Origin of the sequence: Rahnella sp. AN3-3W3 (assembly GCF_003263545.1) — a bacterium.
Lineage (GTDB): Bacteria > Pseudomonadota > Gammaproteobacteria > Enterobacterales > Enterobacteriaceae > Rahnella > Rahnella variigena.
This window is the reverse complement of record NZ_JYDG01000095.1, coordinates 1-56,194: the sequence shown is the minus strand read 5'-3', so window position 1 is coordinate 56,194 and position 56,194 is coordinate 1. Positions and strand designations below refer to the sequence as shown.

Below are 56,194 nucleotides of genomic sequence, written 5' to 3'. Positions count from 1 at the left end.
TCCCAGCCTCCCCCTTCGCACGGGGGAGGAGCTTTGAACCCATTCTTCTCCCTCCCCTTCGCAGGGACCAAAACCACCCTTGAGATTTAAGAGGTATTTATGTCTGATTCCGGTCTGCTCATTCGCGTCTGCGGCAAAGTCCAGGGCGTCGGTTTCCGGCCTTTTGTCTGGCAACTGGCCGATCGTCTGCAGCTTTGCGGCGAAGTGTGCAATGACAGCGCCGGTGTCGAAATCAGGCTGCTTGCACCGGTTAACATCGAAACCTTTATCGGACAGTTACAACGCGACTGCCCGCCGCTGGCACGTATCGACAGCATCAGTTTCGACCCTTTTGAATGGCAAACACCGCCGAAAGATTTCACCATCACGCCAAGTCGCCAGAGCCAGATGGACACACAGGTGGCGCCCGATGCGGCGACCTGCCCGGAATGCCTGAAAGACATCACGCGCGCGGGCGATCGTCGTTTCGGCTATGCCTTTACCAACTGCACCCATTGCGGTCCGCGATTTACGCTGATCCGCGCGATGCCCTACGATCGTCCTTCCACCAGCATGGCGCAGTTCGCACTGTGTCCGGCTTGCCAGCAGGAATATGACAATCCTGCCGACCGGCGTTTTCACGCTCAGCCGGTGGCCTGTCCGCACTGCGGCCCGCAGGTGAGCGCCACATTTCAGGATGGAAAAATACAGGCGCTGGATCAGGCCGCGCTGGCACACGCCGTTACCGCATTACGGGCGGGAAACATTGTCGCCATCAAAGGGCTGGGCGGCTTTCATCTGGCCTGCGATGCCACGCAGCAGGACGCGGTGATGCGGCTGCGTGAGCGGAAACACCGGCCGTCAAAACCGCTGGCAGTGATGCTGCCGGATGTCAGCTGGCTGGCGCGATGCAGCGACGACAGTCCACAGTTTGCGCTGCGTGAACTGCTTGAATCCCCCGCAGCACCGGTTGTGCTGGCGACGAAAAGCGCGATGTCACCGCTGTGTGCTGCCATTGCGCCGGAGCTTAATGAAGTCGGCCTGATGTTGCCGTTTACGCCATTACATCATTTGCTGATGCAGGAATATCAGACACCGCTGGTGATGACCTCCGGTAATGCCGCCGGATGCGCTCCGGCGCTGACAAATTCTGAAGCACTTGAACAACTGAAAGGTATTGCCGATCTGTGGTTGCTGCATAACCGCGATATCGTTCAGCGGGCCGATGATTCGCTGGTGCGGCTGACGGCGCAGGGAACGGAGGTGTTGCGTCGTGCGCGCGGTTACGTGCCAGATGCGCTGCCGTTGCCGCCGGGTTTTGGTCTGCAGCCACCGCTGCTCGCACTGGGAGGCGATCTGAAAAATACGTTTTGTCTGGTGCGTGGTCATCAGGCCATTCTCAGCGCGCATTTGGGCTCGCTGACGCACAGTGATATCGCGGAGCAACAGCAGCAGGCGATTGCACATTTTCAGCAACTTTATGACTGCACCCCGGTGGCTGTCGCCCGCGATGCGCATCCGGGTTATGTCAGTCACCAGCAGGCTGAGCGCCACGCAGTGCGGACAGTCGATGTCTTTCATCATCACGCGCATATCGCCGCCTGTCTGGCGGAACATCACTGGCCGCTGGATGGCACAAAGGTGATTGGTCTGGCGCTGGACGGCCTCGGTTATGGCGAAAAAAACAGTCTGCGGGGCGGCGAATGTTTGCTGGCCGGTTATCTGCATTGCGAACATTTGGGCGGATTGCCTGCCGTCGCCCTGCCCGGCGGCGACCTTGCCGCACGTGAGCCGTGGCGTAATTTACTGGCGCACTTGCAGGCGTTCGTGCCGGACTGGCAGACGCGTCCGCAAGCGCAATCACTGCTTTCACAACCGTGGCAGCCGCTGTCAAAAGCCATTGCTGCCGGGATCAATTCTCCGCTGGCGTCTTCCTGCGGACGTTTATTTGATGCCGTCGCCACCGCGCTGGGCTGTGCGCCGCCCAAGCTGAGCTGGGAAGGTGAAGCCGCCAGCCGGCTGGAAGCACTGGCGCATCAGGCATACGGCATTTCACACCCCGTCACAATGCCGCTGCGGCATACCGAAAACGGCACGTTGCTGGATCTGGCGACGTTCTGGCACCAATGGCTGGACTGGCAGGCATCGCCCGCCGCACGGGCCTTTGCTTTTCATGACGCACTCGCCCAGGGCTTCGCCGCCCTCGCCCGTTATCACGCGGTCAGAACCGGCATTCGCACCGTCGCTACCGGCGGCGGCGTGCTGCATAACCGTTTATTGCGCCAGCTTTTACATCGCTACTTAGCGCCCCTGAATGTGCTGATGCCACAAAACATTCCCGCCGGTGATGGCGGTCTGGCGCTGGGCCAGGCCCTCATTGCCTGTGCCCGTCTGCAACATACTTCTGCTCAGATTTCTTCTGGTTTTAAAAATAAGGATCTCCATGATTAACCGTCAATTTTTCTCTTCGAACCGTCGCGCTTTCTGGCTGCTGGCCGGACTGGTGGCCGTGAATTTACTCGCCTGGGGATGGGCACTGGCGGTGTTTCGTCACAACGCGGCGCTGATCGCCGCGTCATTACTGGCTTACAGCTACGGACTGCGTCACGCGGTCGATGCCGATCATATTGCGGCTATCGATAACGTGACCCGCAAGCTGATGCAACAGGGGCAGCGGCCGGTCGCCGTCGGGGCATTTTTCTCCCTTGGACATTCCAGCATTGTGGTACTGGCCTGCGTGGCGATTGCCGCCACCTCGCTGGTCTTCGGCAATAAAATCGGCTGGCTGCATGATTACGGCAGCACTATCGGTACGCTGGTTTCGGCGCTGTTTTTACTGCTGATGGCGCTGCTGAATGCGTTGATCCTGCGGGACGTTTACCGTCGTTTTCAGAAAGTGAAACAGGGAAAAAGCTTTACCGCCAAAGAAGAACTGCACGCGGTACAAGGCGGTGTGATGAGCCGGATCTTCAGCTTCGCCTTTAATCTGGTGAATAAAAGCTGGCAGATGTATCTGGTGGGATTTTTGTTCGGGCTGGGTTTTGATACCGCGACTGAAATCGGCCTGCTGGGTATTTCTGCCGCAGGTGCGTCTTCGGGCATGTCGGTGTGGAGCATTCTGGTGTTTCCGGCACTGTTTGCCAGCGGCATGGCGCTGGTCGATTCACTGGACAATTTTGTGATGGTCGGTGCCTACGGCTGGGCGTTTGATAAACCGGTACGCAAGCTCTATTACAACATGACCATCACCGCCACCAGCGTGGTGATCGCCCTGTTTATCGGCGGACTGGAAGCACTCGGACTGCTGGCCGACAAATTCGATTTACACGGCGGATTATGGACCATTGTAGAACGCCTTAATGACAATATGGGCAGCGTCGGATACGCCGCCGTGGCGATTTTCCTGGTGTTCTGGGGCATCTCTGCGCTCAATTACCGCCGTAAAGGCTACGACAATCTGGCAGTGTGATCGTCTTTAAAATCAGGCGTCGTTCGGCAAGGTGATCTGTTTTTCCAGACGCAGCGATCCGCCGTCCGTCACCGTGATCATAATTTGGGTTTTACTGCCAGGCTGAACGGAGAAACGCATACGGCCCAGCGGTTGTGGCTGGTTAGCGGTCAGATTGACATTGCTGCTCTGGCGGCTGGTGCTGCTGCCGGACACGCCTTCCTGTGAAACGGAAACCGCCACCTGACAGGCGCAGGCTTTAGTGAGATTGACCATCGGGGTAATGACATAGGTCTGCGCGTCGTTGTGGGTGTCGAACCACAGCTGGTTGGACATCACGGCGGCAATCAGGAGCAAATGCATGGCGTTTATCCTCAGAGTTCATTCGAAAAAAAACAGGGCTAGTGCCCTGTTTTGCTGTGATCCTCCCCTTCGCAGGGGTGGAAGCGTTATCAGTTTTGTGACGCATACGCCAGGTTAGCTGTACCGACCTGAGTAATGCTGGTCAGAGAGCCATTGGCGCTTTGTGACGCCTGAGCGTAGTTGCCTGAACCATTCTGGGAGACAAGCACTTTACTGCCGTTTGCGCTCTGCGCCACGTTGGCACCGTTGTAATCACCCTTTTGCACTACGCTGATCAGGCTGCCATCACCGGTCTGATTGGTGCTGGAGCTGTTTCTGTAGCCATCCTGATTAACCGCTGTCAGCGATTTTTGAGCGCCAGTCTGCGTGGCATTCGCCAGGTTTGAGGTACCCTGTTGGTAAATCTGAATTTCAGAATTCCACTGAGTCGCAGTGAATGTCGGCACTGTGGATGGAGGGGTTGACGGATTACCGCCACCACCGCCGCCATGATTTGAACCGGTTGCAAACGCGCTGCCACTGACGACTAAAGCGGAGACTGCCACAATTTTCCAAAGTTTCATGATGCTACCCCATTGGTTTAATATCGGATGTCATGTTTTACCCTTCATATTTCGAGTTGCAGATGCGTTGGCTGCGCTCGCTCACCCCCGTCGCTTAGTTATCTAAGCTCCCGGTGATTCCCGACCTTGCCGCCTTCCTGCACCTCAAACTATTTTGGGTATGATTTTGTATTAATGCTGTGTCACTCTAATCGCCATTCCTGACGAGTTTTGTACGACACCGCTGCTCTGGTTCGTACCATTCTGGCGAATTTCCGTCACACTCCGGCCTTTTTGCAGAATGTAAGCCGTATTGCCAAAATTCTGTTGCGTAATGGATGCATCCCCGCCGGCGCTTTGCGAAATATAAGCAAAGTTATCGCTGCCGCTTTGGGATATATCGGCGTTATTTCCATTACCTCGCTGATTTACCACCGCAGTATTTTCTGACCCTGACTGACGGATGACGCTGGAATTGCCGTACCCCGCCTGATTATTTGCAGCCAGATTACTATTACCGTTCTGGTAAATCGTTGATGAATTCCCCGATGAATTCCTCGCGCCAGCGAAGACTTGTTCCGGACTATCACTACTCATTTCCGAATAAGCCATATCAAACTGCTGAGCGTGAACGACCCAGGAGAATGAAAGTAACGCCAGGGTCAGTAAAGTCTTTTTCATTTCGTCACCTGTATATCTCCGGCGACTGTGTATTAGCTCACCGGGTTATTGCTGTTGACGAATTGATTATGATGTTTGTCGGAAATAAGAAACTCACCCGCACGTCGTATTTTAATTTTTAACTTCATTAAAAAGTATGAGATGTCACTTCTCATGCGGATTGACCAGAATGTTTCAGTAATACGTCAGTGACGCTAATCGACCCCATGGCATTAATCCTAAAGTGCCAGGAAACTCCGGCGCAAATAATCACACAAATGCAACTATTCCTAATCCCCTTGCGGTTTAAAAATGGCCTTAAAAGAGATCGCCGCCACATTTCCACCCCTTATCATTCCGGCTTTTACGGTATTTAGGGTGCCCGCCGGGTGCTTTACGCAGGCATATTCAGGTCTTAAAACGGCCTAACCTAAGTGAAATCGATTATACAGTAAGCAGTTATTTGAGTTATTAAAGAGGAATCATGCACCAGATTGCTGTATCCCGTGGATTATTCAGACCGGCATTTATTTAAATGTGCTGTCATAACAAGGCCAAACGTTAAGATAATGTAAATCCATTACTTAAGGTTTATTTAACATGCACGGCTCATGCAAATGGCAATACATTAAGAAAATTTTATACATTTTACGTTACATTTTGAAACATAAATAAGCCTTGCGTAAGGTCATCCAAAAGCTAAATTGAGTCTGTACCGCACATAGAGCGACTTAAAATATTGTGCGCCTCACGCTGCGTTTATTTGCTACTTTCAGATATGCACAGCAAATATAAAGCTATAGATTTAGCACATAATATCTCAGTCTATTACCGGTCTGTTTATACAAAGACGCGGCAGGCTGTGGCTATAAAAATCAGGGCAGGGTTTCATTATGAGTAATGAAGCAGCAATCAATAATAATATTCTTTTATTAGTGACTAAACCATCATTACAAGCCAGTGCTTTACTGCAGCAATTAAAACAGCAACTTTGTGTCAATACCCGGTTACACAGCATTCATAAAACACTTGAGGATCAGTATCTTCATCAGACGCTTATTCTTTTCGACATGATGGAAGCTGACCGGCGGATTATTGAGGTCTGGCAATCCGCCATTAACCGTTATCACGAGAGTGTGAAGTTATTATTATTAAATACGCCCGATAATTATCATTTTCGGGAAATAGAAACCTGGCCGCGAATAAGCGCTGTTTTTTATCTTTCTACTGACGAAGAACATCTGGTGGAGGGGATCCGCAGCGTGATCCGCGGAGAATGCTACTTCTCTCAGGGTTTCGCCAGCTATCTGATCAATCAGTCCGGTGCCTTCCGGCACATGCATTCAGAAGATACCGGCCTGACTCATCGCGAAAAAGAGATCCTCAATAAGTTACGCGTGGGTGCGTCCAACACGGAAATCGCACAGCTTTTGTTTATCAGTGAGAACACCGTCAAGACGCATCTTTATAATTTATTTAGGAAAATTTCGGTAAAAAACCGTACTCAGGCGGCGTCCTGGGCGAATGACAATCTCAAGCGCTGACATCATGACTATTTGCATCAGGACCTTCTGGCTCTGGCTGGCGCTGCTCTGCGCCACCTGCCTGCACGTACAGGCTGCGGATATCAAAGACCCGGGGCTGATTACCGACCGGACAGTGACGTCGGTGGGGCACGATTTTTATCGCAGCTTCACCGCCAAATGGGAACAGAACTACCCGGAAACCATCACGATTTCAGAAAGACCCAGCGCCCGCTGGGGCAGTTGGATCACCATAAAGATAGGTCAGGACACCCTTTATCAAACTCTGTTGTTTCCTAACCGTCACAACTTTGAGAAGGACGTCGACACCGCACTGGCTGGCGTGACGGAGGCGTTATCACGACGCCAGCTGGACAAAGCGTTACTTGGCACCGGGGATCTTGCCCATGACGAATTTTAATGCACAGCCTCTTTTAAGGAGAGCATCGTGAATATTCCAGTCTCTGCTTCGCGCTCAGTCATGCTGCTGGCATTACTGACGGCGTCCCCGGTTTCCTGGGGAGGCAACATGGTTTTCCAGTTCATTAACCCGAATTTCGGCGGCAACCCGAATAATGGCGCGTTCCTGCTCAATGAAGCCCAGGCGCAAAACTCCTATAAGGATCCGGATTCGTACGATTTCGGCACTACCGGCACCTCTGCGCTGGATAACTTCACCGCATCGATTCAGTCGCAGCTGCTGGGCAGTCTGATGGGCAACGTGAATCAGGGCAAACCGGGGCGGCTGGTGACGCAGGACTTTATTGTGGATATCCAGAATACCGACGGGCAACTGGTGATGAATGTCACCGACCGTAAAACAGGCAAGATTTCCACCATTCAGGTTCAGGGCCTGTCTGCTACTACCAACTGATTCCGGCGACAAATAAAAACAGGAACAACATCATGCGCAGCTATTTATTACTCATCGCAGTTTTTGTGTTGAGCGGGTGTCTCACAGCGCCCCCGAAAGAAGCCGCCAGACCGACATTATTGCCACGGGCACCGAGTTATACCGACCTGACTCATCTCCCGGCACCGAAGGGACGTGTATTTGTCTCCGTTTATAATATTCAGGATGAAACCGGTCAGTTCAAACCGTATCCGGCGAGTAACTTCTCGACTGCGGTGCCGCAAAGCGCCACGGCCATGCTGGTCTCGGCGCTAAAAGACTCTAAATGGTTTATTCCGCTGGAACGTCAGGGACTGCAAAACCTGCTCAATGAACGCAAAATTATCCGTGCGGCTCAGGAAAACGGCAGCGTCGCTATCAATAATCAGCGTCCGCTTTCTTCTTTAGTGGCGGCAAATATTCTGATTGAAGGCTCGATTATCGGCTATGAAAGCAATGTGAAATCGGGCGGCATAGGGGCGCGTTACTTCGGTATCGGTGCCAGTACGCAGTACCAGTTGGACCAGATAGCCGTGAACCTGCGTGCTGTCGACGTCAATACCGGGGAAGTTCTGTCGTCTGTGAATACCAGCAAGACGATTTTGTCGTATGAAGTGCAGGCCGGGGTGTTCCGCTTTATCGACTATCAGCGTCTGCTGGAAGGCGAACTGGGCTATACCACCAACGAGCCGGTGATGTTGTGCCTGATGTCGGCCATTGAATCCGGGGTTATTTATCTGGTCAATGACGGTATCGACCGTAATCTGTGGCAATTGCAGAATCCGTCGGAAGTGAATTCGCCGATACTGCAACGCTACAAAAACAGCGTTGTCCCTGCCGAATCCTGATAGGGCAGTTGGCGAAGGGAAGGGGTGGGTTGACACCCCTTCCCTTCTTTTTTAAGCATTTAAGCAAACATCAGGTTTTATTCTCTTCGCTTTTCACCGCCTGACGGTAATTATTCACCCGCTTTTTGTCCTCGAGATTGAAGTCAGGGTCGAGATAAATACTCAGTCGTTTGATCAGTAAATCGTCAAATGCAAACACCGTACAGAAATGATGACTGCCGGCTTCCGAGGTCGGCCAGCGGTCGCCGTTTTGCATCACACCACGCATCTGCCCTTCCAGTACAATGGTGTCGCCATCGCTGAGAAACCGGAAAGCATCCTGAATATGTTGGATCTTATCGATTTCCAGGGCGAAGCGTTTACCCAGTTCTCCCAGGGATGACTTCCCCTGCGCGGTGCCAAATTTCGGAAAAAACAGCACCACATCTTCAGCAAAGAGATCCAGCAAAGTCGAATCTGCCTGATCCAGTTTGGCGTAGAAATTCTTAACGATTTCAATGCGTTTTTCTTTCAGTTCGTGTTCTGACATTTTCACCTCGAAATTCTCCATCCAATACCTAAGCCTAGTGACTGCGGCTGATTTTGCCAGTTATGTGGTGATGCTCACAAAATGCGCACCCTGCCCCGGAAAAGAGTTTTCTGCACAGGAACACGGAACCCATTACACTGGCGTACGTTTTTACCCTTACTTCCTCTTACACTTTCGGAGAGTCACGGATGTCTCAGTTCAATCGGGCCGGCCTCAGTTTGCCCCCACTGCCCGTTCCCTCCCGCTGGCTTATTATGGTTGTCTGCCTGCTGCAGGGACTTTTGCTGTATTACTTTTTCTCAGACAGCCAGGCGGTCACGCGGTCGGCTTTCTCCCACAATATTTACGGCCAGACTATGGCATTCACATTACCGGTGCTGATTTCGTTGTCGCTGGTACGGCTGAATGACCGCCGGTTCTGGGGCGCAATGGGGTTGATTACCTTGCTGCTGGCAGGGCTGGCAACGTGGGTGAAAAGTAATGTGACCGGCACACCGGCAGATTCGGTGATGGTGCCGTTTAACCTTTCGCTGGTGGTGATGGTATTTTTTGTGCTGCCCTGGTTACAGGTGCAGACGTTCCCGGCGCAGAACCGTTACCGGTACGCCCATCTTGCCGCCTGCTACAGCCAGAATATGCTGTGTGCAATGCTCACTTTCCTGCTGATGCTGCTGACCGTCGGTGTACTGGCGTTGTGCGCTGCCCTGTTCCGGGTGATTGGCATTGAATACTTCCACGCGCTGTTTTTCGATACGCCACTGTTTATGCATCTGGTTTTCGGGCTGCTGCTGGGGATAAGCATCATCACCTGCCGCACACAACCGGCGCTGATGAACACCACCCGCAATATTATCCGTTTCATTCTCAAAGGCCTGCTGCCTCTGGTGGCGTTCGTTGCGCTGATCTTCCTGTTCGCCCTGCCGTTCACCGGTCTGACGGCGTTGTCGAAAACCTGGTCCGCCGCCAGTCTGCTGACCATTATGGCGCTGAGTCTGCTGGTGCTGGTGAACGTCGTGCGCGAAACGGACAGCGGCGTGAAACCTTATCCGCAGGCTGTCCGCTGGCTGGTCAATGCAGCCATCCTGCTGCTGCCGGTTTATGCCGCGCTGGCGCTGTATTCTACCGGTCTTCGCGTCTCGCAATACGGCTGGACGCCGCAGCGCCTGTGGGCGGTGGTGATTATTGCGATCACGCTGACAGCGTCGCTTTGCTACAGTTCTTCCGTTTTCGATAAACGCCCGGACTGGCTGTCACGTCTGAATCAGTTCAATAAACCGCTGTCATTGTTAGTTGTATTGCTGGTTATCGCGGTCAACAGCCCGCTGCTCGATCCTTACCGTATCAGTGTGAACAGTCAGATTGCACGGCTCGACAGCGGTAAAACGCAGGCGAAAGATTTTGATCTCAAATTACTGCGCTTTGAAACCGGCCGTCGTGGCAATGAGGCGCTGGCGAAACTGCTGCAACATCCTGCATTTACCGCTGATCCGCGCCTGCTTGCCACGGTGAAAAATACCCTGGCAATGACCTCACGCTGGGGCTCATACAATGATAAAGAGGCCGATGCACTGGCTAAAAATTATCGTGTTGAGGAGGCGAAAAAGATGATCACGCTGGCGAAAGGCGCAGTGCAGCCGGATGACGGCTGGTGGAAAGGTCTTCCTGCGCTGGAACAATATCGCAACACACTACGCGATTGTCTGAGCGTTCAGGGCGTGTGTATCGTCAACACGCTGGATCTTAACAGTGACAGACAGAAAGAAATCCTGCTCTGTAATACGCTGGATGCGCCTTCCGTCAACTGCCGGGTTTACGCGAAGCAGGCCGGACAGTGGGCGCAAAGCGGTGAACTTTATCTGTATCAGGAAAAAGATAAAGAGACGCTGATCCAGGCACTGCGCAACGGTGAAGTTAAACCCGCGCCGCGCAAATGGGCGGATATCCAGATCGAAGGGAAGCGTCGCGTGGTGCATTACCAGCAGGATGAAAACTGATTTATCCGCCAGTCACCGGCAGGATCTCTGCCGGTGAACCCGCCGTTAAGGCGTCATGCGTAACAGGGTGTCATCTTTACGGAAGTAATGATGATAAATCGCTGCCAGCGCATGTAAGCCAATCAGGTAATAACCGCAGTTCGCCAGAAACACATGAATCTGTTTAACCGTGCTGCGCACGGAAGGATCCGGCGTCACGAACTGCGGCACCTGCCAGCCAAACAATACCCAGTCACGTCCGCCAAATTCCAGCGTCAGCACGCCCAGCACGGGCAGCGAGAGAAATAACAGATACAACACGCCATGTACCGCGTGCGATGCCGCAATCTGCCATCGTGGCAAAGGCGGCGTGATAACGGGCGTGGCAAAACGGGTACGCAGGAACACACGCACCCACATCAGCAGCCAGACGCAAATCCCGAAATTAAAATGCAGTAATCGCACCAGCGGCTGGTTATCTTCCGGAAAATAGTCGCGGGTCAGCATCGCGGTATACGTCAGAATAATCATCAGTAAGGTTGCCCAGTGCAGGCTTATTTGCGACAGCGAATAACGGTTTTTCATGAGCAATTTCCTGGCCGGAGGATATTAAAGGCGAAATCAAAAGTGACAGAGTGAGTATAGAGAGGAATTACGCAGACTTTGTGGATAAGGCCGGGCGATAAGGATAAAGAAGTTAAAGCACAGAGATAAAAAAAACCGGGCCAAAGCCCGGTCTGATTTGCTGAGGCGACTTATGCGCCGACAGAAGGATCCGGCCCAACCGGCGGTTCACTGCTGGTTTTTTTCGGGGCCAGTAAACCGTCAGCACGGAACATCGCTTTGATACCGCGAATGGCCTGACGGATACGATCCTGATTTTCGATCAGCGCGAAACGGACGTGCGTATCACCGTAATCACCAAAACCGATGCCCGGAGACACGCAGACTTTCGCGTCAGACAGCAGGCGTTTGGCGAACTCCAGCGAACCTAAATGCGCATACGCCGGCGGGATTTTTGCCCAGACATACATCGACGCTTTCGGGTTTTCCACCATCCAGCCCGCTTCATGCAGCCCGCGCACCAGCACATTACGACGCTGACGGTATTGCTCGGCGATGTCTTTCACACATTGCTGATCGCCTTCCAGCGCGGCAATCGCAGCAACCTGTAACGGCGTGAACGTCCCGTAATCGTGATAACTTTTGATACGCGCCAGCGCGCTGACCAGCTCAGGATTGCCGACCATAAAGCCGATACGCCAGCCCGCCATGTTGTAGCTTTTCGACAGGGTGAAGAACTCTACCGCAATATCTTTCGCGCCCGGCACCTGCATGATCGACGGCGCTTTCCAGCCGTCGTACACGATATCCGCGTAGGCCAGATCGTGAATAACCAGCACGTTGTATTGTTTGGCCAGCGCGACCACGCGTTCGAAGAAGTCCAGCTCTACGCATTGCGCCGTCGGGTTGGACGGAAAGCCGAGGATCATCATTTTCGGACGAGGAATGGTTTCGCGAATGGCTTTTTCCAGTTCAGCAAAGAAATCCACACCTTCTGCCAGCGGCACGGATCGCACCTGAGCACCGGCGATCACTGCGCCGTAAATGTGGATCGGATAACTTGGGTTTGGCACCAGAACGGTATCGCCATGATCCAGGGTCGCCAGCATCAGATGCGCCAGACCTTCTTTCGAACCGATGGTGACGATAGCTTCGCTTTCCGGGTCGATCTCCACCTGATAACGATCGGCGTACCAGCGGGAAATCGCACGACGCAGACGCGGAATACCGCGTGACGTTGAGTAACCGTGGGTATCTTCGCGCTGCGCAACCTGCACCATTTTTTCCACAATGTGCGGCGGTGTCGGGCCGTCAGGGTTGCCCATGCTGAAATCAATAATGTCTTCGCCGCGATGGCGTGCGGCCATTTTCAGTTCAGCGGTGATGTTGAAAACATAAGGGGGAAGACGATCAATACGTGAAAAACGACGTGGTGAACTGGAATCAGCCATAATTTCCTCTGGGATACGTAAGCGCCCGGACCGTCCGAGCGACGCTGGCCGCGTTGCGGCCTTCAACGAACATAACGCAGAGAAAAACAGCTGTCGAGATACTGAGCGTTTTTTTTTACGGACGCGGATCAGTTGCCAGCAGCCCCAGCAGCCAGTCGTTCTTCCACTCGTCGCCAATCCGGTAACTGTCGCGCAAACGCCCTTCCATCTGAAAACCGCATTTCTCCAGCACGCGGCGCGAACCGTCATTGCCTTCCAGTACGTTGGCCTGCAGGCGGTGAAATCCGCAGTGCTCAAAAGCAAAGTTCAGCACTTCACGCAGGGATTCCACCGCGTAGCCTTTACGCTGATGCTCGGGCGCGAGAATAAACCCCACTTCGCCCTGTTTATAAGGCCGCCAGTCCGGGAAGAATCCGGTCAGCCCCACGGCGGCGCCGGTCTCTTTTTCGCGGATCAGCAAGCATAACCAAAAATCGCAATAGCGATCCCAGTTGCCCAGCCGCTGTTCAAAACGGGTATGAACCTGAGCGGGCATCTCGATATCGCCGATAAAACGCATCACCTCCGGCGTCTGATACAACCGCAAGAAAAATGCCCAGTCGTCAACCTGGATCGGCTGCATAATCAGCCGCGGCGTGGATAACGAAATCATCTCGGTTGGCTCTCCTGTGTCTGCCGATGGTGAAAGTCTGACCTTTTACATATAATAACGGCTGAATCCATTTGGCACGCTTATCTTTACGGCGCGCAAAGAGTTAATCTGCTATGCCTCACATTTTCGATATGTTGCTGGCGGTCTTTGACCGCGCGGCGCTGATGCTCATTTGTCTGTTTTTCCTCACGCGTACCACGCTGTTCCGTAAACTGCTGCATAAAGAAAACGAGAGCCACACGCCGCTGGAGCTGGCGGCGGTGACCGCCATTTTCTCGCTGTTTGCGATTTTCGGTACGCTTTCCGGGATCAACGTCGAAGGCTCGCTGATTAACGTACGCACCATCGCCATTATGTCCGGCGGGATCTTGTTCGGCCCCTGGGTCGGGATTATCACCGGCCTGATTTCAGGCACGCACCGTTTTCTCATCGACATTCACGGACCGACGTCAATTCCGTGCCTGATCACCAGTATTACTGCCGGTTTCCTTTCCGGTTACATCAACAAAAAAGTCAAAAAAGCGCTGCACTGGAAAGTCGGGATCATCGCCGGAATGCTGTGCGAAACACTGACCATGGTGCTGATTCTGCTGATGGCACGCCCATTTTCGCTCGGACTGGATATCGTCATGAATATCGCCGCACCGCTGATCCTCGGAGCAGTTCCATCGGCCTGATTGTATTACTGGTGCAAAGCGTCGAAGATGAAAAGGAAGTCATCGCCGCACGACAGGCGCGGCTGGCACTGGATATCGCCAATAAAACGCTGCCCTATTTCCGTAATATAGACGGCCGTAATATCGAAGGCCGAAATATCAACGCCGAATCCCTGGCCAGCATCTGCCGCATTATCCGCGAGGATATCGATGCCGATGCGGTGGCTATCACGGATACTAAAAACATACTGGCATACGTCGGCGTGGGCGCGGATGAATACAATATCGGTCATGAATCGCTGAGTGAGATGACCAAAGCCACACTGGAAAGCGGCGAGATCACGGTCAGAAACAATGATGAAATGGATCGCACGCCGCAGATCCACTCGCTGATTATTATTCCCCTGTGGGAAAAAGGCGAAGTGACCGGCTCGCTGAAAATTTATTATTGTGACCCGCACCGTATTACGTATTCGCTGAAAGTGATGGCCATCGGGCTGTCGCAAATAATGTCCACGCAGATGGAAGTCTCACGTACTGAACAACTGCGCGAAATGGCCAATAAAGCGGAAATGCGCGCATTGCAGAGCAAGATAAACCCGCATTTCCTGTTTAACGCGCTGAATGCGATTTCATCGTCGATCCGCGCCCGCCCTGACGTGGCGCGTCAGCTGATCATCAATCTTTCCCGCTATCTGCGCTACAACCTGGAACTGAATGACGAGCTGATCGACCTGCGTAAAGAACTGCATCAGATACAGGATTACATCGCCATCGAACAGGCGCGTTTTGGCAGCAAACTGACGGTGATTTATGACATTGATGACGATATTTCGGTGAAAATTCCCAGTCTGCTGATCCAGCCACTGGTAGAAAACGCGATTGTTCACGGCATTCAGAAATGCAGCGGAAAAGGCGTGGTGGTGATTTCAGTTAAGCATCAGGCTGAGGGGATTAAAGTTTCCGTGAAAGACACCGGCCATGGCATTAATCAGGAAACCATTGACCGCGTGGCACGCAATGAAATGCCCGGTAATAAAATCGGCCTGCTGAATGTGCATCACCGCGTTTCGTTGTTATACGGGCAGGGTCTGACCATCCGGCGACTGGAGCCGGGCACCGATATTTCTTTTGTTATTACTCACGCTCCTGCGAAAGTCACGGCGGCCATACAGAGCCAGATAGCCTGATCCGCAGGGCGTTTTTCGTTTTACCCGCCCGCCTTTCGGGCCACCGCACCAGGGAGATAATTCAGTGAAAGCAATTATCGTCGAAGATGAAGTACCGGCTCAGGAAGAGCTGAGTTATCTGATCAATACGCACAGCAGCATTCAGGTTGAAGCAATATTTGATGACGGACTGGACGTGCTTAAATATCTGCAATCGCATGAAGTGGATGCGATTTTTCTCGATATCAGCATTCCTTCGCTCGACGGCGTTTTACTGGCGCAAAATATCAGTAAATTTGCCCATAAACCTTATATCGTTTTCATCACCGCCTATAAAGAACACGCTGCAGAAGCCTTTGAAATCGAAGCGTTTGATTACATTCTCAAGCCTTATCATGAGTCACGTATTGTCACTATGCTGCAAAAGCTGGAGTCGCATTTTCGCCGTGATAAAGAACTGGCTGGTAAAGAGACCGGAGAGAAACAGGAAGGGATCCCGCCTGTAACCGGCAACGCGCAGCGGGTGAGTCACAGTATTAATCTGATCAAAGACGAGCGGATTATTGTGACGGATATCAACGATATTTATTACGCCGCCGCGCAGGAAAAGGTGACGCAGGTCTATACCCGCAAAGAAGAATTCACCATGCCGATGAATATCACCGAATTGTGCAACCGGCTGCCGGAGGAACATTTTTTCCGCTGCCATCGCTCATATTGCGTGAACCTGTCAAAAATCCGCGAGATCGTACCCTGGTTCAACAATACCTATATTTTGCGCTTAAGCGATTTAGATTTCGAAGTACCGGTGAGTCGCAGCAAGGTGAAAGAATTCAGGCAGTTAATGCGGTTCTGATGGGGGCCTGACGGGGTCTGAGACGGAGGGCGTTATTTTTTTGCGTCTGACTCTGAATTATTACAAAAATGTCATCAACCCGTCATCCTCAGGTTAGCCAGTAATCAGTAGACTTTGTTTCGTCAAGACAGAGGATATTTCGTACTTTCTCATATCTGTGATGAGAAAAACTCAAATATAGCTCTGCAAAATATTCTGCGTTATTAACAAATAACATTGAGTTCAAAAGGACGAACATATGTTTAAAAAGAAATTATTACTCGCCGGTATTATCAATGCTCTGTGTCTGACGTCTGCGTATGCAGCGAACCCTCTTAGCGTCCACGTTCTGAACCTGCAAAACGGGCTGCCATCACAGGGTGTAAGCGTATCGCTCGAGAAGCAGGAAGGTAACAAATGGGTGCAGTTGAGCAGCGGAGTAACCAACGAACAAGGAAGAATTCCGGCGCTGTATCCCAATGAAAATGTGATGGAGAAAGGGAATTATCGGGTAACGTTCAAAACTGGCGAATGGTTTGAAAAGCACCATACCGCTTCATTTTTCCCGGAAATCCCCGTTATTTTTAAAGCGGATGGCTCAGTGCCTCACTATCACATTCCTCTGCTTGTCAGTCCTTACGGCTTCTCGACTTACCGCGGGAATTAAAGTCAGCAAAGCAATAATGATGGGAGTTTGCTCCTCCCCTGCGATGGGGAGGAGCAAAACTTAGATCGTCATACCAATTGACTGACGTAAGTACGCACCTGCACCCAGCAACCCTGGCTGATCGTGGGTGATCAGGAATACCGGAATATCCATCAGGTAATCTTTGAAGCGGCCTTTATCTTCAAATGCGGCGCGGAAACCGGACGCTTTGAAGAATTCGAGGAAGCGCGGAACAATGCCGCCAGCGATGTATACACCGCCAAATGTCCCCATGTTCAGCGCCAGATTGCCACCGAAACGTCCCATGATCACACAGAACAGCGACAGCGCGCGGCGGCAGTCGACGTTCTCATCAGACAGTGCCAGTTCGGTCACGTCTTTCGGTTTGAAGTTTTCCGGCACGCGGTCGTCCGATTTCACGATAGCGCGATAAAGATTCACCAGCCCCGGACCGGAAAGGATCCGCTCGGCAGATACGTGGCCCATTTCGGTACGTAGCTGCTCAAGAATAATGTCTTCTTCTTCGCTGTTCGGTGCGAAATCAACATGACCGCCCTCGCCCGGCAGGCTAAGCCACTGCTTGTTAGCGTGGATCAGATGCGCGACACCCAGACCGGTACCGGCGCCATAGATCACAGCCGGTTTTCCGTCCTGCGCTTTTTTACCGCCGAACTGCAATAAATCCTCTTCTTTCAACATCGGGATCGCCATCGAGACGGCGGTGAAATCGTTGATCACTTCCAGATGTTGCAGACCTAAACTTTTCTTCATTTCTGCAATGGAGAATGCCCAGGTGTGGTTAGTCATTGCCACCCAGTCGCCGGTGATCGGGCAGGCAATGGCGATGCAGGCATCTTCAATTTCCTGTTTTTGCTCAGTAAGATACTCACGGACTGTGGCTTCGAGGCTGTCATATTCCAGCCCGGAGAAGGTCTTCGCCTGCGAAATCTCGCCGCTGTCCAGCGCACAAAGCGCCAGACGGCAGTTAGTGCCCCCGACATCGCCCACCAGGGAGTATTTGGTCATGTTAATCTCCGCAAAAGTAAATTCGTTATGCTGCGCTAAAGAGTACGCTGCCAGACACGCAGATGTAAGTTGTCTTCATCAATTAAAGCGACTGGCGAAACCCCGCCCGTGGGGCAAAGCTTACAGTTTCGTGTGGGCAAAATAGCGGTAATTGCTATACGCTGCAACGCAGTTTTGAACCCGCGCACATTTATGCGGTATGTCACACAAAATAATGTTGAGCGTCCGCAAACAGACTTCGCCAGGATTCATCTAAGCTATTAGGGCAAACAAAGCGATAACGATAAATAAGGAAATTCTTGCATGTTTCATCCTCGCGCCAGAATTATGCTGGCTTTCGCCCTGCCCGCCGTCATTATCGGGGTGCTGTCCAGCCTGATTCTGGTCTTTCTCATGATGATCGCCGGTGCATTGCAAAACCTGCTGTGGCAACACATTCCCGCCGTTTTACAGGTGAATACGGAGTCTGCCAGCTGGACACTGTTTATGCTGACGCTCACCGGCATCGGTGTTGGCGCGATTATCAAGTATATGCCAGGCCACGCAGGGCCGGATCCGGCCACTGAATCGCTGATTGGCGCGCCGGTGGCGGTTAACGCATTACCGGGTCTGGCGCTGGCGCTGATGGTCGGACTGGCCGGCGGCGTCAGTCTGGGGCCGGAACATCCGGTCACGGTGATTAATATCGCACTGGTGGCGTGGCTGGGTGGACGCCTGATGCCTAAAGTGCCGACCACTGACTGGGTCATTCTGGCCGCAGCCGGGACTATCGGCGCACTGTTTGGCACGCCGGTCGCGGCGGCGCTGATTTTCTCGCAAACCCTCGGTACCAATAAAGATGTGCCGTTGTGGGATCGCCTGTTTGCCCCTTTGCTTGCCGCCGGTGCCGGTGCGCTGACCACCGATCAGTTCTTCCAGCCGGATTTCTCGCTCAGCATTCCTTCTTATGATTCTTCCAGCCTGATCGACATTTTCAGTGGCTCCGTCGTGGTGCTGATCGCCATCGCTCTGGGGATGATCGCCGTGTGGCTGTTCCCGCATATGCACCGGCTGTTCAATACGATTCAGAATCCGATATTACGTCTCGGCCTGGGCGGTTTTGTGCTGGGTCTGCTGGCGCTGATCGGCGGAGAAATCACGCTGTTCAAAGGTCTGGATGAAATGAAAGAGCTGGCACATTCCAATCAGCTGTTTGAGATGGGACCTCTGCTGGCGATTACGCTCACCAAACTCGCGGCATTAGTGGTCGCTGCCGCCTGTGGTTTTCGTGGCGGGCGCATTTTCCCGGCAGTATTTGTCGGGGTATCGCTCGGGTTGATGTTGCATCAGTACGCACCGGATGTGCCCGCAGCAGTGACGGTTTCATGTGCGGTAATGGGGATGGTGCTGGTGGTGACACGCGACGGCTGGCTGAGTCTGTTTATGGCGGCCGCCGTGGTGCCGGGGCTGAAACTGTTGCCATTGCTGTGCATTGTCATGCTGCCAGCCTGGCTGATGCTGGCCGGTAAGCCGCTGATGCAGATCGCAAAACAGCGGCTGAACCGGCAGATCACAGAAGAAGATTAATCCTGTTTTAACGCAAATTCCGCCGCCGCCAGCGCATGAATGGCGGTGGTGTCGAAGACCGGTACGCTCGCGTCTTCTGCACCGACCAGCAGGGTGATTTCGGTACATCCAAGAATGATCCCTTCCACGCCCTGCTGTTCTAATTTACTAATAATCCGGCGATATTCCTCGCGGGAATCCTCCTTAATCATGCCCAGACACAGCTCTTCGTAAATGATGCGGTGGACAATCGCCCGGTCGGCTTCGTCCGGCGTCACCACGTCAATCTGATGCTTTTCCTGCAAACGTCCGCGATAGAAATCCTGTTCCATGGTGAACCGCGTGCCGAGCAGGCCGATTTTACGCAGGCCCTGCCCTTTGATTTTTTCAGCCGTCGCATCGGCGATATGCAGCAGCGGCAGGCCACCGATGCGTTCGATATCGTCCGCGACTTTATGCATGGTGTTGGTACACACGACGATAACGTCCGCGCCAGCGCGCGCCAGTGAATTCGCGGCGTTACCGAGAATTTCACCCGCCTGCTGCCAGTCACCGGTCATTTGCAGCTTTTCGATTTCATAAAAATCGACGCTGTAGAGAAACAGTTTGGCCGAATGCAGGCCGCCCAGTTGCTGTTTCACATGCTCATTGATCATGCGGTAATACGGTACGGTGGATTCCCAGCTCATACCGCCAATCAGCCCTAACGTTTTCATCTTGACGCCCTGTATTTTCCGGATGCCAAAACCATAACCGACAAAAAGCCCGCGGACAAAGAAAATGTCGGCGGGCTTTTTTGTGCTGCTTTACGGCAATGAGAATTACTGTTTAGCCGGGCAATCCTCTGCTGCCAGACGACGGTTCATCCAGCGCTGACGGAGTGTGTCGTAAACCCAGTTGTACGCCACGGTATACGGCAGGAAGAACAGGAAGAACCCGATTTCCAGCATAAAGGCGTCCAGCAGTCCGATACCCAGCCACAGCGCGGCAATCGGCAGACCAATTATGATAAATCCGCCTTCGAAGCCCAGCGCGTGCGCCACGCGGATTTTAAATGTCCGCACCACACGGGAAACCGGCCAGAATTTGTCAAACAGGCTGTTATAGACGATGTTCCAGACCATCGCTGTCGTTGACAGCATGATTGCCAGTGCGCCCATTTCCCAGACCGGTTTGTTCAGCGCCCAGGCGGCGGCCGGCGCTGAAATCAGCACGGCGAGGGTTTCAAAACCTACCGCATGGAAGATGCGTTCGCCGAATGTTTTCTGAGAGATATTCCGTGTTTGCTTAGACATAAAAACCTGCCCGATTCCTGATTGTTGTTACGTTAAATGCTACGTGACGGCTGTCACAGGCGGTCATTATCATCACTAAATGAGATAGGTAAAAGATAGAAAGTATCGATAAAATAGATGGATTGAAATCAAAGGATCATCTTATGCGTTATTCCCCGGAAGCCCTGATAGCCTTTGTCGAAGCCGCCGATGCCGGATCGTTTTCAGCGGCAGCGCGTAAGCTGCGCAAAAGTCAGTCCACCGTCAGCACGGCAATTGCCAATCTGGAAGTAGATTTAGGCGTCACATTATTTGACCGCCAGAGCCGGCATCCGGTGCTGACTCCTGCCGGACAGCGCGTGCTGAGCCACGTTCAGGCCATTCTGGCCGCCAGCGAACGGCTCGATGAACTGGCGGTACGCTTATCAACGCAGGTGGAAACCCGCCTGACGTTTGTGCTGTCCGACACTTATCAGCCGACCCATCACGAAGCGCTGCTGCGCCGCTTTGAGCGCCGGTATCCGGATATTGAATTTGAGTGTCAGATAGCCGAAGACCAGGACGTGATCGACCTGTTGCAGTCAGGCCGCGCGCATATCGGCATGGTTGAAGTGCAGGCGAGTTATCCGCCGGATATTGGTGTGGCGCGCCTGCCGGAGCAAACGGATATGTCGATTTTTTGCAGCCGCGAGCATCCGCTGGCAAAAATGACTGACCTGCAACCGGAGCAATTAAACACCTTTCGCCAGCTCTGTCTGCAACCTTACAGCCGCCGGGAAATGCCCCGGGCGCAGGGGCAAATCTGGTCAGCGCCTAGTTATCTGATGCTGCTGGAAATGGCGGAACAGGGATTTGGCTGGGCGACGTTGCCGCACTGGCTGGTGAAGCAGTTCGGACATGACAAACTGGTCAGCCTGCCGATGCGCGGCTGGCCGAAGCAGATCTCGGTGGATGCGGTATGGAGTAAGAACAATCAGCCCGGTCCGGCGGGGTCCTGGTTCATCGACCAGCTCATTGACCCGCCGTTACCGGAAACAGATTTACTGCCCTGAGTTACGCTTTGCCAGCGATTTGGTGACAGAATTCAGCAGCTCAGGGATATCCATTTTCGGCAGAACCACTTCTATCCAGGCCATCTGACGCTGCGCGGTGGCCTTTTCAATCGCGTCCTTCAGCGCCTGCGGCGACTCTGCCCGCGCGCTGAACACCTCTTTGCCGCCAAACGCCGCCGGGAACTGGGTCCAGTTCCACTGCGCGATGTCGTTATAACGCTGGGTTTCGCCGTGGATCGCCCGCTCGACGGTGTAGCCGTCGTTATTAATCACAAAAACAATCGGGGGCAGACCGTAACGGATGGCGGCACCTAATCCCTGAAGGGTCAGTTGCGCAGAACCGTCGCCGATCAGCAGCACCACGCGGCGATCCGGTACGGCAATCTGTACACCAAACGCGGCAGGCAGCGTAAAGCCAATGGAACCCCACAATGGCTGGACAACGAACTGGCAATCTTGTGGCAGATTCAGCGCCGCAGCACCGAAACAGGCGGTGCCCTGTTCGGCAACCAGCACGTCGCCCGGTTGCAGTAAATCCTGAATCTGTTGCCAGAAGGCATATTGCCCGAGGCTGTTATCGTGCGACAAAGGCAGGGTGTTACGTTTAACGGCGTAGGACGCTGAACCGCAGCCCAGTTCGGCGGTAAGCCGGTGCATCACACTGACCGTTTTTTCGAGCGGCAACTGGTGGAAGATCTGATCACCTACACGGGCAAAAAAGGGCTGGAGGTCGATGCATTTACCGGACGGAAGTTGCTGGGTAAAACCAGCGGTGATGGTGTCGGTGAATTTCACGCCGACGGTAATCACCACATCCGCTCCTTCAATCGCTTCTCTGGTTGATGGTGCGCTGGCGGCTCCCGAGTAAGTCCCGGCAAAGTGTGCCTGCTGTTCGTTGAATAAACCTTTACCCATCAGCAATGTGGAATGCGCGAGCGGCACGTCTTCCATCCATTGTTCCAGCGCCTTTTTCACTTTAAAACGGTCTGCCAGAAAATCCGCCAGTAATGAAACGCGTTTGGCTCCCCGCAGATGCTTTTCCGCCGCGGCAACAAAAGCTTCAAGAGAGGAAGGAGAGAAAGGTGGCTGTCTTGCCGGCAGCGGATGCGCTCTGGTGCTGACCGGCAGCGCGGCGACATCGCTTGGCAGCAACAGATATCCCGGACGCGAGGTGTACATCACTTCTTCGATGACGCGGTCGATTTCGGTCAGCGCATTTTCCGGCGTCAGGGAAGCCTGCGCCACGCTGACCGGTTCTGACATCCGCATAAAGTGGCTAAATTCGCCATCGCCCAGCGTGTGATGCAGCAACTCGCCTTTACGCTGTGACGTCAGCGCCGGTGCGCCGACGATATGCACCACCGGCACATATTCGGCGTAACTGCCGGCAATGCCGTTCAGCGCACTCAGCTCGCCGACACCGAAGGTGGTCAGCAATGCCGCAATCCCTTTGGTACGCGCATAGCCATCTGCGCCATATGCAGCATTTAATTCATTGGTACAGCCAACCCAGGTGATTTGCTGATGGTTAATGACGCTGTCGAGGAATTTCAGGTTGTAATCACCCGGCACGCCAAACAGTTCGGAGATCCCGCTAAATGACAAGCGGTCTAAAAGATAGTCACCTACGGTGTATTCATTTTCCATGACGATCCTCTGTTAAAAATAGAGTAAACAGTTAATCCCACTAACTGAAGTATTACTCTATTTCGGAAAATAGGATATTTATTATCCGAAACAGATAATGGAAACGCAGAGTTACAGCCCTGCACTGCATTAACGCAGGGCGCGTTATTCAGCAGTTACGGTAATACGCAGGAAGAATAGTCACGGTTATCAACCACCATGAGCTTAAGGATTGTTCCGGATGTGATCTGAATAGCTGGAAATGCTTGTGAAAGCGCATACACTAAAATCGTTTTTTTATGACATTGTTAACCTTCTGTTCACTCCTGAATTTATTATAAGGACTCACATGGTGTATCAAGCCAGTCCAACCCGTTACGAAAATATGGAATACCGTCGCTGCGGCCAGAGCGGTTTAAAACTGCCTGTCGTTTCACTCGGCCTGTGGCACAACTTCGGCGATAACGCCCATTTTGAGAATGGCCGGAAACTGATCCGCCATGCTTTCGACCACGGGATCACCCATTTCGACCTCGCCAATAACTACGGCCCCCCTCCGGGATCTGCGGAACAGCATTTTGGCCGCATCCTGCAGGAAGATTTACTGCCTTATCGCGATGAGCTGATCATCTCTTCCAAAGCCGGTTACACCATGTGGGACGGCCCTTATGGTGACTGGGGTTCGAAAAAATATCTGGTCGCCAGTCTGAACCAGAGCCTGAAACGCATGGGTCTGGAGTACGTGGATATTTTCTATCATCACCGCCCTGATCCGGACACGCCGCTGGAAGAAACCATGGCAGCGCTGGATTTGATCGTGCGTCAGGGCAAAGCGCTGTATGTCGGTTTATCGAATTATCCGGCTGATCGCGCCAAAAAAGCCTTCGACATCCTGAAAAATCTCGGCACGCCGTGCCTGATCCATCAGCCGAAATATTCCATGTTTGAGCGCTGGGTAGAAGCGGATCTGCTGGATACGCTGGCTGATAATGGTGTGGGTTCAATCGCCTTCTCGCCACTGGCGGGCGGCGTGCTGACAGACCGTTATCTGGCAGGCATTCCACAAGATTCACGAGCCGCCAGCGACAGTAAATTCCTGACCACCGATCAGCTGACCGAAGAAAAGCTGGAGAAAGTGCGTAAGCTTAATGAGATTGCCCAAGCACGCGGTCAGAAGCTTTCGCAGATGGCGCTGGCGTGGGTTCTGCGCGGCGACCGCGTGACCTCTGTGCTGATTGGTGCCAGTAAAACCAGCCAGATTGATGATGCGGTGGGCATGATCGCCAACCGCCAGTTCAGCGCGGAAGAGCTGGCATCAATCGAAGGCATTTTGGTGTAAACGCTTACCCAAATGAGCAAAAAACGCGCCTTTATGGAGAGTGTGTAAGCTTTGCGTTAAGGCGCGTAAATCATTCAAAACAGGATTGTAAGCAATAGAACCCGTGCCCGCTTCACCTTATAACTGTCAGCATAAATTATAAGGAATCTGGGGCCGCTCATGTTAAAGCCAGTATTATTCGCCACATTGTTCTTTGCCCTGCTCCCTGCGGCGGTACCCACCGTGCAGGCCAGCAGCTTCAGCCTGAATACGCCGGGCCTTTCCATCAATATCGGTGACCGAGATAACCGGGGTTATTACTGGGACGGCTACGACTGGCGTAATCCTGGCTGGTGGAATAGCTATCGCGGTCACCATTATGGTTACCGTGGGCCGCGTGGTCATTACTGGGATGGTTACCGCTGGCGCGATCAGGGCTGGTGGGATCAGCGCCATCCGCCGCGTCGCCCGATGCCACCGCCGCATTATTATCATGGCGACCATGGGCGTCCGCATAATGACCACGGGCGCGGTCACGGTCACGGTCACGGTCACGGTCACGGTCACGGTCACGGACATGATAAAGGACGCGGCCACGACGATCATCGTGGCGGTCACGGCGATCATCGCCACTGAACAGAAACAAAAACGGGACAGTTTGCGCTGTCCCGTTTTTTATTGCCTGACGTGTGTCCGGACGCTATTTCAACATGCCGATCAGCAGATAAAGGTTGAGGCTGACGACTATCAGTACAATCAGCCGCCCTGCCCACTGCACGGTTTTGGTGTTGACCATATCGCCCATCAGGCTGCGGTTACCGGTAAAGGCCAGCAGCGGCAACAGCGCCAGCGCAATCCCGAAGCTCAGCAATACCTGGCTCATGACCAGAATACGTGTGGCGTCTAATCCCATCAAAATCACAATAAATGACGGCATCATGGTGACCGTACGGCGCACCCACAGCGGAATGTAGAATTTCACAAAGCCCTGCATCACCACCTGTCCGGCCAGTGTGCCGACCACTGTCGACGATAACCCCGCCGCCACCAGGCTCAGACCAAAAGTGGTCGCAGCGGCGTGACCGAGCAAGGGTTGCAGGGTCAGATAGGCTTCATCGAGTTCACTGATCCCGCTGTGTCCGCTGAAATGGAACGCGGCAGCAGCGGTTGCCATCATCGCCAGATTCACGAAACCGGCAATGGTCATGGCAATGCCGACATCCAGTTTGGTGGCGGAATAACGCTGCGCTTTAGATGCCTTGCCGCCCCGCTGGGTCAGCGAAGAGTGCAGATAAATGACGTGCGGCATGATGGTCGCACCGAGGACACCAGCAGCCAGATAGACGGAATCCGCCGTCGGCAGCGAGGGGATCAGCATCCCTTTACCGAGCGCCATCATGCTTGGCTGCGAGAAGAACAATTCGACAATATAAGCCGCTGCGACAAAAAGCAGTAAACCGGCTATCACCAGTTCCAGCGGCTTTTGCCCACGCTTTTGCAGCCCGAGGATAATAAAGGTGGCAATCCCGGTCAGCACCGCGCCTTGTAACAGCGATACGCCGAGAAGCAATTTGAAGCCGATCGCAGCACCAATGAATTCAGCAAGATCGGTGGCCATGGCGATAATTTCCGCCTGCACCCAGTAAGCCCACACGGCCGGACGAGGGAAGCGGTCACGGATATGTTCGGCGAGATTTTTACCGGTTGCAATACCGAGTTTGGCAGACAACAACTGGATCAACATCGCCATGACGTTGGCCCAGACCACCACCCACAGCAACTGATAGCCATAAGAGGCACCGGCCTGAATGTTAGTCGCAAAGTTGCCCGGATCGATATAACCGATGGCGGCAATAAAAGCTGGCCCCATCAGTGAAAGCTTCATCTTTCTGGACGCGCGGCCTGAGGATTCGGCCCGGCTGTTCAGCATAGTTAGTTAACCCTTACAATTATTACGCTTACATCAATCATATCTAATTGATAATGATTATCAAGTGCATTTAGAATGATCTGAGTAATTACTCTGATAGGCAGTAGCAGTAAGCGAGAGGGTGATAACTGAAAGGTGAATCGCTCACCCGACTTCAGAAAGCCAGACGCAGCGCACTTTCCTAAAACAGACATTTACAGGCCAGATTCAGAACGCATTACGGCACATGATAAAACTAGCACAGGAAAGCTAATTGTGCTTAGTTTTATTAACATCTTGATTTTTTGTGTGATAGGCCGCGATTTGTTGCAATTCGTGTTTGTAATTTCTATATTTGCAATCGACTTCACGTTTTAAATGTACGCGTTACATAAAATGTCCGTCGAAATATAGCCTGCCTCTAATTTGGAGCACCCATGTCCCGAATATTGCACTTTGTATTAGCGTTGGCCGTTGTCGCTGCACTCGCTTTACTGGTGAGCCGTGACCGGAAGAATATCCGTTTACGTTTCATTGTTCAGCTTTTGGTCATCGAAGTCTTATTAGCCTATTTCTTCCTGAACTCTTCAATAGGTTTAGGTTTTGTGAAAGGCTTCTCAGACTTGTTTGAGAAATTATTAGGATTCGCTGCGGAAGGGACCGGCTTCGTATTTGGAGGCATGAGCGATAAAGGATTAGCGTTCTTCTTCTTGAAAGTCTTGTGTCCGATCGTGTTTATCTCTGCACTGATCGGTATTTTACAGCACATTCGCGTACTGCCTTTCGTCATCCGTATTATCGGTACGGTTCTGTCGAAAATTAATGGCATGGGAAAACTGGAATCTTTCAACGCCATCAGCTCCCTGATTTTGGGCCAGTCAGAAAACTTTATCGCGTATAAAGATATTCTGAGCAAAATGTCTGAAAAACGTATGTACACCATGGCAGCCACAGCCATGTCGACGGTTTCTATGTCGATTGTGGGTGCGTACATGACCATGCTGGAACCGCGCTTTGTTGTTGCTGCGCTGGTGCTCAACATGTTCAGTACTTTCATCGTACTGTCGTTGATCAACCCTTATAAAGTTGATTCAGAAGAAGACCTGCAAATCGGTAACACGCACCAGGGTCAGAGTTTCTTTGAAATGCTGGGTGAATACATCCTGGCCGGTTTCAAAGTGGCTATCATCGTTGCAGCCATGTTGATTGGTTTCATCGCACTGATTTCCTGCCTGAATGCGTTGTTCGACGTCGTATTCGGCATCAGCTTCCAGGGCGTGCTGGGTTATGTCTTCTATCCATTCGCATGGATGATGGGCGTACCAAGCCACGAAGCCTTGCAGGTAGGCAGCATCATGGCAACCAAACTGGTTTCCAATGAATTCGTTGCGATGTTGGATCTGCAGAAAGTTGCGACCGAACTGTCACCACGCGGCGTGGGCATCTTGTCCGTGTTCCTGGTGTCTTTCGCAAACTTCTCCTCTATCGGTATCGTTGCCGGCGCGATCAAAGGCCTGAACGAGCACCAGGGCAACGTGGTTTCACGCTTCGGCCTGAAACTGCTGTACGGCTCAACGCTGGTCAGCGTGTTGTCTGCTTCTATCGCGGGTCTGGTACTGGCGTAAGCAAGCAAACGACTGAAAGACTAAGAAACCCGCTTCGGCGGGTTTTTTTATGGCGGTAATTCAGGGATAAACAGAACGTGAGGAAATCACCGGATCGCAGAAAGCAAAAAACCCGCGAAGCGGGTTTCTCTAATATTTGGTGGAGATAAGCGGGATCGAACCGCTGACCTCTTGCATGCCATGCAAGCGCTCTCCCAGCTGAGCTATACCCCCACACGAGGTAGTCCACATTTTACTTCTTTTGTTTCCCCTGGTAAGGAAACAGCCAACTTGCTCTGGAAAGGAAGTTGGTGGAGATAAGCGGGATCGAACCGCTGACCTCTTGCATGCCATGCAAGCGCTCTCCCAGCTGAGCTATACCCCCAATTCATGCCCGTAAAAACGGGTGAACGGGGCGCATAATATGAAACGTCGCTACCCCTGTCAACGGCTAAATCCGTTTCTGAATTCAAGCGCTGAAAAAGCCGCCAAATACCCCATTTCGCAGGGAAAAATCCGCTGCCATGAAGCAAATTTTTAGCCGGATGCATTGTTTTACAATTTGGCCGCCAGCCCGCGTTTTTCCTAGCTTTCTGATCTCGCTACGCATTTTCTTAACATCTATGTCTGAATAATTAATGGAATGTTAGCAGACTATGAAAATCGTCTTGTTTTGAGATAAATCTCAGAATAGACTGCTCGCGCAATAATCATAACTCACTACATTCGAGCACTCCCATGTCCTTGTATTCACCTAAAGAAATCGCATCCATCGCTGTCACGGCGGGCGTTAATAAAAGCCATGCTTCCGTGTTGAATTTGTTAATTTTGGGCTTCCTGGCTGGCGCATTCATCGCCACCGGATTCCTGCTGGATCTGCACGTAATAGGGACGTTACCTGCATCCTGGGGTTCATTCAGTAACTTGCTGGGCGCGGCAGTCTTCCCGGTGGGCATCATACTGACGGTATTAGCAGGGGGAGAACTGCTGACCGGTAACATGATGACCTTACCTATCGCCTGGTTCGCGCGTCAGATCAGTCTTTACGCCGTTCTGCGTAACTGGTTTTGGGTGACTGTCGCTAACCTGCTGGGCAGCCTGGCAGTGGCCTATTTCTTCGGCCACGTTCTGGGCCTGACGGAAGGCGCCTTCCTGAGCAAAACCGTTGCCACTGCCACCGCGAAAGTGAACGCTGACTTTATGCACGCATTCATTTCCGGTATCGGCTGTAACTGGCTGGTATGTCTGGCAATCTGGCTGGCCTTCGCCAGTAAAGAAGTCGGCGGCAAAGTGATCGGTATGTGGTTCCCGGTCATGGCGTTCGTGGCCATCGGCTTCCAGCACGTGGTGGCGAATATGTTCATCGTTCCAGCCGCTATTTTTGCTGGTGCGCTGAGCTGGTCTCAGTATTTCCCGAACTTCGTGGCCGTATTCCTCGGTAACGCTGTCGGTGGCGCTGGTTTCGTCGGGCTGATGTACTTCCTCGCCTACCGCCCTACCGCTCAGGCTCCTGCAACTGAACAACGTTAATTAAGACGTTTTCACGCGAGCGTTTCGCAGAAAGTAAAAAAGCCAGCCGGTTTCCCGAGCTGGCTTTTTTTATCGCTTTTTAACAGCGATTACTGAGCTTGTGTTTCGCGCTCAGCAATAAAGGCTAACGCCATATCGATACGCGCCAGCACACGGCTCTGGCCAATAGCGTGGACGGTCACGTCAACACCTGGAGACTGACCTGCACCTGTTACCGCAACGCGCAGTGGCATGCCGACTTTACCCATCCCGACTTCCAGTTCATCCGCCGTGCCCTGAATAGCATGGTGAATGTTCTCAGCAGTCCAGTCAGTGATCGCAGCCAGTTTGCCGCGAACGACTTCCAGCGGCTGACGCGCAACCGGACGTAAGTGTTTCTTCGCCGCATCGGCATCAAACTCTGCAAAGTCTTCGTAGAAGTAACGGCAGGATTCTGCCATCTCTTTCAGCGTCTTGCAGCGCTCGCCCAGCAGGGTCACGATTTCGAACAGCTGCGGGCCGTTACGGGTTTCGATACCGGCCTGCTCCACATGCCACAGCAGATGGGTCGCCACGTAATGCGGATCCATCGTATTGATGTAGTGATGGTTCAGCCATTGCAGTTTTTCAGTGTTAAACGCACTGGCAGATTTGCTGACGTTCTCCAGTGAGAACAGCGCTTTCATTTCGTCGCGGCTGAAAATTTCCTGATCGCCATGAGACCAGCCCAGACGCACCAGATAGTTCAGCAGCGCTTCCGGCAAATAGCCGTCGTCGCGGTATTGCATTACACCGACCGCGCCGTGGCGTTTGGACAGTTTTTTACCGTCGTCGCCCAGAATCATGGAAACGTGCGCGTAAACCGGTACCGGTGCGCCCAGCGCTTTCAGGATGTTGATCTGACGCGGGGTATTGTTGATATGATCTTCGCCACGGATAACGTGAGTGATTTCCATATCCCAGTCATCAACCACAACGCAGAAGTTATAGGTCGGGGAACCGTCGGTACGGCGGATGATCAGATCATCGAGCTCGTCATTGCTGAATTCGATCGGGCCGCGGATCTGGTCATCAAAGATGACAGAACCTTCCTGCGGGTTACGAAAACGCACCACGCACGGCTCATCGGCAGCGTGATGTTCGTGGCTGTCGCGGCAACGACCGTCATAACGAGGCTTCTCGTTATTGGCCATTTGTTCTTCACGCAGCGCTTCCAGACGTTCTTTAGAGCAATAGCATTTATACGCGGTGCCGTTTTCCAGCATCTCATCAATAACTGCATTGTAGCGGTCAAAACGTTTGGTCTGGAAATACGGGCCTTCATCCCAGTCCAGATTCAGCCAGTTCATGCCATCCATAATCGCGTCGATTGCTTCCTGAGTGGAACGCTCGAGATCGGTATCTTCGATACGCAGCACAAACTCGCCGCCCAGGTTGCGGGCAAAGAGCCAGGAATAAAGCGCGGTACGGGCGCCACCGACGTGCAGATAGCCGGTCGGGCTTGGGGCAAAACGGGTTTTGATTTTCATCTGGGTGCAACCTTAATAACGCAACGCCGAAAAACGTCGCTATCAATTAACAAAAAGTGGCTGACATTCTACCACTCTGCCCTGATTCCTCAACGCACAACCACGGGCAGTCGTGTGGTTTAAGGCCATGAATGCGTAAAGAATCGACTACGCGGGCGAGAAACGCGTCATGTTGTCTAAAAATAAGCCGAACGATCATTTTTGTTTTTAAAAAGCGTTGACGTAATTTCAAGTATCCCTATAATGCGACTCCATCACGACGGGGGCGATTAGCTCAGTTGGTAGAGCATCTCCTTTACACGGAGGGGGTCGGCGGTTCGAGCCCGTCATCGCCCACCACTTCTGCGGGCCGTTAGCTCAGTTGGTAGAGCAGTTGACTTTTAATCAATTGGTCGCTGGTTCGAATCCAGCACGGCCCACCAATTCAGAGAAAAGCGCCTTTAGGCGCTTTTTTCGCATCTGTACTCCGGAGAAAATCCGTGATGTAGGCGAACCAGCTGCTGGTTCTATTTTCCCCCTCCCCCTATTCCAGCTTAAACATCGGCACGACTTTATTGTGCAGCGCCGGGTTATCGCTTTCATCCTTCAGATTTACCCCCGACAATTTCCGCTGGAAAGATTGTTCGAGCAGCCACGCCAGCTTAAAAGCCGCCTGCGGATAGTTCAGCCCTTCCGGACGCACATTCGAAATACAATTTCGTTCTGATTCCAGCCTTTTGGTGTGCGGCTCCCAGGTCATGTAAATCCCTAAACTGTCGGGAGATGACAATCCCGGACGCTCGCCGATCAAAATTGCCACTGCTCTGGCTTTCATCGCCTGCGCAATATCATCGCCCAGCGCAACCCGTGACTGATGCGCCAGCACTACCGGCCCGATTTTCAGCTCCAGCGTGCGCAGATAGGGCAATAATGCCGCAATCAGCGGCACGGCCTGCCGGTGTACTGCTTTCGATGATAAACCGTCGGCGATGACCAGCACCACGTCAGCAGGCTCCGGCGTGAGCCGTTGTAATGCCTGACGGCTTTGTTCAGATAATTTGCGTCCGAGATCCGGACGGCACAAATAGGTCGCCCTGTCAGGCGCTGCGCTGGCCACCGTCAGGGTATCCAGCCCGAGCGCGAATAATTCAGGCTCAAGCGACTGACTGTCGAATGGCTGATGCACTGCGTCACGCGCCTGCGCATGGGCTAAACCAAAGCGCAGCAGCTCGTCCGTCGGCAAACTCGAACCGGTGCGCCCCAGCGCGATACGTGCGGCGGTAAACTGACGCAGCGTTTCCCACGGGTTGTTATGCACCAGAGGCGACACCTCCTGCCCTTTTTCTTTATTCATCAGCACAGACCTCAGCTCAGTTGCGGCAACTGACGCAGTAACGGATGGGATGCACGGGTATCCTGCAAGGCGCCCTGCGGATCAATTATTTTCATTTTCTCCAGCCAGACGGCAAATTCCGGCGCATGTTTAAGCCCGAGTAATTCGCGGATGTACAACGCATCGTGGAAAGACGTGCTCTGATAATTGAGCATGATGTCATCCGCGCCCGGTACGCCAATCAGGAACGTCAGTCCGGCGGTGCCGAGCAGCGTCAGCAAAGTGTCCATATCATCCTGATCCGCTTCAGCGTGGTTGGTGTAACACACATCGCAGCCCAGCGGCACGCCGAGTAATTTGCCGCAAAAATGATCTTCAAGTCCGGCACGAATGATTTGTTTACCGTCATACAGATATTCCGGGCCGATAAAACCGACCACGGTATTGATCAGCAGCGGCGAAAAATGGCGGGCGATGGCATACGCGCGCGCCTCACAGGTTTGCTGATCGACCCCGAAATGCGCATTGGCGGATAAACAACTGCCCTGCCCGGTTTCGAAATACATTACGTTATCGCCCAGCGTGCCGCGTTTCAGGCTGAGAGCCGCCTGTTGTGCTTCCGCCAGCAGCGCCAGATTGATACCAAAACCGCTGTTCGCCGCTTCGGTTCCTGCAATCGACTGAAACACCAGATCGACCGGCGCGCCACGTTCCACCAGTTTGATGGTGTTGGTGACATGCGTCAGAACGCAGGATTGCGTGGGAATTTCAAAACGCGTAATGATGTCATCCAGCATGTAATTCAGATTTTCCAGCAGCGGCAGACTGTCGCTGGCGGGATTAATGCCGATCACCGCATCGCCGGAACCGTACAGCAAACCGTCGAGCATACTGGCGGCAATGCCCTGCAAATTATCCGTCGGATGATTCGGTTGCAGGCGCACGCTCATGTGTCCCGGCAACCCGATGGTATTGCGAAATTTGGTGGTCACCCGGCATTTCTTCGCCACCAGGATCAGATCCTGATTGCGCATCAGTTTGCTGACCGCAGCGGCCATTTCCGGCGTGATCCCACGGGCAACAGCCGCCAGCACATGACTGTCGGTTTTCTCACTCAATAGCCAGTCACGAAAATCCCCGACGGTCAGATGTGAAATCGCAGCAAACGCCGCGACATCGTGGGTATCAACAATCAGCCGCGTGACCTCATCGTCTTCATAGGGCACCAGTAACTGTTGCAGGAACGTTTTGAGCGGCACGTCGGCCAGCGCCATTTTCGCCGCCATGCGTTCTTCTGCGCTGGAGGCAGCCACTTCAGCCAGATAGTCTCCCGACCGTGCGGGCGAGGCCTTTGCCATCAGTTCGCGCAAATCCTTAAACTGATAACTGCGGTGATTTAATGTCGTCTGAAACATAACACTCCTTAGCTCACCGGGTTATTTACCCCTTTATTGCAGGTACCGGTCGCAGGCCAGCAACATCATGGCGGCGAAGATCAGAAACAGTAAGGTATTGTAGTAAATCATAGCCATCAGGCAGACTGTTGCAAAGGCTGTACCACTTGAGAAACCCATAGCCGCCGCGGCCTGGCGCCGTATTCACGGACTGTCTGCTTCATTTTGGCGCGGGCTCCGGGAGCGGCGAACCCGAAACGGTGCGCTGAAAACACGTCACAAAATCGCGTTACAATTCGGGCATCGCCAAAAAAGGAGTACTGCACGTGATCAACCGGGAACTGCAAATTATCACCTGGCTCAGGGAAGAACCGTTGCATCTGCGGGCGCTGATGCAGGCCAGCGAACTGGGGCTGAACGATGCCTGGCTGGCGGCGGGATTTGTTCGTAATCTGGTCTGGGACCGGCTGCACGGTTATGAAAATGCCACGCCGCTTAACGATATCGACGTGGTGTATTTCAATCCTGAGGATTGTTCGGCAGAAGCAGATGAGCGCTACGAGCAACTTCTGCAGGAAAAATCTCCAGACTTGCCCTGGTCGGTAAAAAATCAGGCACGCATGCATGAACGCCACGGACACGCGCCTTATGTTTCCAGTGCAGAGGCCATAAGTCATTGGGTTGAGGTGGAAACCGCCATCGGCGCAAGGATGAATGACGCCGGACAAATTGAGCTTAACGCCCCGCTCGGGCTGGATACCCTGTTTACCTTCACCATCACGCCCAATCCGCGCCATGCGATTGCGAGCGTTTTTGCCGGACGCGTCAGCAGTAAAGGCTGGCTGGAACGCTGGCCGAAGCTAAAAGTGCAGGGTTTGGACGAAAGAAAATCGTTAAATCTGTAAGGAATATGAAAAGCAGGTAAAGCCTCACAGCGCGATGCCGATACCAGTTAAGCACCGGTACGTGCAGAAAATTTGATTCCCACAAAGTGAGGCTTTTATGACGACTATCAGCGCCACCAGCAGTTCGGTGAGCACGGCGTCCACCAGTGACTCCGGCAGTGCCAGCCAGATTGCTCAGCTGACTAAACAGATTGCCAAACTGACTGAGCAGGTGAAAAACCTGAGCAGCTCAGGCGGCAGTTCTGAAGACGTTCAGCAGCAGCAGGAACTTCTGCAACAGCAAATCGAGATGCTGCAACAGCAGATTGCTCAAATCGAACAGCAGCAGGCTCAGAAGGCACTTCAGCAGCAGCAACAACAGCAAGCCGCGGCCGAAGCGAAAAAAGAAGAAGGTGTGAATAAACCTTCGGATACCAACGCCATCGACATTTACGTCTAATAACATACGTGTCATCGCAGTTAATGCAGGAAACAGCCGGCAAGACGTCAGGATCCAAACACGCCCTGCTGGCTGCGTTTTTTACTCAGCAATACCGCCTGCTCTTTGACTACCTGCCAGATAGCCTGCGCCGCGGGCGATAAAGACCGGTTTTTACGTTTCACCAGCATCAGTACGCGGTTGATTTCCGGCACCAGACTTTTAACCACCAGCTTGCTCCCTTCCGGTCCGGGCAACGCCAGCGCCGGGATAACGCTGATACCAATCCCGGCTTCCACCATCGGGAATAACGTAGCCGGATGGCCTATTTCCTGGACAATCTCCGCCTTCACTTTCTGCGCCTTTAGCGCGCCGTCGATCAGGATCCGGCTGCCTGACGCGTAGTCCTGCAGCACCAGTTTCTGACCGTTCAGCGCCTGCCATTTAACCTCCGGCAGCGCAGCCAGAGGATGATCTTCGCGGCACATCATCAAAAACGGTTCATGCAAAATCGGTTCGCAATCCAGATCAGTATTCTCGCCGGGATCAATCACAATTCCGAAATCTACTTCGGCGTTTCTCACACTGTTAAGCACCAGTTGCTGAGCCTGGTCGCGCAGTAACACGCGGATATCGGGATATTGCAGCGCACCGCTGGCGATACATTGCGGCATCAGTTGCGCGGAAATGGTCTGGCTGGAAGCAATACGCACGCGACCATTGTGCTGCGTACCGAAACTGCGGGTATCGAGCAGCATGGCGTGGAGTTCATCAAGCAGCGGTTCCACACGGTTGGCCAGCCGCAAACCGGCATCAGTCAGCGCGACTTCACGCGTGGTTCTGTCCAGCAACCGCACGCCCATTTCGGCTTCCAGTTCTTTCATACTGTGGCTGACCGCCGACTGACTTAAACCAATGGACTCACCAGCCCGGCTGAAGCTGCCGTAGCGTGAAACCGCCACAAATACGCGAAGCTGTCGGAGAGAATAATTCATGAATTTTCTGCATTAATAGATTAAATAAATCAATTTTTTAATTGTATCGCAAAGGTACAGAATAGCCGCATTCAGAAACAACTATTCGAGACTTGTTATGCGCTTCTTACCCGATCGCTTTACCCTGACACTTATCGCCGTCGTCCTGCTGGCCACCTTCTTTCCGGCCAGCGGCATGTTTGTGGCGTTCTTCAACAACCTGACGATTTTCGCCATCGGCCTGCTGTTTTTCATGCACGGCGCCAAACTTTCGCGTGAAGCGATTTTTCAGGGTAGTAACAACTGGCGGCTGCATTTGTGGGTAATGTTCAGCACCTTCATTCTGTTCCCGATCCTTGGCCTGCTGTTCCAGTGGTGGCATCCGGTAGATGTCAGCCCGCAGATTTACAGCGGCTTTGTCTATCTGTGTATTCTGCCTGCCACCGTGCAGTCGGCGATTGCATTTACCTCACTGGCGGGCGGTAATGTGGCGGCCGCGGTGTGCAGCGCGTCGGCGTCAAGCCTGCTGGGAATATTTGTGTCGCCGCTGCTGGTCAGTTTGCTGATGCATGTGCAGGGCGAAACCGGCAATGGTCTGGCGCAGGTCGGGCATATCGTGTTGCAACTGCTGGTGCCGTTTATCGCCGGACATTTGTTGCGTCCGCTGATCGGCGGCTTTGTAGAGCGTCACCGTAAGATGATCGGCAAAACTGACCAGACGTCGATTCTGCTGGTGGTCTATTCCGCTTTCAGCGAAGCGGTCACACAGGGGATCTGGCATCAGGTAGGCCTCGGTTCACTGCTGTTTATCGTGGTGTTCAGTCTGGTGCTGCTGGCCTTTATTCTGGTGATCAACACCTACATGGCGCGCTGGATGGGCTTTAGCAAACCGGACGAAATCACCATTGTGTTCTGCGGTTCGAAGAAAAGCCTGGCGAACGGTATCCCAATGGCGAACATTCTGTTCCCGGTCAGCGCGATTGGCATGATGGTGCTGCCGCTGATGATTTTCCATCAGGTGCAGCTGATGACCTGTGCGGTTCTGGCGAAGCGTTACCAGAAAAAACAGCGGGAAGCGGCGCTGAAACAAGAGCCTGTGACTGAATAAGCTGGCTGGATAGCAGGCAGAAAAAAGGCGCTGAGTTCAGCGCCTTTGTTTTGGAGAAGTGACTCGTTCTGAACAGCGTTTATTCGTCGGTACCGCTCAGTCCGGGGCCATTACGGCGCAGCGGATTGATCAGGCTTTGCAGCCCTTCCGTTTTAATCGCCAGCGTCAGCTGCATCAGTTCACCCAGTTTTCCCTGCGGAAATTCGTCTTTACGGGCGAACCACAGCAAATATTCTTCCGGCAAGTCGATCAGCACCCGTCCGGCATATTTACCGAACGGCATCACCACATTGGCAATTTGGATCAGATCTTCTTTTTCCATCTTTTATTCACCCAGCAGGCGGATCATCTCCGCTTCGTCGATCACGTCGATCCCCAGTTCCTGCGCTTTCGCCAGTTTGGAACCCGCGGCTTCACCGGCGATCACCAGATCGGTTTTCTTCGACACGCTGCCGGACACTTTCGCACCCAGCGCGGTCAGACGATCTTTGGCTTCATCGCGGGAAAGGATCGACAGTGATCCGGTTAATACCACGGTTTTACCGGCAAACGGACTGTCGATTTCTTCCGGTACAATGACCTGCACTTCAGGCCAGTGAATGTTGATTTCCGGGCTTAACAGCTCGTCAATCACCTGCTGGTTATGCTCTTCCGACAGGAAATTCACCACGTGTTTGGCAACCACTTCACCGACGTCCTGCACGGTTTTCAGTGATTCGATATCCGCCGCTCTCAGTGCTTCCACTGAACCGTAATGCGCGGCCAGATTGGCCGCCGTAGCCTCACCCACTTCACGAATACCCAGCGCGTAAAGGAATCGCGCCAGTGTGGTTTCTTTGGCTTTCTCCAGCGCATTCACTACGTTTTGCGCCGATTTTGGTCCCATGCGATCCAGACCGGTGAGCTTGCCTGCAGTCAGACGGAACAAGTCAGCCGGCGTTTTGACATATTCTTTCTCGACCAGCTGGTCGATGATTTTATCGCCCATGCCGTCAACGTCCAGCGCGCGGCGGGAGACAAAATGCTTCAGCGCTTCTTTGCGCTGTGCACCGCATATCAGGCCAGCAGTGCAACGCGCCACGGCTTCGCCTTCGACACGTTCGACATCAGAATGACAGACCGGGCACTGCGTCGGGAATACCACTTCGCGGGCATTTTCCGGACGTTCATCCAGCACCACACCGACTACCTGCGGGATAACATCACCGGCACGGCGCACTATCACGGTATCGCCGATACGCAGGCCAAGACGCTCGATTTCATCGGCGTTATGCAGCGTGGCATTGCTGACCATCACGCCCGCCACCAGAACCGGCTCCAGACGTGCCACCGGCGTGATCGCACCGGTGCGCCCTACCTGAAACTCGACGTCTTTCACCAGCGTAATTTGTTCCTGCGCCGGGAATTTGAAGGCTGTTGCCCAGCGCGGCGCACGCGCCACAAAGCCCAGCGTTTCCTGAATATCCAGCGAGTCAATTTTCACTACCACGCCGTCAATATCAAAGCCCAGTGACGGACGGTCGGCTTCGACCTGACGATAGAACGCCAGCACTTCCTCACTGCCGGTGCACAGGCGGACGCGGTCACTGACCGGCAAACCCCAGGCCTTAAATTGTTGCAGGCGGGCAATATGACTGCGAGGCAGTTCACCGCCTTCCAGCAGACCCACGCCGTAGCAGAAGAAAGTCAGCGGACGTTTGGCGGTAATGCGCGGATCCAGCTGACGCAATGAACCGGCAGCGGCATTACGCGGGTTGGCAAACACTTTGCCCCCGGTGCGGCGCGCTTCGTCATTCATCGCCTCAAAGCCCGGTTGCGGCATAAACACTTCACCACGCACTTCGAGACGAGCCGGAATATTGTCGCCATGCAGACGCAGAGGAATGGCGCGAATGGTACGCACGTTAGCGGTGATGTTCTCACCGGTCGTGCCGTCGCCACGCGTGGCCGCCTGCACCAGTTCGCCATTCTCATACAGCAGGCTTACCGCCAGACCATCGAGTTTCAGCTCACAGCAGAACGTCAGCGGTTCAGTGGTTTTCAGCCTGTCCTGCACACGCTTGTAAAACGCCAGATAGCTTTCTTCATCAAATACGTTGTCCAGCGACAACATCGGCACCTGATGTTTTACCTGTTCGAAAGCAGAAAGCGGCGCGGCGCCCACGCGCTGCGTGGGAGAATCCGCAGTGATCAGCGTTGGATGCGCGGTTTCCAGTTCCCGCAATTCACGCATAAGACGGTCATATTCGGCATCAGGCACTTCCGGTGCGTCCAGAACATGATACTGATATTCATGATGGCGCAGCTGAGTGCGTAAGTGATTGATTTGTTCTTCGATAGTGGCCATGACTCACCGTGGAGATAAAAAACCCCCGGCAAGCGGGGGTTTGGGGAAAGGGTATTTCACGAACGCCAGAATCAGGCGGTCGCTTCGAGGACCTCGCGGATCCGCGCTTTGTACGTTTCCAGCTTCTGCGGCGTAATCATACGACGCTCATCGTCTAGCACCATCGCACCGACATCATCGGCAATGCGCTGGGCGGACTGCAACAGCAGTTTGAAGTTCTGATGCGCGTCGCCATAGCAAGGCACCATCATGAACAACGTCACACCTGGTGTAGAGAAGTCGGACATATTGTCAGGGTCAAAAGAACCCGGTTTGACCATATTTGCCAGACTGAACAACACCGGACCGCTGCCCGCCGGGCTAACGTGACGATGGAAAATATTCATTGCGCCAAACTGGAAGCCGGACTGAAGCACGCTGTTTAACAGGACTTCACCCCCGATAACGCCGCCCTGATGCGCTGCAACGTGCAGCACCAGCACCGTTTCTTTCAGTTTCGCTTTCTCTGCCGGGGCTTCTTCTGCCGGAGCAAAAGGCGCAGGCTGAGGTTCAGCTTTGGCAGCCGGTGCCGCGTCCGCATGAATTTCCTGCGGCGGAACCGGTGCTTGCGCTTTAGGTTCAGGCGCATATTCCTGCGGTGCAAAATCAGCAACAGGTTCGCGTCGCGTTGCAACTGCGGGTTCAGCGGCTGAATAACCACTCAGCAAAGGATCATCCTGCACAGCATGATGCTGTGGCTGAGCCGGTGGCTGAGGACGAGCAACAGGTGCTGGCGCTGGCTGCGCAGGTTGACCCTGCGGCTGACGTGGCGGTGCAGTCTGTTCTGGCTCATCATACTGACCAAAAGTCGGTTCATCCTGAGGATAAGCAGGACGCACGCGCACTTCCCCCACTCCATCGACGAAATCGTCAGGCGGAGATTGTTCCCGTTCTTTTTTCACACGTTTAGCTGGACGATCGCGAAACAGCGAAGAGCGTTCTTTACGGCTGGTCCACAAACCGTGTAACAACAACGCTATTATGGCGATCGCGCCAACAACGATTAATATCAGACGCAAATCCTGCATCATTGCTATCTCTGTTGTTCTAATACATTGCCACCACGGCAAACATTCACAATATTAACTCTATTTGCCCACGTAGATAAGTGCAAGTCTGGACTCTACTTTCTGCTAATAAATAGGGTAGTTGCACCTTTTTTTGCTGTTTTTTCAGCCAATCCACTGGTAGCCAGTGGAAAATCATACCGATATGATAGCCCATGTCATTCAACTCAGAGAGAAAATTTCGTTTATGACTTCATCGCAAAGCGCCAGACAAGAAAACGGCGTGCATTATTTCAAACAGGGCTGGACGCTCATTTCCTTACCAGGGATACGACGTTTTGTGATTTTACCGCTGGCGGTCAACGTATTGCTGATGGGCGGCGCGTTTTGGTGGCTGTTCACCAAACTGGGAGAATGGATCCCCGCCATGATGAGTAAGGTTCCGGCCTGGCTGAGCTGGCTGGATTATCTCATCTGGCCGGTAGCGGTACTTTCCGTGGTGCTGGTGTTCAGCTATTTCTTCAGCACCCTTGCCAACTGGATCGCCGCACCGTTTAGCGGATTGCTCGCCGAACAACTCGAAGCGCGACTGACCGGTAAACCGCTGCCGGATACCGGTATCTGGGACATCATGAAAGACTTGCCGCGCATCATGAAACGCGAATGGCAGAAACTGGCGTATTACCTGCCGCGAGCCATCGTCTTATTTGCGCTTTACTTTATTCCGGTGATTGGCCAGACCGCCGCGCCGGTGCTGTGGTTCTTCTTCAGCGCCTGGATGGTGGTTATCCAGTATTGCGATTATCCGTTCGATAATCACAAAGTGAGTTTTGCGGATATGCGCCGCTCGCTCGGCAGCAACAAAATCGACAATATGCAGTTTGGTTCGCTGGTCAGCCTGTTTACGATGATCCCGGTGCTCAATCTGGTGATCCTGCCGGTGGCGGTGTGCGGTGCTACTGCTATGTGGTGCGACCGCTATCGGCATGTTTACGTTAAAAACAATGTTGACGTGAATTCCACCCGCGCATAACGTTTTCTCTTCACAGCCGCCTGCGGGCGGCTGCTTGCTATGCTTGACTTTTCGTCCTCAAACTTATTTCTTAATAACGTATCGATATACCAAATACCAAAACCTTACTTCACTGGGAAAGCGGTTCGCGTATGCTTTCTCGATTCCCACTAATTTCATAGTGTTGAAAGCTTCACACCGTGAATATTTCATACAGTTAAAGGACGGGTTATGAGCAAGATCTATGAAGACAATTCATTAACAATCGGCCATACGCCACTGGTTCGCCTGAACCGTATCGGTAATGGTCGTATTCTGGCTAAGGTCGAGTCACGTAACCCGAGCTTCAGCGTGAAATGCCGTATCGGTGCAAACATGATCTGGGACGCTGAAAAGAAAGGCATCCTGACCAAAGATATCGAACTGGTTGAACCGACCAGCGGAAACACGGGTATTGCACTGGCCTACGTCGCTGCCGCGCGCGGTTATAAACTGACGCTGACCATGCCGGAAACCATGAGCGTTGAGCGTCGTAAACTGCTCAAAGCCCTCGGCGCCAATCTGGTGCTGACCGAAGGCGCGAAAGGTATGAAAGGCGCAATTGCAAAAGCCGAAGAAATTCAGGCCAGCGATCCTTCCCGTTATCTTATCCTTCAGCAGTTCAGCAACCCGGCCAACCCGGCTATCCATGAGCAAACCACCGGCCCTGAAATCTGGGAAGACACCGATGGTGCAGTCGATGTGCTTATTGCAGGCGTGGGCACCGGCGGTACCATCACCGGTACGGGTCGTTATCTGAAAAGCAAAAAAAGCAGCGTAAAGCTGGTGGCCGTTGAGCCAACGGATTCGCCGGTGATTACTCAGACGCTGAATGGCGAAGAAGTGAAACCGGGCCCGCACAAAATTCAGGGCATCGGTGCTGGTTTCATTCCGGGCAACCTGGATCTGGAACTGCTGGATCGCGTCACGCTGATCACTAACGATGAATCCATTCAGATGGCACGTCGTCTGATGGAAGAAGAAGGTATTCTGGCGGGGATTTCTTCCGGTGCTGCGGTTGAAGCTGCGGTGAAATTATCTAAAGAACCCGAGTTTGCGGATAAAACCATCGTGGTTATCCTGCCATCTTCCGGCGAACGCTATCTGAGTACCGCATTATTTGCAGATTTGTTTACTGAAAAAGAATTGCAACAATAATGCCACATCCCTAAAAGCGGATAAAAAAGCACCTTCCGGGGTGCTTTTTTGTGGGCTACATCAAAGTTTACACCACTCTGTCATTGATTTTACCCGCCAGGTTTAGTATTTAACCGGTCAATTATTTCGATGCGCGAAATTAATCGCCTCCATGAACCCGCCCGCTGAATCGATTTACCGATTTGTTACAAGAGGGAAAATCACGGCATAATGGAGAAATAACAGAAAAGCCTAGATCTAGGGCAAAGAGTTTTATCGCTGAGTGCGTTATTTTCTCTTTTCTGTTGCATCTGAACCTGCCCCTGAACCATAGTCAGGCGCTAATCTCTACAGGCTAAAGTGAAGCGCATAAGCTAAACTTTAGCTCCACAACATTACTTTAATAAGTTGGGGAAACAACAATGTTCCAGCAAGAAGTTACAATTACCGCTCCTAATGGTCTGCACACTCGCCCTGCTGCACAGTTCGTGAAAGAAGCTAAAGGTTTCGCTTCTGACATCACTGTGACTTCAAATGGCAAAAGCGCCAGTGCGAAAAGCCTGTTTAAACTGCAAACTCTGGGCCTGACCCAAGGTACCGTTGTGACCCTCTCAGCTGAAGGTGAAGACGAGCAGAAAGCCGTTGAACACTTGGTAAAACTGATGGCAGAGCTCGAGTAACACTCAGCCGCTCTTATATCGTTTAAACCAGTCAAGAGAAAGGTAGGGTTATGATTTCAGGCATTTTAGTATCTCCCGGTATCGCTTTCGGCAAAGCACTTCTGTTGAAAGAAGATGAAATTGTCATCAACCGGAAAAAAATCTCTCCTGATCAGGTTGATCAGGAAGTTGAACGTTTCCTCGCTGGCCGTGCGAAAGCCTCAGCTCAGCTGGAAGTGATCAAGACCAAAGCCGGTGAGACCTTCGGTGAAGAGAAAGAAGCCATCTTCGAAGGCCACATCATGTTGTTGGAAGACGAAGAGCTTGAACAGGAAATCATAGCCCTTATCAAAGACGAGCATGCTTCTGCTGACGCTGCTGCTTTCTCTGTCATTGAAGGTCAGGCGAAAGCCCTGGAAGAGCTTGATGATGAATACCTGAAAGAACGTGCGGCTGACGTACGTGATATCGGTAAACGTCTTCTGCGCAATATTCTCGACATGACCATCGTTGATCTGAGCTCCATCCAGGACGAAGTTATTCTGGTTGCGACCGATCTGACGCCGTCAGAAACGGCTCAGCTGAACCTGAACAAGGTTCTGGGTTTCATTACTGATTTGGGTGGCCGTACTTCTCACACCTCAATCATGGCGCGTTCCCTGGAATTACCTGCAATCGTAGGTACCAGCGATGTGACCAAACAAGTCAAAAATGATGACTACCTGATCCTCGACGCTGTAAACAATAAAATCTATGTCAACCCAACAGCAGACGTTATTGACGAGCTGAAAGCCGTTCAGAACCAGTACATCTCAGAAAAAGACGAACTGACTAAACTGAAAGATTTACCGGCTATTACGCTGGATGGTCATCAGGTTGAAGTTTGTGCCAACATCGGTACCGTGCGCGACGTCGCCGGTGCAGAGCGCAATGGCGCTGAAGGTGTCGGCCTGTATCGTACAGAATTCCTGTTCATGGACCGTGACAGCCTGCCTACCGAAGAAGAGCAATTCCAGGCATATAAAGCCGTTGCTGAAGCGATGGGCTCACAGGCAGTTATCGTCCGTACCATGGACATCGGCGGTGATAAAGACCTGCCGTACATGAACCTGCCAAAAGAAGAAAACCCGTTCCTGGGCTGGCGTGCAATCCGTATCTGTCTGGACCGTAAAGAAATTCTTCACGACCAGCTGAAAGGTATTCTGCGTGCTTCTGCGTTCGGTAAACTGCGCATCATGTTCCCGATGATCATTTCTGTTGAAGAAGTGCGTGAACTGAAAGCAGAACTGGAAATGCTGAAAGCTCAGCTGCGTGAAAAAGGCCAGGCATTCGATGAAACTATCGAAGTAGGCGTGATGGTTGAAACTCCGGCTGCTGCAGTGATTGCTCATCACCTGGCAAAAGAAGTCGATTTCTTCAGTATTGGTACAAACGATCTTACCCAGTATACTTTGGCTGTGGATCGCGGTAACGAACTGATTTCTCATCTGTACAACCCAATGTCTCCGTCAGTGCTTGGTTTAATTAAGCAAGTTATTGACGCATCTCATGCTGCCGGTAAATGGACAGGGATGTGCGGCGAGCTAGCCGGTGACGAACGTGCTACACTTCTTCTATTGGGCATGGGGTTAGATGAGTTCAGCATGAGCGCTATCTCTATCCCACGCATCAAGAAAATTATTCGCAATACAAACTTCGAAGATGTGAAAGCGCTGGCAGATCAGGCCCTGGCCCAACCTACGGCGCAAGAGTTGATGAACCTGGTAAACAAGTTCATTGAAGAAAAAACACTCTGCTAATTGCGCGATGCTGGTAAAGCTGCCCAAATTAATGCTTAGGAGAAGATCATGGGTTTGTTCGATAAACTGAAATCATTGGTTTCTGATGATAAAAAAGACGTTGGCACTATTGAAATCGTAGCGCCGATCTCTGGTGAGATTGTCAACATTGAAGACGTACCTGACGTTGTTTTCGCTGAGAAAATCGTAGGTGACGGTATTGCTATCAAACCATCTGGCAACAAAATGGTTGCTCCGGTTGATGGCACTATCGGTAAAATCTTCGAAACTAACCATGCTTTCTCAATCGAATCCGACAGTGGCATTGAGCTGTTCGTACACTTCGGTATCGACACCGTTGAACTTAAAGGCGAAGGCTTCAAACGCATCGCTGAAGAAGGCCAACGTGTTAAGAAAGGCGATTTGGTTATCGAGTTTGATCTGCCTCTGCTGGAAGAGAAAGCGAAGTCTACCCTGACTCCGGTTGTTATCTCTAACATGGATGAGATCAAAGAGCTGATTAAACTGACAGGTAGCGTGACTGTGGGCGAAACCCCAATCATCCGCATCAAGAAGTAATTCGCTCAGCGAGTTGTAAAGCAAGAAGTTAAAAACGGCGCCTAATCAGCGCCGTTTTTTATTGCCTGTAAAAACAGCTATCCACAAAATAATTCGAGTCGCAGAAAGGCAGCAAACGAAGCCATCCCGATGAGCTTACAAAAGTAAGTGATTCGGGTGGCTGAGAGTAGCCAGCGCATCTGCGGCTCGGATTATGAAGCGGATTTCCAGTGCGGAACTTGAAGGCTGATGATTAAGCCATGTGGCTGCGCGTTACGGGCATCCACTTTACCTTCATGCGCTAACATCACTTTGCGGGTGATGGCCAGCCCCAGACCATAGCCTTTGCCTGACAGCGGCGATTTCACTCGCACGAACGGGTCGAAGATACTCGACAACTTATCTTCTTCCACACCCGGCCCCTGATCGGCCACTTCAATTTGCAGATACTCTTCAACTTGTGCCAGTGAAACTGTGATTGTTTGCCCGCGCGCAGAAAAACGCAGTGCATTGCGTACCACGTTATCGACAGCGCGTCGCATCAGCTCAGCATTGCCTTTCACGGTGTAATCCAGGTCATCCGCTGATTCGGGAAAGAGCGCAATCTCCACGCCCGGTAACTGCGCCTCATAGCGCGCATCGTTCACCACCGCTTCCACCAGGCCGTACAGATCGAAGTACTCTTCATCCGGGATTTCACTGCTTTCAGTTCGCGACAGCGCCAGCAGCTCCCCGATCATCTTGTCCAGACGTCCCGCTTCATGTTCAATGCGACTCAGCGAGCTTTCAACATTTGAAGGATTCTGTCGCGCCAGGCCGATGGCCAGTTGCAAACGCGCCAATGGAGAACGCAGCTCGTGAGAAACGTCATGCAGAAGTTCTTCACGCGCCTTCACCAGAACCTGTAAACGTTCGGCCATGGAGTCGAAATCGCGAGCCACTTCTGACAGCTCATCGTGCCGCTTACCCATGCTGGTAAACAGGCGTACCGATAAATCGCCCTGCGCCACCCGCCCGAAGGCTTTACGCATTTGCAGCATAGGTCGGGTCAGGTTCCACGCCAGCATCGCACTGAAGAGTAATCCGCCCAGTCCGCCCAGCCATAACAACGGCGGAGGCATATTCAGCCAGTCCCTGTGACGTCTCGGGCGATATTCATGCATCAGCCCGTCTACATCATATTTCAGCCGGTAGCCCTGCCCGTCCGGCCCCTGCACAAACTGCACGACTTCATGCGGGATTTTACCGGGTTCCAGATCCTTAATCGTATTGCCTTTGGCAGGCAGCAAAGAAGGTGTTACGGAGAAAAACTGCCTGTCATCATCCGGCCAGTCCGCCATCATCGCGTTAAGTGCAGGCATACCGCCGTTGTGCAGCGTTGACACCGCTGACGTAATTTGCAGTTTTACAAAGCGTCGTGCAATGCCGCTTTCCGGCGGTTCGTGCGGATTATAAAAAGCAAAAACCACCCAAAGTCCCTGAGTGATCGCCACAAAAGTGAACCAGAATCCCAGCAGGATTTTCCAGAACAGTTTTCCGCGCATTCGTTTAGCGTATGCGATAGCCAATGCTGCGCACCGTTTCAATAGTCAGAATATCGCCACCTTCCAGTGACCCCAGTTTTTGGCGGATATTACTGATGTGAACATCAATGCTGCGATCATAAGCTTCACGCGGACGGCCGAGGCCTTTTTCTGACAACTCATCTTTTGAAACTACACGTTCCGGAGACCGCAGTAACAGCTCCAGCAGATTGAATTCAGACGCCGTCAGGTCGAAAGGAACCCCACGCCATTCGCTGCTGCGGGTAGCCGGATTCAGCGTCAGGTCACCGTAGTTTACGGATGAAGAATCAGAGTGCGATTCCTGTTGCTCTTCCACACGGCGCAATACTGCACGCAGACGCGCAACCAGCTCACGCGGATAACAAGGTTTAGGCATGTAATCATCGGCGCCCATTTCCAGGCCGATAACGCGATCGATATTGTCGCCCTTGGCGGTCAGCATGATGATCGGCAGACGGCTGTTTTTACGCACCTGACGCAGGACATCAATACCGCTCATATCCGGCAGCATAATGTCGAGGATCATCGCAGTATATTCGCCGGACATCGCCCCTTCCACGCCCGCTTTACCGGTCAGCACCAGAGAAGCGTCAAAACCCTCTGCAATCAGATATTCGCTGAGCATGGTTCCTAGTTCGAGATCGTCATCGACTAATAAAATTTTCATTCTTTATTTCCGCCTGGCTAAAATTTTGGTCATTTTTACCACTAACCCTGCATTACGCAGCCGCTTTTACTCTAATTTTACATTCACCAGATGAATATAAAATTAAACGTTAAAAACACCAGTGGATAAATAACGGTCACCGCGATCGCAGACAATTGCCACAATCACACTGCCGGGATGGCTTCTGGCGACACGCAATGCGCCCGCAACAGCGCCGCCGGAACTCACGCCACAGAAGATACCTTCTTGCCGCGCCAGAGCCCGCATGGTGTCTTCCGCTTCGCCCTGCCCCATATCCATCACTTCATCGACCAGTTCAGGGCTGAAAATACCCGGCAGATATTCCTGCGGCCAGCGGCGTATGCCCGGAATGCTGCTGCCTTCAGAAGGTTGCAACCCGACAATTTGCACACCCGCGTGCTGACTGCGCAGAAAGCGACTGACACCCGTGATGGTGCCAGTCGTCCCCATGCTCGACACAAAATGCGTAATACGCCCTTGCGTCTGCTGCCAGATTTCCGGGCCGGTAGTCGTAAAGTGCGCGAGCGGGTTGTCCGGATTATTGAACTGATCCAGCACTTTCCCCTGCCCCTGCAGTTCCATTTCCTGCGCCAGGTCCCTCGCACCTTCCATCCCCTGCGCACGGCTGACCAGCAATAATTCAGCGCCGTAAGCGCGCATTGATGCCTGACGCTCTAAGCTCATATTTTCCGGCATCAGCAATTTCAGCTTATAACCTTTGAGTGCCGCAATCATCGCCAGCGCAATACCGGTATTACCACTGGTGGCTTCAATCAGCGTATCACCGGGATGAATTTCACCGCGCTTTTCCGCCTGCTCAATCATGAACAGCGCTGCACGGTCTTTTACTGAGCCCGCGGGATTATTGCCTTCCAGTTTGACCCAGATCTCGCTGTCGAGTCCCTCGGTCAGACGCTGTAATTTCACCAGAGGTGTATTACCGATGTAGTGTTCGAGCGTACTCACGGGCTTGCCTTATATTAAAAAGGTATATTGACTGATAAAAAACACATAAACAGATATCAGACGATAAAAAGGGCGGCTCGGAGACCGCCCTGAGAAACATGCTGATTAAAAAATATCAGGCGCTCTTCGCTAACGCAACGGGTTGTAGCTGCTGATCACCGGCATACAGGCGGCCATTCAGCCCGCCGACATAAAAACGATCGCCGCGCTGAGGTGCGCTATTACCGTGAGCTTCAGAAAGCACCACGGAAAGCGGTTCATCGTGCCAGCCGTCCGCCTGCACGATAAGCTGCCAGAAATGACCACGCGGGCTGACCTCCAGCACTTTTACCGGCAACGGGCAGCGCGCAGTACTGTGCGCGGTAATTTCCATTTCCCACGGACGCAGGAACAAATCGACCGAGCCCTGATGTAGCGGCGGGTTCTCCAGCGGCCAGTGATGCGCGCCGACATACAACTGAGAACCGCGAATTTCACCACCGATTTTATTCACTTCACCCATAAATTCCAGCACGAAGCGGGTTGCCGGTTCACGCCAGATTTCTTCCGGCGCGCCCACCTGTTCAATATTACCCTGGCTCATGACGACCACGCGGTCGGCGACTTCCATCGCTTCTTCCTGGTCGTGGGTCACGAACACGCTGGTGAATTTCAGCTCTTCATGCAACTGACGCAGCCAGCGGCGCAGCTCTTTACGCACCTGCGCATCCAGCGCACCGAAAGGCTCATCCAGCAGCAAAATTTGGGGTTCGACCGCCAGCGCACGGGCCAGTGCTACACGCTGTTTCTGACCACCAGAAAGCTGTGCCGGATAACGGTTGGCCAGATGGGCTAACTGCACCATCTCCAGCAGTTTAGTGACTTTCTGTTTAATCGCTTCGGCGTTAGGGCGCTCGCGGCGCGGCAGCACCGTCAGGCCAAAGGCGATGTTGTCGAACACAGTCATATGGCGGAACAGCGCGTAATGCTGAAACACGAAACCGACCTGACGGTCACGGGCGTGGAGACGCGTCACGTCTTTACCGTGAAAACTCAGATGTCCGGCGCTCTGGTTTTCCAGTCCGGCGATAATGCGCAGCAGCGTGGTTTTACCGGAACCTGAAGGCCCGAGCAGCGCCACCATCTCTCCGGAAGCAATATCGAGCGAGATATCATTGAGCACTTTCGTGCGGCCAAAATATTTGTTGATACCGTTAATTTCAATGCTCATGACTTTCCTCCCGCTCAAGACGGTCGTTATGGCGTTTCAGACGCCATTGCAGGCCGCTTTTCAGAAACAGTGTGACAATCGCCATCAGGGTCAGCAACGCAGCGGCAGTAAACGCGCCTGCGGTGTTGTAGTCCTGATGCAGTAACTCAACTTGTAATGGCAGCGTGTAAGTTTCGCCGCGGATAGAACCGGAAACGACAGATACCGCACCAAACTCCCCGATCGCACGGGCATTGGTCAGCACCACGCCGTACAGTAATGCCCAGCGGATATTCGGCAAGGTCACGCGGCGGAACATCTGCCAGCCTGACGCGCCCAGTAACACCGCCGCTTCATCTTCATGGCTGCCCTGACTCAACATCACCGGCACCAGCTCACGGATAACAAACGGACAAGTAACAAATACCGTTACCATCACCATGCCCGGCCAGGCGAACATGAACTGAATATTATGCGCATCCAGCCAGCCGCCAATCGGGCCGTTAGTACCGTAAAACAGCAGATACAAAAGGCCTGCCACTACCGGCGAAACCGCGAACGGGATGTCGATCAGCGTCAGTAACAGCTGACGCCCCGGGAAATTAAAGCGCGCCACCAGCCAGGCCAGCAGCGTGCCGAAAATCAGGTTCACCGGCACGGTGATCAGCGCCATCAGCACGGTCAGCCAGATGGAATGCAACATGTCAGAATCAGACAGGTTCTTCCAAACAGCAGCAATCCCGTCGGAAAAGGCCAGCACGAAAATGCTGATCATCGGGATCACCAGCAGCAAAATACAAATCAGTAAACCTGTGCCGATCAGCGACCATTTTACCCAGTCGATACGCTGGCGTTTTTCGCCTGCAAAAGCCGGAATATCAGACATTACTGGCCTCCCAGACGACGGCCATAACGGCTCTGTAAGGTGTTAATTGCAAACAGCAACAGCAGCGAGGCGGCGAGAATAACCGATGCAATCGCGCTGGCTGCCGGATAATCAAATTCCTGCAAGCGGATGAAAATCATCAGCGAGGTCACTTCAGTTTTCCACGCAATGTTACCGGCGATGAAAATCACTGCACCGAATTCGCCCAGGCTGCGGGTAAAGGACAGCGCCGTGCCCGCCATCAGAGAAGGCATGACTTCCGGCAATACCACGCGACGGAAACTCTGCCAGCGCGAAGCGCCCAGCGTTTCAGCAGCTTCTTCATATTCCGGGCCTAATTCTTCCAGCACCGGTTGCACGGTACGAACCACAAACGGAATGCTGGTAAAGGCCATCGCCACTGCAATACCAAGCCAGGTGTATGCCACTTTGATATCAAAATGTGCCAGCCACTGACCGTAAAATCCGGTGGTAGAAAACAGGCCTGCCAGCGTTAAACCCGCCACGGCGGTCGGCAAGGCAAACGGCAAATCCATCAGCCCGTCCACCAGGCTTTTACCGGGGAATTCATAACGGGTCAGGATCCACGCCATCAACATGCCGAAGAAACAGTTAAAAATACTCGCCACACCCGCCGCCAGTAGCGTCACTTTGTACGCCGCAACAACCTGACCGTTGGTGATCACATCCCAGTATTGCGCCAGCGTCATTTGTGACAACTGCATCACCAGCGCACTCAGTGGCAGCAACAACACCAGGCAGACGAACAGCAGGCTGCTGCCGAGGCTCAGGGTGAATCCGGGTAATACGCGTTTGCTCGACAACAACATTACTTGTGACCTTGCTCTAACAGTTTGTCCAGCTCACCGCCGGTACTGAAATGGGTTTCCATCACTTGTGGCCAGCCACCGAACTGCTCTTCGACTTTGAACAATTTGGTATCCGGGAACTGCCCTTTCGCCGCTGCCATCGCCGTTTTGTCATACACACGGTAGTTAAAACTGGTGATAATTTTCTGCGCCTGCGGGCTCCACAAATAATTCAGGTAATCTTTTGCGGCTTTTTCTGTGCCATTTTTTTCGACGTTTTTGTCCACCCAGGCCACCGGGAACTCAGCCAGAATGTCCACTTTCGGCACAATCACTTCGTATTTATCGTCACCGTACTGCTTACGGATATTGTTCACTTCAGATTCGAAACTGATCAGCACATCACCCAGTCCGCGTTCCACAAATGTGGTTGTCGCGCCACGACCGCCGGTATCAAACACCTGCACGTTTTTCAGGAAACTCGCCATTTTCTCGCGGGTTTTCGTCTGGTTTTTATTATCTTCCAGATTGAACGCGCCCCAGGCACCCAGGTAGGTATATCGGCCATTGCCGGAGGTTTTGGGATTCGGGAACACCAGGCTCACGCCCGGACGCGCTAAATCGTCCCAGCTGTGAATGTTCTTTGGATTGCCCTTGCGGACCAGAAACGCCATGGTGGAATAAAACGGCGAACTGTTGTTGGGCAAACGACTTTGCCAGTCGGCAGGGATCAGATTGCCGCGGTCATGCAAAATCTGCACATCGGTCACCTGATTGTAAGTGACGACATCGGCTTTCAGACCCTGCAAAATCGCCAGTGCCTGCTTGGAAGAACCAGCATGCGACTGTTTAATATCGAGTTTGTCACCGTCGTTTTGATCAGCCCACTGTTTCTGGAATGGCGGGTTCAGAGCAGCAAAAAGTTCACGGGACACATCATAAGAACTGTTGAGCAATTCAGTCGCCGAAGCCGCGCCGCTGGCCAGCAGCAGTGCCGCCACGGAACCTTTCAGCACGCTGCCTGTAAATCCGAATGTTTTCATGCTTAGCCTTAGGTGAGTGAACCGATATGCGACGCTGATAAATGCCGCTCAATATCACACAGTGTATTTATAACTGAGGGTCAGGCTGTAACGGTTTTATATACCATTTGGTGATTTTCAAGCATGAAAAGCTATAAGGCATTAACAAACGCAGGGGGAATAACAGAAGGGGAAGAGGCAGCGCGTCCGTGAAGGAACGCGCTGAAGGAACTTAAAGCGCTAAAAGACGTGTCAGTGATGGGGCGAAATAATAGCTGCCGGTCACCGGACGGGTGAAACGCAGCATCGCATCACGTTTACCATCGAGATCGCCAAACATGCTCAGCAGTTGTTTTTCGATGTTCCACAGACGGGCGCAATAGCTGATGAAATACAAACCGTGTTCGCCGCTTGCCGTGCCATAAGGCAGGCTCTGGCGCAGAATTTTCAGGCCTTTGCCGTCTTCTTTCAGGTCAACACGACTGACGTGGGAAGTATCCGGGCGAGTTTCTGAATCAAGCTCTTCATCGGTGTCTTTGGTACGCCCGATGACATCTTCCTGCTGTTGTACGGAGAAACGCTCCCATTGCACCAGATTATGTTTCCAGCGCTGAACCATCACGTAGCTGCCGCCAGCATCGACGCTGCCTTCAGGAATAATCGCCACCTGTGCGCGGGCCTCTGCTTTCGGATTTTCAGTGCCGTCAACAAAACCGCTCAGATCACGTTCTTCGATCGCACGGAACCCGTGGGTTTCTTCTTCAACGACAATGGAACTGCCGAACGCTTTCAGTGCCGCCTGCGCCAGCGCAAAATTAACGTCGTGACGAAGGGACTGTATGTGCAACAACATATCGCGCTGCGTAGCAGGTGCCAGACCTTTGCCCAGCGGTTGGAAAGATTTCAGTTCATCCGCGCCCTGATTGCCGGATAAATCACGCCACACATCGTTGCCAAAGGCCACGACCGCACCAAGATGTTCGGTGGGAAATTTTTTCTGCATGTCTTCCAATACGGCCACAAATGCACGGCAGCCCTGCCGGAGCGCATCCAGGTCACCCTGAGCTTTCGCTTCGATGTAAATCGCGAAACGGCAATGTTCGGGCAAAATGCCGCTCTGAACCTGAGTCATCTTCTCATCCTCGTTAATTTGACCGGCGACATCATACCGGATGTCAATAAAAATGCCTTGCGCGAAGGCAAGGCATTGAGGAGTTATTAAGCTGAGAAACAGATTTTACTGAGCAGTGGAAGCCTGAGCCGGATTAGCCCGCCAGATAATTTTGCTTACCTTCCAGTCTTTCAGCGCGTCATCCGAAGGCATCAGCGATTCCGGGCCATGCCAGACTCCGCTGAAGACATAGGTGACGTGAGAACTTTGCGGCGCTTTACACTCGACGTTCTGCGCATCATCTCCCTCGCCTTTTACACACACATCGAAGGCTTTGCTGTAAAGGCTGCTGAATGACGTGCCGATTTTAACGCCCCATTCGCTTTCTACTTTAGGATCCACCACGTCAACACGCTGAACGTTGCCTTTCGGCTCGCCGCTGATCGACATTTTCACGTCCTTGCCGTCCATCGCCTGGAAGAAACTCAGCATTTTCCCGCCGCTCATCGACATGCCACTGCGCAAGGTATAATCGCCGTCCAGCGCATCTTTAATGGCCGTTTCTGTCAGCGCCGTACTACCTGTTATCCCGCCTACTCCTTTATCGCTGACCGTCAGGCTGCTGCCAAACCAGTTGAGCGGATTCATGCTCGACCAGGAAATACTTGGCCACGACATGTTAGACATCGACGAACAGCCAGTCAGGATCAGTGGCAGCACCAGCAACAGGGGGCGAACCCGCAAGCGAACAGTCATTCCATACTCCTTTTCTGCCCGTTCCCGTTGGCCGGCGCGGCCTGGCGGACAAACCGACAGTGAATTAATATTTTAACAATTATTGTTAAGCGCCAGTTCGAGTGTATTTCTGGCAAAAAAGTTCAGCCCAATAGGGAATATGCTTCAGGCCAGACGGTGTGAGGCATCAAAACAGGCGCGCAAACGGCGGCTCAATAACCAATACGCCAGTGCGGCCGCATCCAGTAATGCCAGCACGATATCCACACCAGAAATTATGTCAGTACTTTGCCATAATCCCAGAGCCTGCAATGCAAAAGTGACAAACATCCCGGCAAGAAGTAACCAGTATCCGGCCTGCCAGATGCGCGGCCAGACATGACGACGACCACTGAGCAAAAACACCATCGCGGGCGGCAACCCCAGCAACATCCCGGACCAGAAACTTTGCTGATCGGGGTAAAACAGCGTCAGCAAATCACTTCCCTGCTGGCGGGAAGCACCCGCCATCACAAACAACAACCAGGTTCGTGCCTGCAAAATTAAAATCGTCCAGAACCACAGCGGCAATCGCAACATACCGTGGTCGTTATAATCATCCGGGTTCATAAAAAGAACAACGTTCCTGCAAATAAGGTTAAATCTAACAATCCCCAGTGACATACCTAAAATAATTTGATGTATGCAGGGTATACGCTTAAGAAACTGTTAAGAACAGTCTGCTTTAATGGTCTCCAGCACGGCAAGACATCCGAAACGATGTCATAGTTGTCGTTACTCCGGAAACGTTAAATTAAGGAAGACCTATTATGATGAAGAAGATCACTCTGGCAACCCTCATTGCACTTTGTTCAGCGACGGCGTTTGCCCAGCAAACCGGCGGCTTTAACGGTCCGTCAGCACAGGAAACGCAAACACAGCCTGCAGCACAGGGCGGTTTCACCGGTACCACGGCGCTGAGCACCGTGAAAGACGCGCAAACCATGAAAGACGATCAATGGATCATGCTGGAAGGTTTTATCGATCAGCGTATCGACCACGATAAATACATTTTCCGCGATAACACCGGCACCCTCAATGTAGAAATTGACGGCAAGCGCTGGCAGGGACAGAACGTATCGCCGAAAGATAAAATCCGCATCGAAGGTAAAGTCGATAAAGACTGGAACTCTGTGGAAGTTGACGTCAAGAGCGTTAAAATTATCAAGTAATTCATGATGCAAAAAGCCCCGGCAGATGGACTGCACCCCAAAAGTTGGACACCCAACTGAGTAAGGTGCAGTTTTTTATGGCGAAGCCAAAATATACCCTCGAAACCAGAATGGCTGTGGTCAGCCATTACCTCTACGGCAATGACGGGACACAACGGACCGCAGAACGTTTTGGTGTCGAA

The 56,194-nt window shown here is 52.7% G+C and carries 53 protein-coding genes, 4 tRNA genes and 3 pseudogenes; 28 read left to right on the top strand and 32 right to left on the bottom strand.

The window, feature by feature from the left end; translation table 11 throughout:
• The first annotated feature begins 99 nt into the window (after window positions 1-99).
• Window positions 100-2,430 carry a carbamoyltransferase HypF gene (gene hypF / locus UC15_RS21320; protein WP_112290767.1) on the top strand — a complete coding sequence of 777 codons (2,331 nt, stop codon included), beginning with the start codon at window positions 100-102 and terminating at the stop codon, window positions 2,428-2,430.
• The gene (locus UC15_RS21315) at window positions 2,423-3,448 is read left to right on the top strand and encodes a HoxN/HupN/NixA family nickel/cobalt transporter (protein ID WP_112290765.1); all 1,026 of its coding nucleotides are present in this window, start codon (window positions 2,423-2,425) and stop codon (window positions 3,446-3,448) included. The genes hypF and UC15_RS21315 overlap by 8 nt, the downstream gene beginning before the upstream one ends.
• Before the next feature lie 12 nt (window positions 3,449-3,460).
• On the opposite strand, the gene csgC is transcribed toward UC15_RS21315, so the two are convergent.
• The 3 genes from csgC to UC15_RS21300 form a co-directional block, all read right to left on the bottom strand.
• The gene (gene csgC / locus UC15_RS21310; RefSeq protein ID WP_112290764.1) at window positions 3,461-3,790 is read right to left on the bottom strand and encodes a curli assembly chaperone CsgC; all 330 of its coding nucleotides are present in this window, start codon (window positions 3,788-3,790) and stop codon (window positions 3,461-3,463) included.
• Window positions 3,791-3,879: 89 nt separating this feature from the next.
• Complete coding sequence (gene csgA / locus UC15_RS21305; protein ID WP_112290762.1) at window positions 3,880-4,353, bottom strand: curli major subunit CsgA; 474 nt, start codon at window positions 4,351-4,353, stop codon at window positions 3,880-3,882.
• A 171-nt stretch (window positions 4,354-4,524) separates the two neighbouring features.
• Window positions 4,525-5,013, bottom strand: coding sequence for a curlin (locus UC15_RS21300; RefSeq protein WP_112290761.1), 489 nt, complete (start codon window positions 5,011-5,013; stop codon window positions 4,525-4,527).
• An 872-nt stretch (window positions 5,014-5,885) separates the two neighbouring features.
• On the opposite strand from UC15_RS21300, the gene csgD reads away from it, so the two are divergent.
• From csgD to csgG, 4 genes are read left to right on the top strand one after another with little or no spacing between them, the layout of a single operon-like run.
• Window positions 5,886-6,536, top strand: a complete 651-nt coding sequence (gene csgD / locus UC15_RS21295; protein ID WP_112290759.1) for a biofilm master transcriptional regulator CsgD — start codon at window positions 5,886-5,888, stop codon at window positions 6,534-6,536.
• Window positions 6,517-6,936: a curli production assembly/transport protein CsgE gene (gene csgE / locus UC15_RS21290; protein ID WP_369920471.1), complete on the top strand. Its 420-nt coding sequence runs from the start codon at window positions 6,517-6,519 to the stop codon at window positions 6,934-6,936. The genes csgD and csgE overlap by 20 nt, the downstream gene beginning before the upstream one ends.
• A 60-nt stretch (window positions 6,937-6,996) precedes the next feature.
• Complete coding sequence (gene csgF, locus UC15_RS21285; protein ID WP_112290770.1) at window positions 6,997-7,389, top strand: curli production assembly/transport protein CsgF; 393 nt, start codon at window positions 6,997-6,999, stop codon at window positions 7,387-7,389.
• Between the two features lie 32 nt (window positions 7,390-7,421).
• On the top strand, window positions 7,422-8,255 hold the full coding sequence (gene csgG, locus UC15_RS21280) for a curli production assembly/transport protein CsgG (RefSeq protein ID WP_112290757.1): 834 nt from the start codon (window positions 7,422-7,424) through the stop codon (window positions 8,253-8,255).
• A gap of 70 nt (window positions 8,256-8,325) precedes the next feature.
• Here csgG and UC15_RS21275 read toward each other — a convergent pair whose 3' ends face one another.
• Window positions 8,326-8,784, bottom strand: a complete 459-nt coding sequence (locus tag UC15_RS21275; RefSeq protein ID WP_112290768.1) for a nuclear transport factor 2 family protein — start codon at window positions 8,782-8,784, stop codon at window positions 8,326-8,328.
• A 356-nt stretch (window positions 8,785-9,140) separates the two neighbouring features.
• Here UC15_RS21275 and UC15_RS21270 point away from each other — a divergent pair, with 356 nt between their 5' ends.
• Window positions 9,141-10,778: a DUF4153 domain-containing protein gene (locus tag UC15_RS21270; RefSeq protein ID WP_232829961.1), complete on the top strand. Its 1,638-nt coding sequence runs from the start codon at window positions 9,141-9,143 to the stop codon at window positions 10,776-10,778.
• A gap of 45 nt (window positions 10,779-10,823) precedes the next feature.
• On the opposite strand, the gene UC15_RS21265 is transcribed toward UC15_RS21270, so the two are convergent.
• The 3 genes from UC15_RS21265 to UC15_RS21255 form a co-directional block, all read right to left on the bottom strand.
• Window positions 10,824-11,342, bottom strand: a complete 519-nt coding sequence (locus UC15_RS21265; protein ID WP_112290754.1) for a cytochrome b — start codon at window positions 11,340-11,342, stop codon at window positions 10,824-10,826.
• Between the two features lie 170 nt (window positions 11,343-11,512).
• Window positions 11,513-12,772 (bottom strand): alanine transaminase, encoded by a 1,260-nt coding sequence (alaC, locus tag UC15_RS21260; protein WP_112290753.1) that lies wholly within the window; start codon window positions 12,770-12,772, stop codon window positions 11,513-11,515.
• Between the two features lie 115 nt (window positions 12,773-12,887).
• Complete coding sequence (locus UC15_RS21255) at window positions 12,888-13,424, bottom strand: GNAT family N-acetyltransferase (protein ID WP_112290751.1); 537 nt, start codon at window positions 13,422-13,424, stop codon at window positions 12,888-12,890.
• A 113-nt stretch (window positions 13,425-13,537) separates the two neighbouring features.
• Between UC15_RS21255 and UC15_RS21250 the strand changes: the two are divergent.
• The 4 genes and pseudogenes from UC15_RS21250 to uraH all read left to right on the top strand — a co-directional run bounded on the left by UC15_RS21250 (window position 13,538) and on the right by uraH (window position 16,751).
• Window positions 13,538-15,270 (top strand): annotated as a pseudogene (locus tag UC15_RS21250) (ECF transporter S component).
• A gap of 64 nt (window positions 15,271-15,334) precedes the next feature.
• Window positions 15,335-15,692 (top strand): annotated as a pseudogene (locus UC15_RS26295) (response regulator); the annotation flags it as partial.
• A gap of 86 nt (window positions 15,693-15,778) precedes the next feature.
• Window positions 15,779-16,105 (top strand): annotated as a pseudogene (locus UC15_RS26290) (LytTR family DNA-binding domain-containing protein); the annotation flags it as partial.
• A 238-nt stretch (window positions 16,106-16,343) separates the two neighbouring features.
• Window positions 16,344-16,751 carry a hydroxyisourate hydrolase gene (gene uraH, locus UC15_RS21240; RefSeq protein ID WP_112290748.1) on the top strand — a complete coding sequence of 136 codons (408 nt, stop codon included), beginning with the start codon at window positions 16,344-16,346 and terminating at the stop codon, window positions 16,749-16,751.
• Between the two features lie 60 nt (window positions 16,752-16,811).
• On the opposite strand, the gene glk is transcribed toward uraH, so the two are convergent.
• Window positions 16,812-17,777, bottom strand: coding sequence for a glucokinase (gene glk, locus UC15_RS21235; protein ID WP_112290747.1), 966 nt, complete (start codon window positions 17,775-17,777; stop codon window positions 16,812-16,814).
• A gap of 303 nt (window positions 17,778-18,080) precedes the next feature.
• Between glk and UC15_RS21230 the strand changes: the two genes are divergently transcribed.
• Window positions 18,081-19,343 (top strand): ion channel protein, encoded by a 1,263-nt coding sequence (locus UC15_RS21230; protein WP_112290745.1) that lies wholly within the window; start codon window positions 18,081-18,083, stop codon window positions 19,341-19,343.
• Here the strand turns inward: UC15_RS21230 and UC15_RS21225 are convergent.
• Both UC15_RS21225 and UC15_RS21220 read right to left on the bottom strand, forming a co-directional pair.
• On the bottom strand, window positions 19,340-20,038 hold the full coding sequence (locus UC15_RS21225) for an aspartate/glutamate racemase family protein (protein WP_112290743.1): 699 nt from the start codon (window positions 20,036-20,038) through the stop codon (window positions 19,340-19,342). The genes UC15_RS21230 and UC15_RS21225 overlap by 4 nt on opposite strands.
• Before the next feature lie 105 nt (window positions 20,039-20,143).
• Entirely contained in the window at window positions 20,144-20,617 is a 474-nt protein-coding gene (locus UC15_RS21220) for a multidrug/biocide efflux PACE transporter (RefSeq protein ID WP_112290742.1), read from the bottom strand.
• A gap of 143 nt (window positions 20,618-20,760) precedes the next feature.
• Between UC15_RS21220 and UC15_RS21215 the strand changes: the two genes are divergently transcribed.
• Window positions 20,761-21,648 carry a LysR family transcriptional regulator gene (locus UC15_RS21215; RefSeq protein ID WP_112290740.1) on the top strand — a complete coding sequence of 296 codons (888 nt, stop codon included), beginning with the start codon at window positions 20,761-20,763 and terminating at the stop codon, window positions 21,646-21,648.
• On the opposite strand, the gene UC15_RS21210 is transcribed toward UC15_RS21215, so the two are convergent.
• Entirely contained in the window at window positions 21,637-23,295 is a 1,659-nt protein-coding gene (locus tag UC15_RS21210; RefSeq protein ID WP_112290739.1) for an alpha-keto acid decarboxylase family protein, read from the bottom strand. The genes UC15_RS21215 and UC15_RS21210 overlap by 12 nt on opposite strands.
• A 328-nt stretch (window positions 23,296-23,623) precedes the next feature.
• Between UC15_RS21210 and mgrA the strand changes: the two genes are divergently transcribed.
• Entirely contained in the window at window positions 23,624-24,613 is a 990-nt protein-coding gene (mgrA, locus tag UC15_RS21205; protein ID WP_112290737.1) for an L-glyceraldehyde 3-phosphate reductase, read from the top strand.
• Between the two features lie 159 nt (window positions 24,614-24,772).
• On the top strand, window positions 24,773-25,228 hold the full coding sequence (locus UC15_RS21200) for a DUF2502 domain-containing protein (protein WP_112290736.1): 456 nt from the start codon (window positions 24,773-24,775) through the stop codon (window positions 25,226-25,228).
• A gap of 64 nt (window positions 25,229-25,292) precedes the next feature.
• Here the strand turns inward: UC15_RS21200 and UC15_RS21195 are convergent, their stop codons facing one another.
• Window positions 25,293-26,522, bottom strand: coding sequence for an Nramp family divalent metal transporter (locus UC15_RS21195; RefSeq protein ID WP_112290734.1), 1,230 nt, complete (start codon window positions 26,520-26,522; stop codon window positions 25,293-25,295).
• 416 nt (window positions 26,523-26,938) lie between these two features.
• Between UC15_RS21195 and UC15_RS21190 the strand changes: the two genes are divergently transcribed.
• Entirely contained in the window at window positions 26,939-28,126 is a 1,188-nt protein-coding gene (locus UC15_RS21190) for a NupC/NupG family nucleoside CNT transporter (RefSeq protein ID WP_112290733.1), read from the top strand.
• A 137-nt stretch (window positions 28,127-28,263) separates the two neighbouring features.
• Here UC15_RS21190 and UC15_RS21185 read toward each other — a convergent pair.
• A tRNA-Ala gene (locus UC15_RS21185) sits at window positions 28,264-28,339 on the bottom strand.
• Window positions 28,340-28,414: 75 nt separating this feature from the next.
• Window positions 28,415-28,490, bottom strand: a tRNA-Ala gene (locus tag UC15_RS21180).
• Window positions 28,491-28,843: 353 nt separating this feature from the next.
• On the opposite strand from UC15_RS21180, the gene UC15_RS21170 reads away from it, so the two are divergent.
• Window positions 28,844-29,635 carry a formate/nitrite transporter family protein gene (locus tag UC15_RS21170; RefSeq protein WP_112290730.1) on the top strand — a complete coding sequence of 264 codons (792 nt, stop codon included), beginning with the start codon at window positions 28,844-28,846 and terminating at the stop codon, window positions 29,633-29,635.
• Window positions 29,636-29,724: 89 nt separating this feature from the next.
• On the opposite strand, the gene gltX is transcribed toward UC15_RS21170, so the two are convergent.
• Window positions 29,725-31,143: a glutamate--tRNA ligase gene (gltX, locus tag UC15_RS21165; protein WP_112290728.1), complete on the bottom strand. Its 1,419-nt coding sequence runs from the start codon at window positions 31,141-31,143 to the stop codon at window positions 29,725-29,727.
• 263 nt (window positions 31,144-31,406) lie between these two features.
• Here gltX and UC15_RS21160 point away from each other — a divergent pair.
• Both UC15_RS21160 and UC15_RS21155 read left to right on the top strand, forming a co-directional pair.
• Window positions 31,407-31,482 (top strand) — tRNA-Val (locus UC15_RS21160).
• Window positions 31,483-31,489: 7 nt separating this feature from the next.
• Window positions 31,490-31,565, top strand: a tRNA-Lys gene (locus UC15_RS21155).
• 101 nt (window positions 31,566-31,666) lie between these two features.
• Here the strand turns inward: UC15_RS21155 and eutC are convergent.
• The 3 genes from eutC to UC15_RS26195 are packed head-to-tail and all read right to left on the bottom strand — an operon-like array spanning window position 31,667 to window position 34,029.
• Window positions 31,667-32,476, bottom strand: a complete 810-nt coding sequence (gene eutC, locus UC15_RS21150) for an ethanolamine ammonia-lyase subunit EutC (RefSeq protein WP_112290726.1) — start codon at window positions 32,474-32,476, stop codon at window positions 31,667-31,669.
• 11 nt (window positions 32,477-32,487) lie between these two features.
• Window positions 32,488-33,870, bottom strand: coding sequence for an ethanolamine ammonia-lyase subunit EutB (locus tag UC15_RS21145; RefSeq protein WP_112290725.1), 1,383 nt, complete (start codon window positions 33,868-33,870; stop codon window positions 32,488-32,490).
• A 33-nt stretch (window positions 33,871-33,903) separates the two neighbouring features.
• The gene (locus UC15_RS26195) at window positions 33,904-34,029 is read right to left on the bottom strand and encodes a hypothetical protein (protein WP_255563981.1); all 126 of its coding nucleotides are present in this window, start codon (window positions 34,027-34,029) and stop codon (window positions 33,904-33,906) included.
• Between the two features lie 212 nt (window positions 34,030-34,241).
• Between UC15_RS26195 and UC15_RS21140 the strand changes: the two genes are divergently transcribed.
• Together UC15_RS21140 and UC15_RS21135 are read left to right on the top strand one after the other, a co-directional pair.
• Window positions 34,242-34,754, top strand: a complete 513-nt coding sequence (locus UC15_RS21140; RefSeq protein ID WP_198659748.1) for a nucleotidyltransferase family protein — start codon at window positions 34,242-34,244, stop codon at window positions 34,752-34,754.
• Between the two features lie 97 nt (window positions 34,755-34,851).
• Window positions 34,852-35,193, top strand: a complete 342-nt coding sequence (locus UC15_RS21135; protein ID WP_112290722.1) for a FlxA-like family protein — start codon at window positions 34,852-34,854, stop codon at window positions 35,191-35,193.
• Between the two features lie 47 nt (window positions 35,194-35,240).
• Here UC15_RS21135 and UC15_RS21130 read toward each other — a convergent pair whose 3' ends face one another.
• Window positions 35,241-36,167 carry a LysR family transcriptional regulator gene (locus tag UC15_RS21130; protein WP_112290720.1) on the bottom strand — a complete coding sequence of 309 codons (927 nt, stop codon included), beginning with the start codon at window positions 36,165-36,167 and terminating at the stop codon, window positions 35,241-35,243.
• Between the two features lie 97 nt (window positions 36,168-36,264).
• Here UC15_RS21130 and UC15_RS21125 point away from each other — a divergent pair, with 97 nt between their 5' ends.
• On the top strand, window positions 36,265-37,254 hold the full coding sequence (locus UC15_RS21125; RefSeq protein WP_112290718.1) for a bile acid:sodium symporter family protein: 990 nt from the start codon (window positions 36,265-36,267) through the stop codon (window positions 37,252-37,254).
• Window positions 37,255-37,333: 79 nt separating this feature from the next.
• Here the strand turns inward: UC15_RS21125 and UC15_RS21120 are convergent, their stop codons facing one another.
• The 3 genes from UC15_RS21120 to zipA all read right to left on the bottom strand — a co-directional run bounded on the left by UC15_RS21120 (window position 37,334) and on the right by zipA (window position 40,671).
• Window positions 37,334-37,576, bottom strand: coding sequence for a DUF3820 family protein (locus UC15_RS21120; protein ID WP_112290716.1), 243 nt, complete (start codon window positions 37,574-37,576; stop codon window positions 37,334-37,336).
• 3 nt (window positions 37,577-37,579) lie between these two features.
• Window positions 37,580-39,601, bottom strand: a complete 2,022-nt coding sequence (gene ligA / locus UC15_RS21115; RefSeq protein WP_112290715.1) for an NAD-dependent DNA ligase LigA — start codon at window positions 39,599-39,601, stop codon at window positions 37,580-37,582.
• Between the two features lie 71 nt (window positions 39,602-39,672).
• A complete protein-coding gene (gene zipA / locus UC15_RS21110) occupies window positions 39,673-40,671 on the bottom strand; it encodes a cell division protein ZipA (protein ID WP_112290713.1) in 999 nt (332 codons plus the stop codon).
• A 223-nt stretch (window positions 40,672-40,894) separates the two neighbouring features.
• On the opposite strand from zipA, the gene cysZ reads away from it, so the two are divergent.
• The 5 genes from cysZ to crr all read left to right on the top strand — a co-directional run bounded on the left by cysZ (window position 40,895) and on the right by crr (window position 45,851).
• The gene (cysZ, locus tag UC15_RS21105; RefSeq protein ID WP_112290712.1) at window positions 40,895-41,680 is read left to right on the top strand and encodes a sulfate transporter CysZ; all 786 of its coding nucleotides are present in this window, start codon (window positions 40,895-40,897) and stop codon (window positions 41,678-41,680) included.
• Window positions 41,681-41,890: 210 nt separating this feature from the next.
• Window positions 41,891-42,856 (top strand): cysteine synthase A, encoded by a 966-nt coding sequence (gene cysK, locus UC15_RS21100; protein ID WP_112290710.1) that lies wholly within the window; start codon window positions 41,891-41,893, stop codon window positions 42,854-42,856.
• 401 nt (window positions 42,857-43,257) lie between these two features.
• The gene (ptsH, locus tag UC15_RS21095) at window positions 43,258-43,515 is read left to right on the top strand and encodes a phosphocarrier protein Hpr (RefSeq protein ID WP_013574433.1); all 258 of its coding nucleotides are present in this window, start codon (window positions 43,258-43,260) and stop codon (window positions 43,513-43,515) included.
• Window positions 43,516-43,565: 50 nt separating this feature from the next.
• The gene (gene ptsI / locus UC15_RS21090; RefSeq protein WP_112290709.1) at window positions 43,566-45,293 is read left to right on the top strand and encodes a phosphoenolpyruvate-protein phosphotransferase PtsI; all 1,728 of its coding nucleotides are present in this window, start codon (window positions 43,566-43,568) and stop codon (window positions 45,291-45,293) included.
• Window positions 45,294-45,341: 48 nt separating this feature from the next.
• The gene (gene crr / locus UC15_RS21085) at window positions 45,342-45,851 is read left to right on the top strand and encodes a PTS glucose transporter subunit IIA (RefSeq protein WP_112290707.1); all 510 of its coding nucleotides are present in this window, start codon (window positions 45,342-45,344) and stop codon (window positions 45,849-45,851) included.
• Between the two features lie 191 nt (window positions 45,852-46,042).
• Here crr and UC15_RS21080 read toward each other — a convergent pair whose 3' ends face one another.
• The 10 genes from UC15_RS21080 to UC15_RS21035 all read right to left on the bottom strand — a co-directional run bounded on the left by UC15_RS21080 (window position 46,043) and on the right by UC15_RS21035 (window position 55,410).
• Window positions 46,043-47,374: an ATP-binding protein gene (locus tag UC15_RS21080; protein ID WP_181955541.1), complete on the bottom strand. Its 1,332-nt coding sequence runs from the start codon at window positions 47,372-47,374 to the stop codon at window positions 46,043-46,045.
• Window positions 47,375-47,378: 4 nt separating this feature from the next.
• On the bottom strand, window positions 47,379-48,062 hold the full coding sequence (locus UC15_RS21075; protein ID WP_101076260.1) for a response regulator transcription factor: 684 nt from the start codon (window positions 48,060-48,062) through the stop codon (window positions 47,379-47,381).
• Between the two features lie 102 nt (window positions 48,063-48,164).
• On the bottom strand, window positions 48,165-49,049 hold the full coding sequence (gene cysM / locus UC15_RS21070; RefSeq protein ID WP_112290704.1) for a cysteine synthase CysM: 885 nt from the start codon (window positions 49,047-49,049) through the stop codon (window positions 48,165-48,167).
• A 115-nt stretch (window positions 49,050-49,164) separates the two neighbouring features.
• The gene (cysA, locus tag UC15_RS21065; RefSeq protein ID WP_112290703.1) at window positions 49,165-50,259 is read right to left on the bottom strand and encodes a sulfate/thiosulfate ABC transporter ATP-binding protein CysA; all 1,095 of its coding nucleotides are present in this window, start codon (window positions 50,257-50,259) and stop codon (window positions 49,165-49,167) included.
• On the bottom strand, window positions 50,249-51,124 hold the full coding sequence (cysW, locus tag UC15_RS21060) for a sulfate/thiosulfate ABC transporter permease CysW (protein ID WP_112290701.1): 876 nt from the start codon (window positions 51,122-51,124) through the stop codon (window positions 50,249-50,251). Before cysW ends, cysA begins: the two co-directional genes overlap by 11 nt.
• Window positions 51,124-51,954: a sulfate/thiosulfate ABC transporter permease CysT gene (cysT, locus tag UC15_RS21055; protein ID WP_112290699.1), complete on the bottom strand. Its 831-nt coding sequence runs from the start codon at window positions 51,952-51,954 to the stop codon at window positions 51,124-51,126. The genes cysW and cysT overlap by 1 nt, the downstream gene beginning before the upstream one ends.
• Window positions 51,954-52,976, bottom strand: coding sequence for a thiosulfate ABC transporter substrate-binding protein CysP (gene cysP, locus UC15_RS21050; protein ID WP_112290698.1), 1,023 nt, complete (start codon window positions 52,974-52,976; stop codon window positions 51,954-51,956). The genes cysT and cysP overlap by 1 nt, the downstream gene beginning before the upstream one ends.
• Window positions 52,977-53,187: 211 nt before the next feature.
• Window positions 53,188-54,087, bottom strand: coding sequence for a Dyp-type peroxidase (locus UC15_RS21045; protein WP_112290696.1), 900 nt, complete (start codon window positions 54,085-54,087; stop codon window positions 53,188-53,190).
• 105 nt (window positions 54,088-54,192) lie between these two features.
• Window positions 54,193-54,822: an RpoE-regulated lipoprotein gene (locus UC15_RS21040; protein ID WP_112290695.1), complete on the bottom strand. Its 630-nt coding sequence runs from the start codon at window positions 54,820-54,822 to the stop codon at window positions 54,193-54,195.
• A 144-nt stretch (window positions 54,823-54,966) separates the two neighbouring features.
• Window positions 54,967-55,410 (bottom strand): DUF2919 domain-containing protein, encoded by a 444-nt coding sequence (locus UC15_RS21035; protein ID WP_112290693.1) that lies wholly within the window; start codon window positions 55,408-55,410, stop codon window positions 54,967-54,969.
• Window positions 55,411-55,613: 203 nt separating this feature from the next.
• Here UC15_RS21035 and UC15_RS21030 point away from each other — a divergent pair, with 203 nt between their 5' ends.
• The gene (locus tag UC15_RS21030; RefSeq protein WP_181955542.1) at window positions 55,614-56,012 is read left to right on the top strand and encodes a YgiW/YdeI family stress tolerance OB fold protein; all 399 of its coding nucleotides are present in this window, start codon (window positions 55,614-55,616) and stop codon (window positions 56,010-56,012) included.
• Window positions 56,013-56,194 lie beyond the last annotated feature (182 nt).

What these genes read in the sequence shown, in the direction of transcription:
- hypF (WP_112290767.1), top strand. Translation starts at nt 100, where the DNA reads ATGTCTGATTCCGGTCTGCTCATTCGCGTCTGCGGCAAAGTCCAGGGC.
- UC15_RS21315 (WP_112290765.1), top strand. Translation starts at nt 2,423, where the DNA reads ATGATTAACCGTCAATTTTTCTCTTCGAACCGTCGCGCTTTCTGGCTG.
- csgC (WP_112290764.1), bottom strand. Translation starts at nt 3,790, where the DNA reads ATGCATTTGCTCCTGATTGCCGCCGTGATGTCCAACCAGCTGTGGTTC.
- csgA (WP_112290762.1), bottom strand. Translation starts at nt 4,353, where the DNA reads ATGAAACTTTGGAAAATTGTGGCAGTCTCCGCTTTAGTCGTCAGTGGC.
- UC15_RS21300 (WP_112290761.1), bottom strand. Translation starts at nt 5,013, where the DNA reads ATGAAAAAGACTTTACTGACCCTGGCGTTACTTTCATTCTCCTGGGTC.
- csgD (WP_112290759.1), top strand. Translation starts at nt 5,886, where the DNA reads ATGAGTAATGAAGCAGCAATCAATAATAATATTCTTTTATTAGTGACT.
- csgE (WP_369920471.1), top strand. Translation starts at nt 6,517, where the DNA reads ATGACAATCTCAAGCGCTGACATCATGACTATTTGCATCAGGACCTTC.
- csgF (WP_112290770.1), top strand. Translation starts at nt 6,997, where the DNA reads ATGCTGCTGGCATTACTGACGGCGTCCCCGGTTTCCTGGGGAGGCAAC.
- csgG (WP_112290757.1), top strand. Translation starts at nt 7,422, where the DNA reads ATGCGCAGCTATTTATTACTCATCGCAGTTTTTGTGTTGAGCGGGTGT.
- UC15_RS21275 (WP_112290768.1), bottom strand. Translation starts at nt 8,784, where the DNA reads ATGTCAGAACACGAACTGAAAGAAAAACGCATTGAAATCGTTAAGAAT.
- UC15_RS21270 (WP_232829961.1), top strand. Translation starts at nt 9,141, where the DNA reads ATGGCATTCACATTACCGGTGCTGATTTCGTTGTCGCTGGTACGGCTG.
- UC15_RS21265 (WP_112290754.1), bottom strand. Translation starts at nt 11,342, where the DNA reads ATGAAAAACCGTTATTCGCTGTCGCAAATAAGCCTGCACTGGGCAACC.
- alaC (WP_112290753.1), bottom strand. Translation starts at nt 12,772, where the DNA reads ATGGCTGATTCCAGTTCACCACGTCGTTTTTCACGTATTGATCGTCTT.
- UC15_RS21255 (WP_112290751.1), bottom strand. Translation starts at nt 13,424, where the DNA reads ATGATTTCGTTATCCACGCCGCGGCTGATTATGCAGCCGATCCAGGTT.
- uraH (WP_112290748.1), top strand. Translation starts at nt 16,344, where the DNA reads ATGTTTAAAAAGAAATTATTACTCGCCGGTATTATCAATGCTCTGTGT.
- glk (WP_112290747.1), bottom strand. Translation starts at nt 17,777, where the DNA reads ATGACCAAATACTCCCTGGTGGGCGATGTCGGGGGCACTAACTGCCGT.
- UC15_RS21230 (WP_112290745.1), top strand. Translation starts at nt 18,081, where the DNA reads ATGTTTCATCCTCGCGCCAGAATTATGCTGGCTTTCGCCCTGCCCGCC.
- UC15_RS21225 (WP_112290743.1), bottom strand. Translation starts at nt 20,038, where the DNA reads ATGAAAACGTTAGGGCTGATTGGCGGTATGAGCTGGGAATCCACCGTA.
- UC15_RS21220 (WP_112290742.1), bottom strand. Translation starts at nt 20,617, where the DNA reads ATGTCTAAGCAAACACGGAATATCTCTCAGAAAACATTCGGCGAACGC.
- UC15_RS21215 (WP_112290740.1), top strand. Translation starts at nt 20,761, where the DNA reads ATGCGTTATTCCCCGGAAGCCCTGATAGCCTTTGTCGAAGCCGCCGAT.
- UC15_RS21210 (WP_112290739.1), bottom strand. Translation starts at nt 23,295, where the DNA reads ATGGAAAATGAATACACCGTAGGTGACTATCTTTTAGACCGCTTGTCA.
- mgrA (WP_112290737.1), top strand. Translation starts at nt 23,624, where the DNA reads ATGGTGTATCAAGCCAGTCCAACCCGTTACGAAAATATGGAATACCGT.
- UC15_RS21200 (WP_112290736.1), top strand. Translation starts at nt 24,773, where the DNA reads ATGTTAAAGCCAGTATTATTCGCCACATTGTTCTTTGCCCTGCTCCCT.
- UC15_RS21195 (WP_112290734.1), bottom strand. Translation starts at nt 26,522, where the DNA reads ATGCTGAACAGCCGGGCCGAATCCTCAGGCCGCGCGTCCAGAAAGATG.
- UC15_RS21190 (WP_112290733.1), top strand. Translation starts at nt 26,939, where the DNA reads ATGTCCCGAATATTGCACTTTGTATTAGCGTTGGCCGTTGTCGCTGCA.
- UC15_RS21170 (WP_112290730.1), top strand. Translation starts at nt 28,844, where the DNA reads ATGTCCTTGTATTCACCTAAAGAAATCGCATCCATCGCTGTCACGGCG.
- gltX (WP_112290728.1), bottom strand. Translation starts at nt 31,143, where the DNA reads ATGAAAATCAAAACCCGTTTTGCCCCAAGCCCGACCGGCTATCTGCAC.
- eutC (WP_112290726.1), bottom strand. Translation starts at nt 32,476, where the DNA reads ATGAATAAAGAAAAAGGGCAGGAGGTGTCGCCTCTGGTGCATAACAAC.
- UC15_RS21145 (WP_112290725.1), bottom strand. Translation starts at nt 33,870, where the DNA reads ATGTTTCAGACGACATTAAATCACCGCAGTTATCAGTTTAAGGATTTG.
- UC15_RS26195 (WP_255563981.1), bottom strand. Translation starts at nt 34,029, where the DNA reads ATGGGTTTCTCAAGTGGTACAGCCTTTGCAACAGTCTGCCTGATGGCT.
- UC15_RS21140 (WP_198659748.1), top strand. Translation starts at nt 34,242, where the DNA reads ATGCAGGCCAGCGAACTGGGGCTGAACGATGCCTGGCTGGCGGCGGGA.
- UC15_RS21135 (WP_112290722.1), top strand. Translation starts at nt 34,852, where the DNA reads ATGACGACTATCAGCGCCACCAGCAGTTCGGTGAGCACGGCGTCCACC.
- UC15_RS21130 (WP_112290720.1), bottom strand. Translation starts at nt 36,167, where the DNA reads ATGAATTATTCTCTCCGACAGCTTCGCGTATTTGTGGCGGTTTCACGC.
- UC15_RS21125 (WP_112290718.1), top strand. Translation starts at nt 36,265, where the DNA reads ATGCGCTTCTTACCCGATCGCTTTACCCTGACACTTATCGCCGTCGTC.
- UC15_RS21120 (WP_112290716.1), bottom strand. Translation starts at nt 37,576, where the DNA reads ATGGAAAAAGAAGATCTGATCCAAATTGCCAATGTGGTGATGCCGTTC.
- ligA (WP_112290715.1), bottom strand. Translation starts at nt 39,601, where the DNA reads ATGGCCACTATCGAAGAACAAATCAATCACTTACGCACTCAGCTGCGC.
- zipA (WP_112290713.1), bottom strand. Translation starts at nt 40,671, where the DNA reads ATGATGCAGGATTTGCGTCTGATATTAATCGTTGTTGGCGCGATCGCC.
- cysZ (WP_112290712.1), top strand. Translation starts at nt 40,895, where the DNA reads ATGACTTCATCGCAAAGCGCCAGACAAGAAAACGGCGTGCATTATTTC.
- cysK (WP_112290710.1), top strand. Translation starts at nt 41,891, where the DNA reads ATGAGCAAGATCTATGAAGACAATTCATTAACAATCGGCCATACGCCA.
- ptsH (WP_013574433.1), top strand. Translation starts at nt 43,258, where the DNA reads ATGTTCCAGCAAGAAGTTACAATTACCGCTCCTAATGGTCTGCACACT.
- ptsI (WP_112290709.1), top strand. Translation starts at nt 43,566, where the DNA reads ATGATTTCAGGCATTTTAGTATCTCCCGGTATCGCTTTCGGCAAAGCA.
- crr (WP_112290707.1), top strand. Translation starts at nt 45,342, where the DNA reads ATGGGTTTGTTCGATAAACTGAAATCATTGGTTTCTGATGATAAAAAA.
- UC15_RS21080 (WP_181955541.1), bottom strand. Translation starts at nt 47,374, where the DNA reads ATGCGCGGAAAACTGTTCTGGAAAATCCTGCTGGGATTCTGGTTCACT.
- UC15_RS21075 (WP_101076260.1), bottom strand. Translation starts at nt 48,062, where the DNA reads ATGAAAATTTTATTAGTCGATGACGATCTCGAACTAGGAACCATGCTC.
- cysA (WP_112290703.1), bottom strand. Translation starts at nt 50,259, where the DNA reads ATGAGCATTGAAATTAACGGTATCAACAAATATTTTGGCCGCACGAAA.
- cysW (WP_112290701.1), bottom strand. Translation starts at nt 51,124, where the DNA reads ATGTCTGATATTCCGGCTTTTGCAGGCGAAAAACGCCAGCGTATCGAC.
- cysT (WP_112290699.1), bottom strand. Translation starts at nt 51,954, where the DNA reads ATGTTGTTGTCGAGCAAACGCGTATTACCCGGATTCACCCTGAGCCTC.
- cysP (WP_112290698.1), bottom strand. Translation starts at nt 52,976, where the DNA reads ATGAAAACATTCGGATTTACAGGCAGCGTGCTGAAAGGTTCCGTGGCG.
- UC15_RS21045 (WP_112290696.1), bottom strand. Translation starts at nt 54,087, where the DNA reads ATGACTCAGGTTCAGAGCGGCATTTTGCCCGAACATTGCCGTTTCGCG.
- UC15_RS21040 (WP_112290695.1), bottom strand. Translation starts at nt 54,822, where the DNA reads ATGACTGTTCGCTTGCGGGTTCGCCCCCTGTTGCTGGTGCTGCCACTG.
- UC15_RS21035 (WP_112290693.1), bottom strand. Translation starts at nt 55,410, where the DNA reads ATGAACCCGGATGATTATAACGACCACGGTATGTTGCGATTGCCGCTG.
- UC15_RS21030 (WP_181955542.1), top strand. Translation starts at nt 55,614, where the DNA reads ATGAAGAAGATCACTCTGGCAACCCTCATTGCACTTTGTTCAGCGACG.